This is a genomic window from Aestuariivirga sp., assembly GCF_020252395.1.
Classification (GTDB): Bacteria; Pseudomonadota; Alphaproteobacteria; order Rhizobiales; family Aestuariivirgaceae; genus Aestuariivirga.
Map to the genome: position 1 here is coordinate 1 of NZ_JADCDB010000008.1, position 54,495 is coordinate 54,495.

Here is a 54,495-nt window from a genome sequence, read left to right on the forward strand (position 1 = left end):
CGAGAAACAGACCGAACAGCAACGAAAACATCGAACGCATTGCAGCCTCCTCAGGTTGCGTTTCCCGGAGCATCACGCGGACAGGCCGCACGGCCTGCGCCGCGAAACATGCCGCAGAGTCGAGAGCCGGCGCCGCTTTCCACCCTCACGGGCAGAAGCATAACAGAGCCCGTTGACCTATGGTTAAACCAGGGAGAGGAATTCTGTGAACCGAAAAATGCGAAAACTGCCATCACAAATTGACTGCGCTGGTGTTGTGCCCCCGCAACGTAGAGGGACCGCCTCATGCCGGCGGTTCCCCGGTCTTCAATCCGCGACGGCTCAGGAGCGCTTCTGGATGCAGCTGTTGTATTTCTTCCAGTAATGGTTATTCCAGCGCTGTGAGCCGCGGACGGCGCCGCCGACGCCGCCGACGCCCGCGCCCACCGCCGCGCCGGTGCCCACGCCGCTGCCCTTGCCGCCGGTCACCAGGCCGCCGATGATGCCGCCCGCCACCGCGCCGGCAATGGCGCCGCCCGCCGTGGTGCCCAGCGACTTTTCATCGGCGTATTTTTCGGCCTTGCGGCGGCAGTAGTTCTTGTCGCTCTGGGTCAGCCCCGCGTACGAGGCGTCCACCATGAAGGCAGGCACAACGAGCAGGGTGAGGCAGAACAGGGCTGCTTTTTTCATCTTGCGATCTCCGCTTTGGCAATGGCGTCAATGTCTCACAGGGGACCGCGCCAGGCAAGCCCGCCGCCCGCCGCGCCCGCCGCCGGAACGGCGGGGAAACGCCCGATGTTCCGCGCCGCCGCCTGCCGCGGCCCGGTGGCGGAGGACCATGATTCATGCAGGCCGCCTGCCGCCCGCTGTCTCGAACAGATTGAACACATCCTCCCTCCGGCACAGCGAAGTGCCTGGGTTGGCGGTGGCTGCAGCGCCTGCCGCGATGGCGAGCAGGAAGGCCTGCTCGATCTCCCAGCCCTGCGACAGCGCCAACACCATGGCGCCGAGGAAGCTGTCGCCCGCGCCCACGGCGGAGCGCACCTTGACCTTCATGGCAGGAAGCCGCAGCAGCCTGTCCGCCGTGGCCAGGACCGCGCCGTCTGCCCCAAGGGTCACCGCCACCATGCGCGCCTGGCCGCGGGCGATGATGGCCTTGGCAGCCGCCTCGATGCCCGCCGCGTCAAGCGCTTGCCCGGCATAGCTCTCGAGCTCGCTCTGGCTCGGCTTCACGAGGAAGATGCCGCCATGATCGAGGGCGGCCTTCAGCGCCGCGCCCGAGGTGTCGAGCACGAAGGGCAGGCCATTGCGCGCGGCTGCCCTGGCGAGCCTCGCATAGCTGTCAACCGGCGCGCCGCGCGGCAGGCTGCCGGAGGCGACGGCGAAGCCTTCCGTCTTGCGCATGATCGCATCGGCGCAGGCATCGATCTCGTGGCCGTGCACCTCGGGACCCTCTGGCAGGAAGCGGTATTCGAGCCCGGTCGACTGGTCATGCACCATCAGCGCCACGCGCGTTTCGCCTTCGATGGGGACAGGCTTCCAGGCGATGCCCTCGTCCTTCAGCAGGCGGCCGAGAAAGTCGCCCATCTCCCAGCCCGACAGCGCCAGCGCCTCGACCTCGCCGCCCAGCGTCGAGATCACGCGCGCCACGTTGATGCCGCCGCCACCCGGCTCGAAACTGGTGTCCGTCAGCCGCACCTTGTGGGTGGGCTGAACCCTGGCAGCCTCGCCGAAGACGTCAATGGTGGGGTTGAGGGTTATGGTCAGCACGGCGGCCATGAAAGGGGTCCTTGTGGCACTGGATTTGGGGCGGCGTTTGTTCGATCATCGTCCTGTGACGAAAGAGCGAATCCCATGGCAGACCTCAGCATCCGCATCGATTTCGGTCCAGACCTGAGAGTGGGGCCCGGCAAGATCTTACTGCTGGAGCAGATCGCGGCGCTGGGCTCGATCTCGGCCGGGGGCCGCGCCATGGACATGTCCTACCGCCGCGCCTGGGAACTGATCGAGGAGCTGAACGGCATCTTCGGGAAGCCGGTGGTCCAATCCCGCAGCGGCGGCAAGAAGGGCGGCGGAGCGACCCTCACCCCGCTGGGCCTGAGCCTGATCTCGCGCTACCGCGCCATGGAGCGCGCTGCCGCGGCGGCCACCGAGCCGCACCTCAGGGCGCTCACTTCTGAAATAGCGAAATTTTAGGCAGAATACAACGGATTCGCACGGCGGTCAGCGCGGGTCGGCGCCTGGGCCGCTCACCGACACAGCCTTCACCACGGCATAGGCGGGCGTTCCGGGGGCAAGCTTCAGCACGGCGGCCGAATGCCGTGTGATGCGCGCCATGACTGCCGCGCCGCCGCAGTCGAGCCTCACGTTCACCGACGCGGCATCGGCCGGCGCGATTGCGGCCACCGTGCCCCTGAGGATATTCAATGCACTGATGGCTCTCGGCTCCTCCAGCGCCAGCATCACGTCGCGCGCCCGGATGCGGACGCGGGCAGGCGTGCCCGCGGGGCCAAGGTGGCCTGGTACATAGACGTCGCCCGCGGATGAGGACAGGCGGGTGAGATCGAAGCCCGCATCATGTGCCGCAACCGTCATGTCGATGATGACCCCGCCTTCCTCGCGCTCTTCCGCCGGCACCAAGTCGAGGCGCTGGGCGATTTCCGCCGCGGGGCCGAAGGCCACGAGCTTGCCCTGCGAGAGAACCGCCACGCCGGAGGCGAGCCGCATCACCTCCGCCACGGAGTGGCTGACATAGACAATAGGAATTTTAACCTCATCGCGCAGGCGCTCGAGATAAGGCATGATTTCCGCCTTGCGCGCGGCATCGAGCGAGGCGAGGGGCTCGTCCATCAGGAGCAGGCGCGGCGAGGCGAGCAGCGCCCGGCCGATGGCCACGCGCTGCTTCTCGCCGCCCGAGAGTTCGCGCGGCCGGCGCTTCAGCAGGTGGCCGATGCCGAGCAGCTCGAGGATCGGCGCCTTCCTGGCGTAACGTTCCGACTTCGGCGCGAACCATTCGCCATAGGCGAGATTGGCCTCGACGCTCATATGGGGGAAGAGGCGGGCCTCCTGGAACACATAGCCGATCCGGCGCTTGCTGGGCGGCAGGAAGATGCCCTGCGCGGTGTCGACGAGCAGCGTGCCGCCGACGCTTATCCGCGCGAAGTCCGGGCGGATCAATCCCGCGATCACGTTGACCAGCGAAGTTTTGCCGCAGCCAGAGGCGCCGAAGATCGCGGTGATCCCGCCCGTGCTGGCGAAAGCGGCTTCGAGGGTCAGGCTGCCGAGCCTGTGGCGCACGTCGGCGTCGAGGCTCATGCGGCGATCCGTTGCCCCGCGCGGCGGGCGAGGAACTCGGAGACGAGCAGCGCGCCGAGCGAGATCGCAATGGAAATGGCGGTGAGCTTGAGGGCGCCGGCGTCGCCGCCCGGCGCCTGCGTCAGCGTGTAGATGGCGGTGGGCAGCGTCTGCGTCTCGCCGGGAATGTTCGAGACGAAGGTGATGGTGGCCCCGAACTCGCCCATGGCCTTGGCGAAGCACAGGATCATGCCGGCAATGATGCCGGGCAGCGTCAAGGGCAGCGTCACGGTGAGGAACACCCACAGCGCACTGGCGCCCAGCGTCGAGGACGCGGCCTCGAGCCTTGTGTCCACCGCCTCGATGGACAGCCGGATGGCCCGCACCATCAGTGGAAATCCCATCACCGCGCAGGCCAGCGCCGCACCCGTCCAGCGGAAGGCGAACACGATACCGATCTCCGCCAGCCAGGCGCCGATGGGCCCTCTTGTGCCGAAGGTGAGGAGGAGGAGATAGCCCGTCACCACCGGCGGCATCACGAGAGGCAGGTGCACGATGCCGTTCAGGAGCGATTTGCCCCAGAACTCCTTGCGCGCCAGCAGCCAGGCCACAGCGAGCGCCACGGGCAGACTGGCGATCATCGCCACCGTCGCGACCCTCAGGCTCAGGCGCACCGCCTGCCATTCCTCGGGAGTGAGCGAGAGGAGAGTCATGCAGCGCTTTCGCCGGGGTGACGGTGCACTTGCAGCTTGAGAGGGGCAGGCGTCATTCCCGACGAACTATAACATATGCCCGTCACCGGCAACAGCTCACGGCGCCTGGACCGACTGGACATATTTCACCAGACCGGCAATCCGCCGCGACGCGTCATCGGAGGCCTTCATGGCGTCCTCGACCCTCGTGCTCTTGCCCACCTCCTGGGTGACGAAGACATCGCCCCAGATCGGCATTTCGCGGGTGCCGTGGCCGTCCGGCATGTCGAGGCCGGCGATGGTCTCGAACACCTTCTGGCCGGGGAATGAACCATATCTCCGGGTAACCATGGTGAGGTCCGCCGGCTTCCTGGCGAGATGCGGGGCCTGCGGGCCGTCGCCCTTGCCGTCAATCCCATGGCAGGGGGCGCAGAGCTTGACGAAATCGGCCTTGCCCCGGCCGGGCTCCTCGTCCGCCGCGGCGGGTGCGGCGAACAGCGCAAGGCAGAGCAGGGCGGGGAAGCACCTCATGCGGTCTGGCCGATGTCCTTCAGCATCTCGGCGAACCATGGCGTGTGGACGTCGAAATGCTTGCCGCCCTTGATGCGCGGGAACTCGATGGCGCGGAGTTCGTCGTCTTTGTCCTCGTCATGGCCGATGACGCCCGAGACGCCGTCGAGCGCTGAGTCGACCGCCACATGCACCATGGCGCGGATCAAATCGAGGTCGGCCTGGTTGGCCGCGGCCGAGCGGCCGAAATAGCCGGACTTCTGGACGAGCGTCTTGTCCGCTCCGATCTTCCTGGCGAACTGCTTGCCGAACCAGTCGCCCACCTTCACGCTGTCGAGGCGCACATGGCCGAAGGCGTCGCGCTCCACAGGCTCGCCCTTGGCCTCGAGCTCGGCTACGATTTCCTGCACGCAGGCGCCTTCGGAGACGAAGATCGAGACCGAGTCGTACTGGTCCATCACCTTGCGCAGGCGGGCCGCCTCTTTCTCCATGTCGATCGTCATCTCGGGAACATATACCGCGTCGATGTCCTTGTGCTTCCTGTCGAGGTTGAACTCAGGAAGAAATTCCAAATGATCCAGACGGCCGCGCCAGGCCCTGGCGGTGGCTGCGGTGAGCCAGCCGCAGTGGCGGCCCATCACCTCGTGGATCACCAGCTGGCGCGACGAGGTCGACTGCTCGTTGACAACATTCTCGAAGAACAGCGCGCCGTGCTCGGCGGCCGTCCAGGCGCCCAGCGTCTGGCGGATCGGGATCACGTCATTGTCGATGGTTTTCGGCAGGCCCACCACGGTGAGCTCGTAGCCATTGGCATGAAGATAGGCCGCGAGGTCGGCGGCGGTGGTGTTGGTGTCGTCGCCGCCGATGGTGTGGAGGATGGTGACGCCGTCCTTCACCAGCTGTTTCGCCGCCACCTTGAGCGGGTCCTCGCCATCCTTGACGAGGCCGCGCTTCACGCAGTCGGCGGCGTTGGTCAGCTTGACGCGGCTGTTACCCAGGGGCGAGCCGCCATGGCCGTGCAGCACATGAGCGCGGCGGCGCACCTCCGGCGTGACGGGAATGTATTTGCCCTGGAGCAGGCCCTTGTAGCCCGCAAGGTAGCCGATCATCGGCGCATCGGGGGCAATCTCAGAGTAGCGCTCGATGAGCCCGCCCACCGCCGAGGAGAGGCAAGGGGCGAGGCCTCCCGCGGTCAGCATCGCGATTTTGTGGTGTGTGTGGGTCATCCTTACCTAACTCCCCGGTAAATCAGGACTTATGGATTTAGCACCCGGACGGGACTTGGGAAACCCGGCAAAATGGCGGAGGCTGCATTCCGATTTTCATTGAAGGAGCGCGGTGGGGTTCCCATGTGCATGGCTGTCAACTTTGGAGAGAGGATCGGAGATGACATATTCGGCTTCGGCTGGTTTGGAGCAGAACGGCGGCGCGCGTCGTGGCTGCGGCTCAATGGGCCGTTGGTCGCCGTGGGAGGTCGGTGCGGTTGTCGCGGCCTTCGTGGTGTTCTGGCCTTTGGGCTTGGTCGCCATGTTCCTGAAGTGGAAGAACGGCGAAATCTGGAAGGGCTCGGCCGCACAGTCCGCCCCGTGGAATGGCCTCAAGGCCGATTTCGCGAGCTGGAAATCCGGCTGGAAGAGCCAATCCTATGGCTTCGCGGGCGGGTTTTCGGGTTCTGGCAACGCCGCCTTCGACGACTACAAACGCGAGCAGCTCAAGCGGCTCGACGATGAGCGCCGCAGGCTGGAGGATGAGCAGAAGGCCTTCCGCGATTTCGTGGAGCGCCTGCGCCGCGCCAAGGACCAAGACGAATTCGACCGCTTCATGGCCGAGCGCCGTTCGGCGCCGCCATCCGCCTACGCGTAAGTCGCGTCACCGAAAGAGCGGGAGCCCGGCCATTGGCCGGGCTTTTTCAGTTTTCAGAGTTCGCGTTCCCCGCGCCGCGGCTGCACCTTCTCGACGAAGGCGGGAGGCCGCGGCGCCAGCTTGGCCGTTCCAACGGCGGTTGCCGCGGGGAGCGGCGGGCTGTTTCCGGAGCCGGCCTGGTTGGACGGGGTGTGGAAGGGTCCGATGCCGCCCTCGATGACGAGGTCCTGCGGACCGCCGATGAGGATCAGGTGCTCGACATTGTCGCGCCGCACCAGCACCAGGCGTCGGTCCCTGTCGACATTGTAGTATTCGCTGATGCCGAGGCGCTGGCCGCGCCGGCCCCCGGCGACGCGCGGACTGAAATTGCGCCAAACGGCGAGCAGGATGATCAGGATCATCAGGATTGCCGCCGCCAGGATGATATTGTGCGTGTTCTCGTTCAGGAAATTCATCCGCGCTCCCACTCCGCAAAGGCGATACGGCAGTCTCGCCGGCTCGCGCTGGCGCGCCGTCCCTTGCCCCGGCCTTTGACTCTGGCGGGAGGCCGGAAATTTGTAAAGCGAAGATCGGGGCGCGGGGGGCGAACGATTCCGCAGGCACCCAATTGCCCTATACTGCTCATGATTCGGGGTTGGATTGATGACGGACAGGAATGCACCGGTGACAGGCGGGATCGCGGCGCCGGAAGTCATTGGGTTTGGCGAAGCGGGCCGGCCCGCGCTTGCCCTGCTGCTGGCGCTTGCCGTTGCCGCCGCGGCCGTCTTCGGGCTGGGCCAGATTCACGGCGGCGCGCCGCGCGGGCTGCTGTGGGCCGGAGCGGCCCTGGCGGCGCTGGGCCTGGCGTCGCTCCTTGGGCTGGTGGCGGGGGTGCTGCGCATCGGCCGCGGCCGCAGCGACCGCGCGTTTTTTGACGCGCTCACCGCCGCAATCGGCCACCCGCTGGTGGTGACCGATGCGCAAGGCCGCGCCATCTATGCCAATGCCGCCTATGAAACGCTCAGCGCCAGGGCCGGCCGTCTTGTCGGCATGGACGTGCTCTTCGCGCCCTATGCCGAATTCTCCGCCCCCGTCTATCAGCTCGCCCAGGCCGTGGCCGAGGGCCGCAGCGAATTCCGCGAACTGCGCGTGGCGCAGGGAGCGGCCGCCCCTTGCGCCAGCGCCGGCCGCCCGGTCTGGGTGAAACTCTCCGCCACGCCCATCGCGGGCGGCGGGATGCCGCTGCGCCTCTGGCAGCTCGAAGACATCAGCGAGGACCGGGCGCAGCAGGAACAAGCCTTCTCGCGCCTCCAGTTCATAATCACCTATCTCGACAATGCGCCTGCCGGCTTTTTCTCGACGCTTGCCGGGGGCCAGGTGGACTACATCAACGCCACGCTGGCGCAGTGGCTGGGGATCGACCTCCCGCAGGCGCAGACCTCCGGCATGAAGCTCGCCGACCTCGTGGGCGAGCAGGCCGCACAGCTGGTTTCCGGTGTCGCGCCCAAGCCCGGCACGGCGGTGACCGAAAGCTTCGGCCTCGACCTGCGCAACACGGTCACCGGCAAGCTTATCCCGGTGCAGCTGATCCATCACATGGAGTTCGATGCCGAGGGCCAGCCCTCGCCATCGCGCACCATCGTGGTGCCCCGTCATCTTGCCGGCACCTCCGCCGCGGGCGGCGAGATCTCGGCGCCGCGGCTATCGCGCTTCATCAACAACGCGCCCATCGGCATCGCCGAGATCGGCAAGGACGGGATCGTGCGCATGGCCAACGGCGCATTCCTCGAACTCTCGCCCAAGGCGCGGCGCGGCTCGGAACTCTCCGCCGCCATCGTGGCCGCCGAACGCGCCACATTGCTGCAGGCCCTTTCTGCCGCTCTCCGTGGCGAGGGCAGTCTCCACCAGATCGAGGCGAACGTCGAAGGCGCAATCCCGCGCAACGTTCTCTTCACATTCACCAGGCTCGCGCCCGAGGATGACACGGCGGTGGTCTTCGCGGTGGACAAGACCGAGAACAAGTCGCTCGAAGTGCAGCTCGCCCAAAGCCAGAAGCTGATGGCGGTGGGCCAGCTGGCCTCCGGCATCGCGCATGACTTCAACAACGTGCTGACCCCGATCATCGGCTTTGCCGACCTGCTGCTGGCGAAGATGCGGCCGACCGACCCCGCCTTCGCGGATGTCATGAACATCAAGCAGAACGCCAACCGCGCGGCCAACCTGGTGCGTCAGTTGCTCGCCTTCTCCCGCAAGCAGACGCTGCAGCCCAAGGTGCACGTGCTGACCGAGGCGCTGTCCGACCTCGGCAATCTCCTGGGCCGCGTGCTGGGCGAAAAGGTATCGCTCAAGATCAACCACGACCGCGAACTGGGCCTCGTGATGGTCGACATCCACCAGTTCGAGCAGGTGATCATCAACCTCGCTGTCAATGCGCGCGACGCGATGCCGAATGGCGGCTCGCTTACCGTGCGCACCTATAATGTGGGGGTGGAGGAGTCGCGCTCCATCATGCCCTCGCTCTTACCGCCCGGCGAATATATCGCCTGCGAGGTGCAGGACACGGGTACCGGCATTCCGCCCGAAATCCGGGACAAGATCTGGGAGCCTTTCTTCTCGACCAAAGACGTGGGCAAGGGCACGGGCCTCGGTCTTTCCACTGTCTATGGCATCGTAAAGCAGACGGGCGGCTTCATCTTCTGCGACAGCGAGGTGGGCAAGGGCACCACCTTCCGCATCTACCTGCCGCGCTACTACCCGAAGACGTCGGATGAAGCCCCCGCCGGGGAGAAGCCGGCGGAGGCGCCTAAGCGCGATTACACCGGCAAGGAGCGCATTCTGCTGGTCGAGGACGAGGACGCGGTGCGCGCGTTCGCGCTCCGCGCGCTCACCTCGCGCGGCTACACCGTGGTCGAGGCTGACTCGGGCGAAAGCGCCATCGAGAAGATCGACATGGACGGGAAGGGCTTCGACCTCATCATCTCCGACGTCGTCATGCCGGAAATGGACGGCCCCACGCTGCTCCGTGAACTGAGGAAGCGCGGCATCGAAACCAAGTTCGTCTTCGTCTCGGGCTATCCCGGCGAGCAGTTCGAACAGGACCTCGAAGGCCACGCCGGATACAGCTTCATGCCCAAGCCCTTCTCGCTGAAGCAGCTGGTCGAGAAGGTGAAGGAGGCGATGGAGGGATAGGGGCCACGAGTCCTTCATCGGCTTCGCCGGTCTTTGAATCATCCTAAGCCATACGTCACGTCCCGGGGATTTCACCATGCCGACACTCGCCGAACTCTCCCGCCAGCTGGCCGAACACGCTGTCACCTCCCGCCAACTCGTCGAGCAGTCCCTGGCCGCTATCGCCGATCCGGCAGGCGAGGGCGCGCGCACCTTTACCGCTGTCGATGCCGAGGGTGCGCTTGCGGCAGCCGATTTCGTCGACAGGCAGCGAAAGCGCGGCCGGGAGGTCTCAGCCCTCGCTGGCATTCCCTTTTCCGCGAAGGACATCTTCGACCTCGCGGGCGAGGTGACCACGGCGGGCTCCACGGTGCTGCGCGACGATCCGCCAGCATCTGCCGATGCCGTGGCCATCGCGCGGCTGAAACACAAGGGGATGATCGTCATCGGCCGCACCAACATGACCGAGTTCGCCTATTCCGGCGTCGGCCTCAACCCCCATTACGGCACGCCGCGTTCCCCTTTCGACCGGGCGGCGGGGCGCATCCCCGGCGGCTCGTCGTCCGGTGCTGCCGTCTCGGTGGCCGATGGCATGGTGGCGCTCGGCATCGGCACCGACACCGGCGGTTCCTGCCGGGTGCCTGCCTCCTATTGCGGCATCGCCGGCTATAAATCGAGCCACGGCCGTGTGCCGCTCACCGGCTGCAATCCGCTTTCAGCAAGCTTCGACACCATCGGCCCGCTGGCCACCTCCGTTGCCTGCTGCGCCATGGCGGATGCGATCATGGCCGGCGACTGGGATGGCATCGTGCCGCAGCGCCAGGTGAAGAGCCTCCGCCTCGCCGTGCTGCAGGACGCCGTGCTCGACGGGCTCGGCCCGCAAGTGGAGCGCAATTTCGCCCAGGCACTGAAGAGTTTCGAGGCGGCCGGTGCGGTGCTCTCCGGCATGCGCTTCCCCGAGCTGCGCGAGATCCCGGCGATCAACAGCAAGGGCGGCATCGTCGCCGCGGAGGCGCTCTTCAATCACCGCGCCCGCATGGCTGCGCGCGGCGAGGAATATGACCCGCGCGTCCGCTTCCGCATCGCGGCGGCGGAGTCGATCTCGGCTGCCGATTATCTTGGCTACGTGGCGCGCCGCCGCGAGATGATCGCACTCTTCGCCAGCCGCTTCACCGGCTATGACGCCGTGCTGTTGCCCACGACGCTCAACGTCGCGCCCGCCATTGCCGAACTGGCGGAGGACAGCGACTACTTCCGCTTCAACGCCATGAGTCTGCGCAATACCTATGTGGGCAACTTTCTCAACGGCTGCGCCATCTCGCTTCCCATGCAGGCCGCGGGCGAGGCGCCCTGCGGGTTGATGGCCATGGCGCCGTGGGGGCATGACCGGGGCCTTTTCGGCGTTGCGGGGGCGCTGGAGCGGGTGCTGGCGGCACGCACATGATGCAGGCGGAAGCGCGAATAACCCGCAGTCTGACGGAATTATCCGTACACGTCCTGTCGTTCCGGTATGTTCGATTTCCGTTCGGCGTGTTAATCATCAAATCAATCGCTTAGCCAAGTTCGATTTTTCTCTTGCGTGATGAACAGAAATAGAACATAGTTCGAACAACGGTGACGCGGCGGCGCTGGCACAGGCCCTCCGGTGGACCCATTGAACAGCAAGGAGTAAACCGAATGGCACAGTCTTCAAATCTGCGGGTCGTCGAGAATTCCATGGACAAGAACAAGGCACTGGATGCCGCGCTGAGCCAGATCGAGCGCGCCTTCGGCAAGGGCTCCATCATGAAGCTCGGCGCCTCCACCGCGCTGGAGATCGAGGCGATCTCCACCGGTTCGCTGGGCCTCGACATCGCGCTCGGCATCGGCGGCCTGCCCAAGGGCCGCGTCATTGAAATCTATGGTCCGGAATCCTCCGGCAAGACCACGCTGGCGCTGCAGACCATCGCGGAGGCCCAGAAGCGCGGCGGCATCTGCGCCTTCGTCGACGCCGAACATGCCTTGGACCCCGTCTATGCCCGCAAGCTCGGCGTCAAGGTCGATGACCTGCTCATCTCCCAGCCCGACACCGGCGAGCAGGCGCTCGAAATTGCGGACACGCTGGTGCGCTCCGGCGCGGTCGAGGTGCTGGTGATCGACTCGGTCGCCGCCTTGACGCCGCGTGCCGAACTTGAGGGCGAGATGGGCGACCAGCTGCCGGGCCTCCAGGCCCGCCTGATGAGCCAGGCGCTCCGGAAGCTCACGGGCTCTATCTCCAAGACCAACTGCATGGTCATCTTCATCAACCAGATCCGCATGAAGATCGGCGTCATGTTCGGCTCGCCCGAAACCACGACCGGCGGCAATGCGCTGAAATTCTATGCCTCCGTCCGTCTCGACATCCGCCGCATCGGCGCCATCAAGGACCGTGACGAGGTGGTAGGCAACCAGACCCGCGTGAAAGTGGTCAAGAACAAGGTGGCGCCCCCCTTCAAGCAGGTCGAGTTCGACATCATGTATGGCGAGGGCATCTCCAAGGTCGGCGAGCTGATCGACCTTGGCGTTACTGCCGGCGTGGTGGAGAAGTCGGGTTCCTGGTTCTCGTATAATGGCGAGCGCATCGGGCAGGGGCGTGAGAACGCCAAGGCCTTCCTGCGCCAGAATCCGGACATGGCCAATGCCATCGAGGCGACCATTCGCGGCAATGCCGGCATTGTCGCCGCTGCGCTCAGCAACGGCGCCGAAAAGGACGACTCCGGCTCGGAAGACTGATCGTCCCTTCCGTCATTCACTCAGAGAACCCGGACGCCAAGTCCAAGGGGCGTCCGGCTGCCCACGGTGTTTGCCCCACACCGCCTGAGCCGGCGCCCTCCGTCACCCCACGGAGGGCGCCAAGACCACCCTTTCCTCTTGTTCCGGCGCCGGAAGCGGGGCTCCGGCTTTCGCCAGCGTGCCGGTCAAGGGGGCTGAACCGCCCTCATCACTCCCGCGTATAACGTTTCATGACCACTATCATTATCGGCGCCACCGGCGGCATCGGGTCCGCTCTTTGCCGCAGGCTTGCAACAGCGCGCCACACGATCCACGCCATCGGCCGCGACCCCGCGAAGCTTGGCGCACTCATCGCCGAAACCGGCGGCACCCATGCGGTCGCCGACGTCACTGACCGCGCGCAACTTGAAGCCGCCATCAAGGCCGCCGGTCCCACGGTCTCAGGCCTCGCCTATTGCGTGGGCTCCATCAACCTCAAGCCAGTCAGCCGCATCACGGACGAGGATGTCGAGCGCGACTTCCGCCTCAACGCGCTCGGCGCCCTCCACGCCGTGCAGTTCGCCTTGCCGGCGCTGAAGGCCAGCGGCAATGCCTCCGTCGTTCTCTTCTCCACCGTCGCCGTGGCGCAGGGGTTCGCGTCACATGCCTCGATCGGCATGGCCAAGGGCGCGGTCGAAGGCCTCATGCTGTCGCTCGCCGCCGAGTTGGCGCCGAAGATCCGGGTCAACTGCGTTGCTCCGTCGCTGACGAAAACCCCGCTCGCCGCAGCCCTCACCGGCAATGAGCAGATGGCCACCGCCATCGCGGCTCTTCATCCGCTGCAGCGCCTCGGCGAAGCCGATGATGTCGCCGCCGCTGCTGCCTTCCTGCTCTCGCCGGACGCGTCATGGATCACCGGCCAGGCGATCAACGTCGACGGCGGCCGATCCTCACTCCGCACCAAGGGCTGACATGCCCCGCATGCGGAAGAAGGCGGAGCTTCCGGGCAAGACCTGTGCTGTCTGTGGCCGCCCCTTCACCTGGCGCAAGAAGTGGGCGCGTGACTGGGAGAATGTGAAGACCTGCTCAGACCGCTGCCGAGCGCAACTCAAGAAGGCGAAATGAGCACGCTCCGCATCGTGCTCGGCGACCAGTTGACGCGTGGCCTTTCAAGCCTGCGCGGCTACGTGCCGGGCGACACGGTGCTGATGATGGAGGTGGCGGAGGAAGCCACCTATGTGAAGCACCACAAGCAGAAACTCGTCTTCATCCTGTCCGCCATGCGCCACTTCGCGGGCGAACTCCGCCAGCATGGCTTCACCGTCGACTACATTCCCCTCGACGATCCCGCTAACAGCGGTTCCTTCACCGGCGAAGTCGAGCGTGCCGTTGCCCGTCACAAACCTTCGCGCATCGTCGTTACCGAACCTGGCGAATGGCGCGTCAAGGAGATGATGAAGGGCTGGGGCGCCGAGATCCTCTCCGATGACCGCTTCTTCGCAACAACCGCCTCCTTCGCCGCCTGGGCCAACGGCCGCAAGCAGTTGCGCATGGAATTCTTCTACCGCGACATGCGCCGCCTGTCGGGGGTGCTCATGGAGGGCGAGAAGCCCGCTGGCGGCCAGTGGAACTTCGACCACGACAACAGGAAGTCACTGCCCAGGGACGTGACACCCCCGAAGCGCCGCCGCTTCGGACCCGATGCGGTCACGCGCGAGGTGATGGACCTTGTGGCGGCCCGTTTCCCCAGTCACTTCGGCGATCTCGAGCCCTTCGGCTGGGCGGTGACGCGCGCCGGTGCGCTTGAAGCGCTCGACCATTTTATCGCCTCCTGCCTGCCCAATTTCGGCGACTATCAGGACGCGATGAAGCAGGGCGACGCCTTCCTCTATCACGCCGTCATCTCGCCCTATCTCAACATCGGCCTGCTCACCCCGCGCGAAATCTGCGACCGCGCGCAAAAAGCGTGGAGCAGGGGAGACGCCCCGCTCAACGCCGTCGAGGGTTTTATCCGCCAGATCCTCGGCTGGCGCGAATATGTGCGTGGCCTCTACTGGCTCAAGATGCCGGACTATGCGGCCAGCAACTTTCTCGACGCCCGCCGCCCGCTCCCCGCATTCTACTGGACGGCCGGGACCGAGATGAACTGCATGGCCCAGGCCATCGGCGACACCAAACGCCACGCCTATGCCCACCATATCCAGCGATTGATGGTCACGGGCAATTTCGCGCTGCTCGCCGGGCTCGATCCGCGCCAGGTCGAGCAATGGTATCTCCTCGTCTATGCCGATGCCTTCGAGTGGGTGGAACTCCCCAACACCCACGGCATGGCGCTTTTCGCCGACGGCGGCGTGATGGCGTCGAAGCCCTACGCCGCATCGGGCGCCTACATCGACCGCATGTCGGACTATTGCAGCGGCTGCCGCTTCAAGCCTGAGGTGAAGCTGGGTCCCAAGGCCTGCCCCTTCAATTACCTCTACTGGGACTTCCTCCTCCGCAATGAGGGAAAGCTCAAGGGGAACCCGCGCATGGCCATGCCCTACCGCACGCTCGCCAAGATGGAAGACGTGCGGAGGGCCGACATTACCAGGCACGCTGCGACGTTCCTGGACGGGTTGAACTAGCAGACAGGCCGGATGAGGGCTCTTTTCATGGGTGGAAGAACTCTCATCTTGAACTGTAATCAATCCAGCTACATATAAACCTCCCGAAAGCAAGGTTATATGGATATCGGCATCGACACCTTCGCGGACGTGGCCCTTGGTGGCTCGTACCCCAAGCGCCTGCGTGAGCTGGTGGAGAAGATGGAACTGGCCGGAGAGGCAGGCCCAGATGTCTTGGGCCTGGGCGGGCACGGCCCGTGACGGGACGGACTTCATTCCGCTACCGGACAAAATAGGTCTCAGTTGCCGAGCAGGATGTCGCGTGCTTCGCCGGCTGCGATGTTGAAGGTGGCGGTCAAGAGCTCCGCGCCCACTTCGGCGCGCGCGGTGTAGGTGCCGGGGAGCAGGGTGACATTGGCATTGATGCCGCTGCGCGCCGCGATGGCCCCGCCCGACTCGTCTTCGATCTCCCAGCGCACGGCGGCATTGGGATCGCCGACGAAGGCGAGGCGCGCCAGGCCCGCCTTGTGCACGATCTTGACCGTGGCGACGCGGCCCGCCGCCACATGAACGTCGGCCACGGCTTTCACGTTGCCGGTCGAGACCTGGCTCTCGACGCGGTAGATGCCGCGCGGCAGGCGGATGATCTCGCCCGGCGTCACCGGGACGGCGGCCAGCTTGCGGCCATCCATCGAGAACACGCGCACGCGCGAGGCGGCGGGGGGCACGTCGATATTGCCCAGCATCGGCTCCACCTTGAGGCCGCCGGCATCGAGCAGCAGGCTCAGCTTCAGCCGCGTGGCGGGCGGAATGCTAACGAGTTTTTCGACCAGCGTTGCTCCATAGCTCGCGTCAACCACATAGTCGCCGGGGGCAAGCGAGACGTCGGCCGTGCCGTCGGCGCCCGAATAAACGGTTTCGCCGCCGGACCCGCGGATCTTCCAGGAGATATTCTGCTGCAGCGGACCGCCATCGGCGGTGAGGCGGGCGGAAAGTTCAAGCCCTTCGCGGCCGGGCTGCACCAGTTGGATGGAAAGGCCATGCGCCGCATCGGCCAGGGCGGGGAGGGCGGAGCACATGAAAAACGCCACCGCGCAGGCGGCGAATGAGCCGCTCCGGCGGTGGCGCTGCTGCCGTGCACGTGTGCTGCAGTCGTGCAAAGCGTAGTTCCCTCTCTCCAAGCCGAATGAGCTTAACACCGGGCCGGCCACACCGGCAATTCACATCTTAATGAATGGTTAACGGGCGCGGCCGGGATTGCCTTTTCGGGGCGCCCGCGCGACACTACGGAATCTATGCAGCAGTTCAACGACACGTCTTCCATCCTCGCACTCCTCAGCACCCGCAAGTCCGCCTCCGCCAAGGCCATGGGCGAACCGGGACCGGCGCCGGGGCAGCTTGCCGAAATCCTCCGCCTTGGCGTCCGGGTGCCGGACCATGGCAAGCTCGCGCCCTGGCGCTTCATCCTGTGGGAGGGGGATGCGCGCGCCCGCTTCGGCGATGTGATGAAGGCGCGTTGGGCAGAGCTCCACCCAGAGCATGGCGTCGAAAGCCTCAGCGCCGTCCACGGCCTGTTCCTGCGCGCCCCAACCGTGCTGGGCGTCGTATCCTCGGCGCAGGAACACCCGAAGATCCCGATGTGGGAGCAGCAGCTCTCCGCCGCCGCCGTCTGCATGAACATCCTCTATGCCGCGACCGCGATGGGTATCGGCTGCCAGTGGAACACCGGCTGGGTGGCCTATGATACCGGCATCGCCGCCGCCATGGGACTCAAGCCCCATGAGAAGCTCGCAGGCCTGATCTACTTCGGCACGCCCTCTGGCCCGCTGGAGGACCGCCCGCGCCCCGATCCCGCAACGCTGCTCACCCGCTGGCAGGCATCATGAAGATCGCGGGAGTCCTGTTCGACAAGGACGGCACGCTGATCGATGTCGACGCCACCTGGGTGCCGATCTACCGCGAAGCGCTGATTCAGCTGTTCCAGACCGATGACGCCGGCGCCGAGGCGATCATGGAGGCGGCGGGCTATGACCGCGCCAGGGGCAAGCTCAAGGCCGGTTCGCCTCTCGCAGGCGGCACCAATCGCGAGATCGCCGCCATCTGGTGGCCGGACCTCAAGGGTGCGGCACTCGATGCCCATCTCGCAGTGCTGGAAGAGCGCTTCGCCGAGATGGTGCGCGACAAGCTGGTTCCGCTCATGCCGCTTGAGCCGATCCTCAGCGATCTCCGCGCCATGGGCCTCAAGCTCGGGGTGGCCACCAACGACAGCCACTTCTCGGCGCGTGCGCACATGGCCGAGGCCGGCGTCATCGCGCATTTCGAGGACATCATCGCGGCTGACACCGTTCCCGTGCCCAAGCCCGCCGGCAACATGATCCGCAAGTTCGCGGCTTTGACCGGGCTTCCCGCCGCCGCGATCGCCATGGTCGGCGACAACCACCACGACATGGCGGAGGCGCGCAACGGCGGGGCAGGGCTTGCCATAGCCGTGCTCTCCGGCAATGCGGGGCGCGAGGACATCGAGCACCTTGCCGACTTCACCATCGACAGCGTTGCCGATCTTCCGGCCCTTCTGCGGAGTCTCTGATGTTCTATGACGCGGTGAAGAACGACCATGGCCTCCCCAACGATCCGTTCAAGGCCATCGTCGCGCCGCGCCCCATCGGCTGGGTGTCGACGCTGTCACCCCAAGGCAAGGCCAACCTCGCGCCCTATAGCTACTTCAACGCCTTCTCGCAGTCTCCGCACTATGTCGCCTTCGGCTCGGGCCCGCGCAAGGATTCCATGGCCAATATCGAGGCCACGGGCGAATTTGCCTTCAGCCTCGCCACCTATGGCCTGCGCGAGCAGATCAATGCCACCTCCGCCCATGTGGATGTTGACGAGTTCGAACTCGCCGGCCTCACCAAGGCCCCATCCCGGATCGTGCGGCCGCCGCGCGTCGCCGAAAGCCCGGCGGCGCTCGAGTGCTGCCTGCACCGCATCGTGCCTCTGCCGGACGACGACGGAAAGGCGGAGAACTTCCTGATCATCGGCCGGGTGCTCGGCATCCACATCGACGACCGCTTTATCCATGACGGCCGGGTAGACACCGCGGCCATGCGGCCCATCGCCAGGCTTGGTTACAGCGAATATGCAACCGTCACCGAAGCCTGGCGCATGCCCCGGCCGGATTGAGGTCCGCGACTCAGGTCGGGTAATGTTTGTCCAGTGCGCGGCCGCCGCAATTCCGCCACTGTGCATTAACCTGTTCACAAGTCCAATTCGGCGGCTTCTTCAAGTGTTTACAGGTTGTGGAAAAACTGTGGAAAATGCTGTTAACCCACCGTTAACCAGCCCGGCGCAGGTTTTTCGCGACGGACGGCAGGCAGTTGCGCCCCGCTCCGGCGAGCCGGAGAGGTTTGTGGACATGACAAGGTGTCTGCTCATTGATGAAGAGGGACGGGGCCGTCACCTGAGCGAGATGCTCTCCGGCCTCGGCCTCGACACGTCGCTCACCAGCGGGGCGGAGGAGGCCATGCGCTTCTGCAACGACAACTCCCCGGATGTTGTCATGCTCTCGGCCCGCGCCAATGGCGGGGCGCCGAAGGAGTTCGTCAAGCGCCTGCGCCTGTCGGGCCGCAGCAAGCCCCCGGTAGTGTTCCTCTTCGCCGACACGCCCGACACCGAGATGTTCGGCCAGTCCATTCTTGAGGGCGCGGCGGATGTGCTGATGATGCCGCTCGACCGCGACCTGTTGCACTTCAAGCTCCGCCAGGCCGGCATCGCCGTCTGATTTGTGTCGCATTGACCTGGGAGAGGGAGACATGAACAACGCCTCCCTCTGGGTGCTCCTCGCCAGCGTCGCCATGCTCTGCCTGGGCCATGGGCTCAACAGCTCGCTGGTGTCGATTTCGGCCGACCAGGCCGCCTTCTCCACCGCGACGACGGGCATCGTCATGGCCGGCTATTCCGCCGGCATGCTGCTCTCGAGCTTTGCCGCGCCCCGGCTGGTGAAGAGCGTGGGCTATGTGCGCGCCTTTGCGGGGCTCGCCTCCATCGTGTCCACCGTGGTGCTGCTGTTCCCGCTCTTTGTGAACCCGGTGTTCTGGTTCCTGCTGCGGGTTCTCACCGGCCTCTGCGTCTCGGGCATGTATATCGTGTGCGAGAGCTGGCTCAACGCCGCGTCCTCGAACCGCAACCGCGGCCAAATGCTTTCGCTCTACATGATCGTCACCTATGGCGCGCTGGGTGCGGGCCAGCTTCTGCTCAACATCGCGGATCCTTCGGGCTTCGTGCGCTTCATCGTCGTGTCCTGCCTGCTCTCCATGTCTCTGGTGCCGCTGATTCTGGCGCCTTCGGAGCAGCCCAGCGTGGAGGGGGCCAAAAGCGTGAGGATCGCCGATATTTGGCAGGCCTCGCCGCTCGCGGTCGTGGGCGTTATCGCCTGCGGGCTGGGGCAGAGCGCCTTTTTCGCCCTGGGCGTCATCTTCGGGCTCGCCATGGGCCTGCCGCTGGTCTGGGTGTCGATCATGATGGCGCTGCCGCCTTTCGGCGTCATCCTCTCGCAATATCCCATCGGCTGGGTGTCGGACCGTATCGACCGGCGCACCATCATCATGCTGCTGAGCCTCGCCGCGGCCATCGTTCCGGCCCTCATTCTGGCAGGTGGATATTATGTCAGCTGGTTTATGCTCATCGCGCTGATGACGCTGTTCGGCATCGTGTCGCTCCCGGTCTATTCCCTGGTCATCGCCCATGCCAACGACCACCTGCGCAAGGAGCAGGTGCTGGGCGCGTCGGCCAAGCTGGTGCTGCTCTATGGCGTAGGCTCCATCCTGGGGCCTATTCTCGCGGGTTCTCTGATGGGCGAGATCGGCCGCGCCGGCTTCCTGATCTTCATGATCGGGGTCCACGGCGCCCTGGCGGGCTTCGCCTTCTGGCGCAACTGGCGCCACCCGGACCACGTCAGGGCCCATGGCCGTGACGTGATGTCGGTCAGCCCCATTTCGACGCCTGCAAATGCCCCGCTGCTGCAGGATTAACGAGGGGCATCCCGCCCTCCCCAACCGCGAAGCGGGGGGAGGCCCGGACGCGTTGCGCGATCAATACCCCCAGCCGCTCCGGAGGCTATGGTGAACCAAATATTAAGTCCTCTGCCGCCATCATTGCTTCCGGAGACTCACCATATGCAGCATGACTCAAAGCAGGAACCTACATTCGGCCTCGACATCAACGTTCTCATGGCCGTCATCGTTTTCGGCAGCGCCGACTGCCGCGTTGCGCTTGCCCGGCAGCTCGCCTGTTTCCTCGCTGACCCGGAAACGCCCCCGGGCGAGCGCGAGCAGGTGCTGCCGGTTGTCCGCCGCCTTGCTGTCGATGCGGATCCAGACGTCCGCTACGCCCTGGCGGAGGCCCTCGTCAGCCATGAGACGCTCGATAACGATCTCTTCTTCACCATCGTCTCCGACGACGAAGACATAGCACTCCCATTCCTCAGCTGGACGCCCGCGCTCGACACGCTGCGCATGCTGGCCATCCTGCGTGCGGGGGACGAGGCGCGGCAGGCTGTCATCGCCATGCGCCCCGACGTCTCGGCGGAGGCAGCAGACGTCATCACCCGCGAGCTGCCGCTGGCCGTAAACGTGCTGCTCCTCGAAAACCCGGACGTCGGCCTGGATCCCAGCCACTTCCGCGCCCTCTACCAGCGCTTCGCTGAGGACCAGGAGATGCTGAGCCGGCTGCTCGCCCGGCCGGACCTGCCGCTCATCCTGCGCATCGCCCAGGCGCGCCGCGCGGCGTCCAGCATCCATCAGTTGCTGACGGAGCGCGACTGGCTGTCGTCCACCGCCGCTGCCGAACTGGTGATCGAGGCAGAAGAGAATGCCGTGTTCGAAATTCTCGCCGAGGCCGGCCCGGATGACCTGCAGCAGGCCGTGGCCTTCCTCATCGACAACGGCATGCTCACGCCCGCGCTCGTCGTCCATGCAGCCTGCCAGGGCGCCATGCAGGTGGTGGCGGAGTGTCTCGCGGGACTTTCCGGCGTGCCGCTGCGCCGCGTTGAGGTGCTGATCCATGCGCGCGGCAAGGTCCGCGCGGTGTTTGTCCGCAGCGGACTGCCGCAAAGCTGCCACTGGATCCTTCAGGCGGCCTGCGACGTGGCCGCCGACGAACGCGAAGACGGTCTGCGCCTGACGCCTGACGAATTCGGCGCCCGCATCATCCAGTCGCTGCTCACCCGTTACGAAGCCATGCCGCTCGACGAGCAGCCCCGCAACCTCGACGTTATCGGCCGCTACGCCGGCGGCCGGACGCGGCACCTGGCGAGCAGGCTCCGGGCGGACTTGCAGCGCGCCGCCTGACGCGCCGGACCGCCCTCGCCGGATGTGCCGTAGAGCCATCCTCCGGGGCGACGGTGAATGAGAGCGAATCCGTCAGAACCTGAACTGTTCCCGGAGCACGCGCTCCGCCAGGCTGTGGCCGGGGTCGAACAGAATGCGCGCGGCGTGGCTTGTGTCCTGCTCCACCTCCACCTGCCGCACATGGCGAACCTCCACATGGTCGGCCACCGCCGCCACCGGCCGTTTCCCGCCTTCGAGAATGCCGATCGTCACCTTGGCCGCCGAGGGCAGGATAGCGCCGCGCCAGCCCCGCGGGCGGAAGGCGCTGATCGGCGTGAGCGCCAGCAGGTCAGAGTTGATCGGTAAAATCGGTCCGTGGGCGGATAGATTATAGGCCGTGCTGCCCGCCGGTGTGGCCACCAGCACGCCGTCGCAGATCAGCTCCTCGAGCCTCGGCTTGTGGTCGATGGCGATTCTCAGCTTCGCCGCCTGATGGCGCTGGCGCAGCAGGGAAACTTCGTTGAAAGCGATCGCCCGGTGCGTCTTCCCCGTCTCGTCCACGGCGGCCATGGCCAGCGGGTGAATCATGGTGAGCTCCGCCGCCGCCAGCCGTTCAGGAAGCCCGTCCGCCGCATAGTCGTTCATCAGGAAACCGACCGTGCCGCGGTTCATGCCATAGATCGGAATGCCGGTGGACACGAAGCGGTGCAGCGCCTGCAGCATCAGTCCGTCGCCGCCCAGCGCCACAACGCAGTCGGCCTTTTCCGGGTCGGCATTGCCGTGGCGCGCGGTCAGCGTCGTCAAGGCCTCCCGGGCCTCGGGAGACTCCGACGCGAGGAAGGCGATCGAGCGGAATGTCATGCCGTTTTCATCGCGTTGACAGGTTACCGGATTGCCTACATTGAAGCCCCGTCCCTTGGCAACCCTGAGAAAACCTCTCTGATGCGCGACATCGTCATGTGCTCGACCTGCAAGTTCTCGGCAACCGATAAGCTGGCCCCCGACGGCCGCACCGGCGGCGAGACGCTGATTGCCCATGTCGCGGACGCGATCGCCGCCCGCGGGCTGGACCTGCCCGTAGTCACCCAGGCCTGCCTGTGGAACTGCACCAAGCACTGCAGCGTGGTGCTGCGCGACCATGACCGCTTCACCTATGTCACCGGCAACCATGAGCCGACGCGTCAGCAAGCCGAGGCCATCCTCGACTGGTTCGCGCTTCATGAGCAGTCGGAAACCGGGGAAGTGCCCTTCCGCCAGTGGCCGGACCCCATGCGCGGCCACTTCATCGTCCGCATCCCGAAGGTGCCCGCATGAGCCGTATCACCCTCGTCCTCGGCGGCGCCCGCTCCGGCAAGAGCCGCTTCGCCGAAAGTCTCGCCCGCCAGCATGGCGGCCCCCGCACCTACATTGCCACGGCGGAGCCCTTCGATGGCGAGATGCGCCATCGCATCGAAAAACACCGCGAGCAGCGGGCAGGGGACGGCTGGCAGACGCTGGAGGCGCCCCTCGACCCTGCCGCCGTCCTGCCGCGCGGTGGTCTGGCGCTCCTCGACTGCGTCACTGTCTGGCTCGGCAACCTCATGCACCACGGCCGCGACCTGACAGCCGAGGTGAGTAAATTTTGTGCAGCTCTTGAGGCCTGCTCTGCGGAAGTCATCCTGGTCTCGAACGAGGTCGGCCTCTCCATCATCCCGGAGAATGCCATGGCCCGCCGCTTCCGCGACGAGCAGGGGCTTGCCAACCAGGCTCTGGCTGCGATTTCTGAGAACGTTTACTTTGTAGCCGCCGGGTTGCCCCTGAAGCTCAAGGGCTAGGCAACGGCGGCAACGCAAAACGCAACAAACAGCAACATCAAGAACAACATCCACATGGCGTGTGACACCACGCGAAGACCACGCTTGATGTCATCGCGCATAATGCTGTCCCGGCCGTCGCCCATGTAGGGGAGATCGACTATCTCGCCATGATAGCTCCTCGGCCCCCCAAACCGCACCCCCAGTGCCGCCGCCATCGCAGCCTCGGGCCAGCCTGCATTGGGAGACTGGTGTTTCGGCGCATCCCGTTGCATTATCTCGATAATATCTCTGAATCGCGACGGCGCGGCCGCCGCGAAAAGGTAGCCGGTGAGGCGCGAGGCGGGCAGGTTCACAAGGTCGTCCAACCGCGCCGCCGCCCAACCAAAGAATTGATATTTCTCGTTTTTATGGCCGATCATCGAGTCCGCGGTGTTGATCGCCTTGTACATCGCAATCCCCGGCAGCCCGAGCAGCGCATACCACAGCACCGGAGCAACGATGCCGTCCGAGGCATTTTCCGCCAGGCTTTCCAGCGCCGCCCTGACCACCCCGGACTCGTCGAGCTGTGAGGGGTCCCGCCCGACGATCAGGCTTACTTTCTGGCGGCCCTCGGCGAGCGAGCGGCCAAGCCCGTCATAGACAGCAAGTACATGATCTTTTAGTGATTTCTGCGCAATCAGCGAGGTTGCCAGCAACGCCTCCGCCAGCCAGCCGAACGGCAAATGGGTGAGAAAACGCGCCACGTAGTATGTCGGGACGAAGGCCGCCGCCAGCAGGATTGCCACCGCCACGGCCCCGCGCAGGCGTCCCTCCTGCGGTGAAACACCCTGTATATTCAATTGCTTATCCAGCCAATCGATGAGCTTGCCGATCCACACCACGGGGTGGCTGATGCGGTCGAACACTGGCTGCGGGAAACCCGCGAAACGCTCGATCAGCAGCGCCCAGGCGGCGCGCCCGAACACCAGCACTGGCCAGTCCATCATAGTTCCCTCGCCAGCGAGAGGATCAGGTCGAGGTCGAGATGCGCCTCAAGATGCGCTGCGAGCTCATCCAGCGTCCGCTCCACCGTCTCCTCGAAGCGCAGCTCACTTGCCTGAAAACCAAGCGATTGCAGAAACTTGCGGCGGAATTCATCATTCCCGAAGCAACCGTGCAGATAGCTTCCCATCACCTGGCCCGTGGCGCTGATCGCCCCGTCCGGACGCCCCTCCAGCAGCGCGAAGGGCCGGGCGCAATCCGCCCCCTCCGTCCTGCCAAGATGGATCTCATAACCCTCGAGCGCCGCGCCCGTTGGCACATGGGTGCCGCCGATGCGGGTGAGCGTCTTTTCCGGGAGGAGGGCGGTCTCCACGTCCAGCAGCCCAAGCCCCGCCACGTGGCCCGGTGCACCCTCCAGCCCTAGTGGATCGCTGATGGTTCTGCCCAGCATCTGGTAGCCACCGCAGATGCCAAGCACCAGCCCACCGCGCCGCACATGGGCCAGGAGGTCGATGTCCCAGCCCTCCTTACGCAGCGCCGCAAGGTCACAAATCGTTGATTTGGAACCGGGAATGATTACCAGGCGGCTCTCCGCCGGGATCGGCTCTCCGGGTTGCACGAAGGTTAGCTTCACGCCGGCTTCCAGGCGTAAGGGATCGAGGTCATCGAAATTGGCGATGCGCGGCAGGCGAAGAACAGAGATTCTCATGCCTTTTCGCGCTATTGTGAACTCTTCTTCTAACGCCACTGCATCTTCGGCCGGGAGCCGCCGTGCCCCTTCGAAGTGTGACACGATTCCCACACAGGGGGTTCCCGTGCGTTGTTCGAGGAAGGTACGGCCTTCCGAAAACAGGTCCGGATCGCCATGGAACTTATTGATTAGGAAAGCTTTCAGTCGCGCGCGATCATCCGGCGGCAGGATGTCGAAGGTCCCGGCGATGGAGGCGATGACGCCACCCCGGTGAATGTCGCCGATCAGCACAGCGGGCAGGTCGGCCGCTTCGGCGAACCCCATATTGGCCAGGTCGCCGTCGCGAAGATTGATCTCGCCTGGGCTTCCCGCTCCTTCCACCAGCACCACGTCGGCATGAGTCAACACCTTATAAAAACTCTCAAGACATGTGCCCATGTAATTCATCCGACTGCGAAAATACTCCCGCGCCGTCATTGAGGCCTGGCGCTGCCCCTGCACGACCACCTGGGCCCCCGTGGTGGTTTCGGGCTTCAGCAGGATGGGGTTCATGTGCACGGAGGATGGTACCCGAGCGGCGCGGGCCTGAAGCGCCTGGGCCCGGCCGATCTCGCCGCCATCGGCCGTCACTGCCGCGTTGTTGGACATGTTCTGCGGCTTGAAGGGCTGGACGCGTAAGCCCCTGTTTGCAAGGGCCCTTGCCAACCCCGCAACGATCAGCGACTTGCCGACGTCAGAGCCAGTGCCCATGAACATGATGGCCCTGGTCACGCCGCCCCCGCGATCACATGGGCATAGCTGCCCATCACGCGTACACGCCGCAAGCCCATGTTCTCCAGAGGGTTTCCCGCTGCGTCCCGGGCGGCGAACAACCGGTCCGCAGCGCCCTCGCTCACCAGCGTCGAATAGTGGAACTCATGCGCCATCAGCTTGGCCGTCCATGGTCCGTCCGTTAGCGGCTCCAACTGCCGGTAGCCGAGGTGCAGCTTGCGCTTCTCGAAACTCGTGACCAGCGGCAGGACCCCCGCCATGCCATGCGCCATGCCCTTGGAATCAATCAGGCTTTCGCCCAACACCATGTAGCCGCCGCACTCGCCATAGACGATCCCCCGGTGGCTGCGAAGGCCATCGAGGAAACGCAGATTGCCTGCGATCCGCCCGGCATGCAGCTCCGGATAGCCGCCGGGCAGGAACACCGCCTCCGCTGTCGCTTCCGGCGCTTCGTCAGCCAGCGGCGAGAAGAAGCTGAGGGACGCCCCCTGCCGCCGCCAGCCATCCAGCAAGTGCCTATAGCAAAAAGAAAAAGCATCGTCCCGTGCAACGGCCACGGACTGCGCCAGGGGCGGCAACAACCGCGCGCCTTCACCACCGTGAAGTGGCCGCGCCAGGTCGAGAATCCGCTCCAGCGCCGCCCGGTGGTTCACCCGCAGCGCGGCCGCTTCGATGAAAGCGTCTAAGTCCTTGTTTTCCTCTGCCTGCACCAGCCCGAGATGGCGCGACGGCCAGGCCAGCGTGTCGTCGTTGCGCAGCGCTATCAGCACCTGATCGCCCAGTGCTTCGCGCAGCAACAGCTCGTGGCGCTCGCTGGCGGTGCGGTTCAGGATCGCGCCCGCCAGGTCCAAGTCCTTGCGATAGCTAGCGAAACCATGCACGAGAGCGGCCGCCGACTGCGCTTGGCGCCGACAGTCGAGGGCGAAGATCACTGGCAGCCCCAGCATCACGGCGAGATCGGCAGTCGAGCCCTTCGCGCCCTGGGGCCCGTCGAACAGACCCATGACGCCCTCGATGATCACGAGGTCCGCATCGCGTGCCAACTCCTCCGCCAAGCCCTTGATTTGGCTTGGCGACATCGCCCAGGGGTCGAGGTTGTAGCAGGCCCTCCCGGTGGCGGCCTCGTGGAAGCGCGGGTCGATGTAGTCCGGCCCCACCTTGGCCGCAGTCACGCGCAGGCCCGCGTTGCGGAAGGCCCGCAGAAGTCCCAGCGTTATCAATGTCTTGCCGCTGCCGGAGGCGGGTGCGGCGACGACGATGGCCTTAGCCAACCGGGTTCTCCCGCAAGGGGCCCTTGTACCAGTCGAGCAGACTCCGCCAGTCGGCGGCGCGGCCCACCACCACGATGGCCGGTGTCGGCGGTTCATTGGCCTTTACGAAGGCGCCAGCCCCGCCCAGCGTGGTCGAAACCACCTCCTGGTGCGGCATGGAGGCGTTGGACACGATGGTCACCGGGTCATCGGAGGCGCGCCCGCCCGCCATCAGCGCCGTTGCAATCTCGCCCAAGTGCTTCACCGCCATGTACATGACGATGACCGGGGAGGCCAGGGCGATGGCCTGCCAGTTCACGTTTGCGGGCATATTTCCCGTCGCATCGTGACCGGTGAGGAAAATGACGGAATGGTTGGTATCACGGTGGGTTGCGGGCATTCCGGCATAAGCCAGTCCACCAATGCCGGCGGTAATTCCGGGCACGATGCGGAAGGGGATTCTTCTGGTTGCCAGGTGCTGGCACTCCTCGCCGCCGCGCCCGAACATGAAGGGGTCACCGCCCTTCAGCCGCAACACGCGCTTGCCCGCCTGGGCGAGTTCGATGAGGCGCAGGGTTATATCCTTCTGGATGGGCGAAGGCTTGCCGCCGCGCTTGCCCGCATATTCAAGTTCGGCCCCCACCTTCACCCACCGCAGGATGTCCGGGTTCACCAGCGCGTCATAGATCACGACGTCGCAATTCTGGAGCGCGTGGAAGCACATAAGCGACATGAGGCCGGGTGCTCCGGGGCCCGCACCCACCAGCCACACCCATCCGGGTTCGAAGTTCGGGAAGGTTTCGGCATCGAGCCGGGCAAAGCCCGTCGGTTGCTCTGGCGAGCTCACCCAGTCACCGATCCTTTTCGTTGGTCCAAGTCCCATGGCCGCCTTATACAATGGTCTGATGCGAGGAGAGAAGCCCGAAGGCGAGTTAAGGCGCGGCTGGACGACGGGCGCATGCGCAACGGCGGCAGTGAAGGCGGCATTTGCAGCATTGCGGACGGGAGAATTCCCCGATCCCGTGTCGATCACGCTACCCAAGGGCGAAACGCCAGCCTTTCCATTGGCTTTGGAGGAGAAGGGCGAGGGCTGGGCACGCGCCGGAATCATCAAGGACGCGGGCGACGACCCGGACGTGACCCACGGCTGCATGGTGGTGGCCACGGTGCGCGAGGGCGGCGAGGGCGTCCGCTTCCGGGCCGGGCCGGGCGTCGGCATGGTCACCAAAGGCGGCCTGCCGATCCCGCCGGGCGAGCCCGCAATCAACCCCGTGCCGCGCCAGATGATGCGGGATGTCATCGCCGAACTGGGCGGAACCGGCGTCGAAATCGAAATCTCCATCCCCGGCGGCGAGGTGCTGGCGCTCAAGACCTGGAATCCGCGGCTCGGCATCGCCGGTGGCCTGTCGATCCTCGGCACAACGGGGATTGTGAATCCCTTCTCTTGCGCGGCCTGGATCGCCTCCATCCACCGCGGCATCGACGTGGCGCGTGCCATGGGCCTTCGCCATGTGGCGGGCTGCACGGGGTCCACCTCCGAGGATGCCGTCCGCAACCGTTACAAACTGCCGCTGGAGGCCATGCTGGACATGGGGGACTTCGCCGGGGGGCTGCTCAAGTATCTCCGCACCCATCCGGTGGCACGCGTCACCATCGGCGGCGGCTTCGGCAAGATCAGCAAACTGGGGCAGGGCGCGCTGGATCTCCATTCCGGCCGCTCGCAGGTCGATCTCGACTGGCTGGCAGACCAATGTCCCGAACTGCCGCGCACCAAGGTTCTCGCCGCCAACACAGCGCAAGAAGTGCTTGAAATGGCGGGTGGAATCGATCTCGCGCAGCGCGTTGCGGCAGCCGGGCTGGCCACGGTGCGTGATGTTCTGAAAGGTGCACCGGTGGTCGCTGACGTAATCATCGTGTCGCGCCAGGGCGATATCATTGCCCATGCCGCGTGACCGCATCCTCATCCTTGGCGGCACGCGCGATGCGCGCGAGATCGCCAATGCGCTGGTCGAATCCGGCCGCACTGTCGTCACCTCGATCGCGGGAGTAACGGCGCAGCCGCTGCTACCAGCGGGCGAGGTGCGCATCGGCGGTTTCGGGGGTGTTTCCGGATTGAAATCCTATATTGAGTCCAGTCAGATAGCGCTTGTTATTGATGCGACACATCCATTTGCCGCGCGCATGTCCGCGCAGGCTTTCGAGGCGTGCCGTGACTGCGGCGTTCTGCTGCTGCGCTTCTCGCGCGCGCCGTGGCTGGCGGGCGAGGGCGATCGCTGGACGGTCGCCGCCTTTGCGGCCGAGGCTGCCTCCATCCTCCCGCCTGGCGCGCGCGTATTGCTCACCAGCGGCCGCAAGGACCTCGACCCTTTTTTTGCGCGGACCGATGTTTGGGGCCTTGCCAGAATGATCGAAGAACCACCTTTAAGTCCACCGTGTAATTGGACGATTTTACGAGAGCGGCCGCCTTTCACGATCCTGGGCGAAAGGGCGCTCATGTCAAGAAATGCCATCACTCATCTGGTCACCAAGAATGCCGGCGGCAGCGCAACGGAGGCCAAGCTGCAGGCGGCACGTGAACTCGGGATTCCGGTGGTGATGATCGCCCGTCCAGCCAAGCCGGAGGTGGCAAGCTTCGGCACCTTGGATACGCTCATGGTGGTTGTGGAAGGGGTGCTTTCTCCTTGACCTGCTATCCGTTTTCCGATTGTTTTATCCTCTGACCGGGGAACTGATTTGGACCTTGGAAAGACATTCGCCGCGTGGATGGCGCATCCTGTGCCGCACAGGCCAGAAAGAGGAATCACGATGAAGAACAAGCTCATAGCCCTCATGCTCGGCGCGGCCACAAGTGCGGCGATCGCCGGAACTGCAAGTGCCGGCACGCTGGACGACGTGCGCCAGCATGGCTTCGTGCAGTGCGGTGTGAGCCAGGGGCTGATGGGCTTTTCGGTGCCCGACGCGCAAAACAACTGGACCGGCATGGATGTCGATTTCTGCCGCGCCATTGCCGCCGCGGTGCTGGGCGACGCCACCAAGGTGAAGTTCACGCCGCTCACCGCCAAGGAGCGGTTCACCGCGTTGCAATCGGGTGAAATCGACGTTCTGTCGCGCAACACCACCTGGACGATGAGCCGCGACACCTCGCTCGGCCTCAAGTTTGCCGGCATCATGTATTATGATGGTCAAGGTTTTATCGTAAATTCCAAGAAGCATCCGAATGTGAAGTCGGTGAAGGATCTTGCGGGCGCCACGATCTGCACTCAGTCCGGCACCACGACGGAGCTCAACATCGCGGATTACTTCAAGTCCAACAAGCTCGACTACAAGCTCCTGACCTTCGAGAAGAACGACGAGGCGATTGCCGCTTATCAGGACGGGCGCTGCGACAGCTATTCGACCGACCAATCTGGCCTCTATGCCCAGAAGCTCAAGATGATGGCGCCGGACGACAACCTTGTTTTGCCGGAAATCATTTCAAAAGAACCACTTGGACCCGTCGTGCGGCAGGGTGACGATGCCTGGTTCAACGTCGTGAAATGGGTCTATTTCGCACTGGTGAATGCCGAGGAACTCGGCATCACCTCCAAGAATGTCGAAGACCTGAAGAAGACCTCGCCCAACCCGGAAGTGCAGCGCCTGCTGGGCGTTGCCTCGGCTGACGGCAAGGCGGCGGGCTTCGGCATCGGCATGGGCCTCGACGAGGGCTGGGCCGAGGCCGCGATCAAGCAGGTGGGCAATTATGGCGAGGTCTTCGACCGCAACGTCGGAAAGGACTCGCCGCTCAAGATCGAGCGCGGCAAGAACGCGCTGTGGAAGGATGGCGGCCTGCAATATGCGCCGCCGGTTCGCTGAACTATTCCAATAGGTTAGGAAACCCGGGGCAAGGCTCCGGGTTTCGTGTTTTTGTGATCTGAGGTTCTTGTCCCATGAGCCTTGAAGTGCCCGTGCGCCGTCCTTACCGGTCCTGGAGGAACAGCGGGCGGCTGCGCGGGATCGTGCTGCAGGCGCTGCTGTTGTTGGGGCTTGCGGCACTTTTCTACGATCTTGCTTCAAATACCGCCGCCAACATGGCGAGCCGGCAAATCGTGTCCGGCTTCGATTTCCTGTGGCGCCGGGCGGGCTTCGAGGTCTCGTTCGCGCTCATCCCCTACAGCGGCGAGGACACCTACTTCCGCGCCCTGATGGTGGGGTTTTTCAATACGTTAGCTGTATCTGCCCTGGGCATCGTGCTGGCCACGGTGCTGGGCCTCGCCGTCGGCCTGATGCGGCTGTCGCGCAACTGGCTCGCCTTGCGCATGGCCATGGGCTACATTGAGATCGTCCGCAACGTTCCGCTGCTGCTGCAGCTGTTCATCTGGTACCGCCTGGTGCTGACGCCGCTGCCGCCGGCGTCGGACGCGATCATGCTCGGATCGGCGTCGCTGTCGAACAAGGGCCTGACCTTGCCCGCGCCGTTGTTCGGTGATGGTGCATGGTGGTTTTGGGTTGGTTTTGGTGTTGCTGTTGTTGCAATTTGGTTGTTGTCCGGTTGGTCCAGGAAGCAACAGGATGCAACCGGCAAAAGCATGCCGATCTGGTTGCTGTCGGTGTTGCTGCTGGTTGCTCTTCCGGTGCTGGCGCTGCTCGCGGCGGGCTGGCCGCTGACCTTTGACTATCCGGTGAAAGGCAATTTCGGCTTTACGGGCGGAATGACGCTGGTGCCTGAATTTATGGCACTGCTGCTGGCTCTGTCTATTTACACGGCAGCCTTCATCGCGGAAGCGGTGCGGGCGGGGATCATGGCCGTCTCGAAGGGGCAGGGCGAGGCGGCGGCGGCGCTGGGCCTCCGGCCCAACTTCGCCATGCGGCTGGTGGTGCTGCCGCAGGCGCTGCGCGTGATCATCCCGCCGCTCACCAGCCAATACCTGAACCTGACCAAGAATTCCTCCCTCGCGGTGGCGATCGGCTACCCGGACTTGGTGTCGACCGGCGGAACGATCCTTGGCCAGACCGGGCAGGCGATCGAGGTGGTGACGATCTGGATGGCTGTCTACCTGACGTTGAGCCTGCTCACCTCCGCCTTCATGAACTGGTTCAACGCCCGCCACCGGCTGGTGGGGAGGTGAGGCGGTGAGCATCTCCTATGTCCGTGACCGCGACGCCCCGCTCCGGCCACCGCCGGCCGGAACGGCGGGCCCCATCGGATGGCTGCGCGAGAATCTGTTCTCAAGCCCCGGCAACAGCCTGCTGACGGCGATCCTCGCCGTGGCGCTCGGCTACCTTGCGTGGACGATCCTCGACTGGGCCATCCTGCGCGCGGTGTGGACGGGCGTGGACCGCGAGGCTTGCGCCATCGCGAATGCCGGGGCCTGCTGGCCATTCGCCGCCGAGAAGTTCCCGCAATGGCTCTTCGGTTTCTACCCGATCGCGGAGCGCTGGCGGCCGATGCTGGCCTTCCTGATCGGGGCCGCGGCGCTTGTGCCGATGCTGATGCCGTGGGTGGGGGGCAAGACGCTGAATGCGCTGTTCTTGCTGTTCATCTATCCCGTCATCGCCTTCGAGCTGCTGGCGGGCGGGCTGCTTGGGCTCACCCCGGTCGAAACCTCGAACTGGGGCGGGCTGATGGTGACGCTGGTGGTGGCCGTCACCGGCATCGTGTTCTCGCTGCCGCTGGGCATCCTTTTGGCGCTGGGGCGGCGTTCGGAACTCCCCGTCATCCGCGCGGCCTCCATCGCCTTCATCGAGCTGTGGCGCGGCGTGCCGCTGGTGACCGTGCTGTTCATGGCGAGCGTGATGCTGCCGCTCATCCTGCCGGGCGGCGTGACGCCGGACAAGCTGCTGCGGGCGATCGCCGGCCTCTCGCTCTTCGCATCGGCCTATATGGCGGAGGCTGTGCGGGGAGGTTTGCAGGCGGTCGGCAAGGGTCAGACCGAGGCGGGGCTTGCGCTGGGCCTCAGCCGGGGCCAAGTGACGCGCAAGATCGTGCTGCCGCAGGCGCTGCGCATCTCGATCCCCAACATCGTCGGCATCTTCATCGGATTGTTCAAGGACACGACGCTCGTGCTGGTGGTCTCGATCTATGATTTCCTCGGCATCGTCAATGCCGGGATGCAGGACGCGAAATGGGCCGCGCCGCAGACGGCCAACACCGGCTATTTCGCCGCGGCGATCGTTTACTTCGTCTTCTGCTTCGCCATGTCGCGCTATGCGCTGTTCACCGAAAGACGCCTCGCGCAGGCGGGGAGGCGCTGATGGCGGAGACGGCCGTCCGGTTCATCGGCGTCAACAAGTGGTTCGGCCAGTTCCACGTGCTGCGCGACATCAACCTGGAGGTCGCCCAGGGCGAGCGCATCGTGATCTGCGGGCCCTCGGGCTCCGGCAAGTCGACGCTGATCCGCTGCATCAACCGGCTGGAGGTGCACCAGGAAGGCCGCATCATCGTCGATGGCGCCGAGATCGATGACGGCGTGAAAGCCATCGAGGAGGTGCGGCGCGACGTCGGCATGGTGTTCCAGCATTTCAACCTGTTCCCGCATCTGACGGTGCTGGAGAACTGCACGCTGGCCCCGATCTGGGTGAGGAACAGCCCCAAGCGCGAGGCGGAAGAACTCGCCATGCAGTTCCTCGAGCGGGTGCGGATCCCAGAGCAGGCGAAGAAATATCCGGGCCAGCTCTCCGGCGGCCAGCAGCAGCGCGTGGCGATCGCGCGGGCGCTCTGCATGAGGCCCAGGATCATGCTGTTCGACGAGCCGACCTCGGCCTTGGACCCCGAAATGGTGAAAGAGGTTCTCGACACCATGGTGGCGCTGGCCAGCGAAGGCATGACCATGCTGGTCGTCACCCATGAGATGGGATTTGCCCGCCAGGTGGCCGACCGGGTGATCTTCATGGACCAGGGCCAGATCGTGGAAGTCAATGCGCCGGAGGCATTTTTCGGCAATCCGCGGAACGAGCGCACCCGGCTGTTCCTCGGCCAGATCCTGCGCTAGGTTCCGCCCAGCTTGGAGGAATCGGAATGAGAGCTCTTTTCGCCGCGGCAGCGCTGCTGATCGGGATCGCAGGCGCGGCACAGGCCGCCACGCTCGACGACGTCAAGGCGCGCGGCAGCCTCAACTGCGGTGTGAACCCCAATCTGCAGGGCTTCGGCGCCAGGGATGCCGAGGGTAACTATGCCGGCTTCGACGCCGACTTCTGCCGCGCGGTCGCCACCGCGGTGCTGGGCGGCCCGGCCAAGGTCACCTTTGTGCCGCTGTCCCTGAAGGAGCGTTTCGATGCGCTGAAGTCCGGCAAGGTCGACGTGCTGGCCCGCAACACAACCTGGACCATGGACCGCGAGACGGCGATGCCGCTGCGCTTTGCCGGCGTTTCCTATTATGATGGGCAGGGCTTCATCGTGAAGAAGCTTCTGGGGGTCACCTCCGCGCTGCAGCTGTCGGGCGCCGCGATCTGTTTCCAGACCGGCGCCACGACGGAAGCCAATGTCGAGGACTTCTTCCGCGAGAAGAACATGACCTTCGTGCCGGTGCGCTTCGAGACGCTCGACGACCTGGTGAAGGCCTTCGACGAGGGCAAATGCGATACCTTCACCACCGACGTGTCCGGCCTCTATGCGGTGCGTCTGCGGCTCAAGAACCCCGACGAGGCCATGGTGCTGCAGGACGTGATCTCGAAGGAGCCGCTAGGCCCCGCGGTGCGCCAGGGCGACGAGCAATGGCTGAACATCGTGCGCTGGACGCTCTATGCGCTGATCACGGCCGAGGAACTGGGCATCACCTCGGTCAATGTCGACGAGCAGAAGGCCACGTCCAACAACGCCGCCGTGCGCCGCCTGCTGGGCGTCAACGGCCCCGGCGGCGCGAGCATGGGTCTCGATGCCGATTGGGCGGCGCGCACCATCAAGGCCGTGGGCAATTACGGCGAAATCTTCGACCGCAACCTTGGCCCCTCGACGCCGCTCGCCATCAACCGCGGCATCAACGCGCTGTGGAACGCAGGCGGGCTGCTCTACGCGCCGCCGATGTGAGGCTGGACCCGCGGCAGCAAGCCCTCATCCGCCCCCGGGGCGCCGTCCTGGATGATGGAATTCCCGGATGATTGAAGTCTGCCATTCCCGGTGAGCCGGGACGGGCGGCCTGCGCATCGATGTGGACCAGCCCGCCGCGGCGGAGCGGCCGCATGAGAAAGAAAGGCCCCATGTTGCATCACGTCGAAATCCATGTCTCGAACCTCGCGGCCAGCAAGGCCTTCTGGCGCAACCTGCTGCGGCGGGTGGGTTACCGCCAGACCAGCTCCTGGGGGCAGGGCTTCAACCTGTCAGACGGCGCGGATGCCTATCTCACCTTCGTGCAGGTGGAGGCCAGGCACGCCGCGCGGCCCTATCACCGCTGCGGCGTGGGCCTCAACCACCTCGCCTTCCGCCTGCCCAGCCGCGCCGCCGTCGACGCCCTGCGCGCCTGGCGCCGCAGGAAGAAACTCCCGCTGCTCTATGACGACCGCTACCCCTTCGCCACCGGCGGCACGGATTACTACGCCCTGTTCGTGGAAGACCCGACAGGATCAAGGTGGAGTTTGTGGCGGGGTGAGATTGCGCGCATCGGGGCACGCAACGGCCGCCCGCAATAGAAATGCGTTTCCCTCCCCCGTGTGGGGAGGGATTAAGGGTGGGGGTCCCCGGGCTCCAGCCTGCGCCGGGGTGACGGGCAGAGGGGGTGGGCCGCCGCTTGCCACCACAAGTTCCTTTTCCCATCCTGCGGACGGGAGAAGGGAACCGGGGGACGCACCTCCCTCTCGCCATGACTGGACGTGATCCGGGCATCCTCTCCGGCGGCGGCAAAAGGATGCCCGGCTCGGAGACCGGGCATGATGAGGAGGGGGCGGGGCGACCAGACGCGGCATGGCTTGACTTGCCATACTTTGTCCATACACTCCTGCCATGGTCAAATCCATCAGGTGGAACGAGGAGAAGGGACGGGCGCTGACGGAAGATGAGGCGCGTGGTCGCGTTGGCTTCGAGGAGTGCGTCGCGGCCATCGCCGCCGGGCGCATTGTGGATGTTGTCGCGAACCCCAGCCTCAATCACCCGTCACAGCGCATGTTCATTCTCGCCATCCGGAATGATGCCTATTGCGTGCCGTTTGTCGAAAGCGATGCCGAAATCTTTCTCAAGACGGTTTTTCCCAGCCGCACATTCACTGCCATTTATCTGCCGGAGCAAGACAATGACGAGCAAGGCTAAGCCGCCGAAGATTGCCGGTTTCCGCGACGCGGAGGAAAAGGCGCTGGTCAAGGCCATCGAAGCACCAGGCTACGCGCCGCGGAGCGAACTGACCCCGGCTGGCAAGAAGGCCTACGCCGCCGCTGCCCGTGCGGCGATGAATGAAGCACGGGTGAAGATCTCGCTCCGCATCTCGGAATCCGACCTGCTGCGCCTCAAGGCCAAGGCCCTGCGGGAAGGCATGCCCTACCAGACGCTGATCGGCTCGATCCTTCACAAGGCGGTGAGTTAGAGGGGCGACACGGCCGTGTTTGGCTGTTCCCTTCTCCCGTTGCAAAGCAATGGGAGAAGGTGCCCGAAGGGCGGATGAGGGCCTCTTTCAACGGGCGGGACTCGCGGACAGAGGCCCTCATCCGGCTTGGTCGCGCCACCTTCTCCCATCCTGCGGACAGGAGAAGGGAGCCGGGGGACGCGCCTCCCTCTCACCATGCTCGGACGTGATCCGGGCATTCTCTCCGGCGGCGGCAAAAGGATGCCCCGCGCGGAGGCCCGGCATGGTGAGGAGTGGGATGGCCTCACGCCCGCCACGGCGTCACTCTGGCGAAGGCCGGGGCCCCGCTTTGGTTCAGCAGGGGTGGTGAGACAGCGGGGTCCCGGCCTCCGCCGGGGTGACGGACGCGAGGGATGTTCCACGCCCTGTGGGACATGGTGCAGTTCCTCGGCGGCCTCTGGCAGGCCGACTTCGGCCAGCTGATCCTCATCGGCATCATCGTCAAACCGGTGATGGGCGCGGGGCTGTGGTGGTTCGTGGTGCGGAAGCGGAAGGGGTGGGGGGGTGGCCGACAGGCCGGATGAGGGCGCTGTCCACGCGTGGCAATCGTGATGCCCTCTCGCGTCGCCCGCAGTCGCTTTTGGATGCATTTTATGTTGCAAAAGCGTTGCCGCCGTAGCACCGCGGATGCCCCAAGTCGATGCAACCGGATCATGTTGCCGCAGGTGCAGTCCGGATGCTGTCGCAAACCATTTCAAACACAGCCTGCAAAACCTGCACATCGCTCCGAAAACAAAATTGACAGCGCGCGCTGTCAGACCGGCATGGCAGATCTTCGATCCGCCCCCACCCCCTCAAGCCGTCACCCCGGCGCAGGCCGGGGCCCCGCTTTGGTTCAGCATGGGTGGTGAGACGGCGGGGTCCCGGCTTTCGCCGGGATGACGGACGCGAGGGATGTTCCACGCCCTGTGGTGGAGTGGCTCGCCCCAATTCAAATCGGTTAAGTGCTGAGCAATTTGGTGCTAGTAGATGCATAATTTGACTGGCACGCAGAGAACCGAAATGTTTGAAACCCTTTATCCTGAGCACGCTATCGAGAGATGCACGGTAAGTCTCTCTTTTGATGCTCCCGTACCTGCAAAGGCGCGTGAAAAGGCCCTTTCAGCTCTAAGATCAGATCTGCAGGGGGCCGGGTTCGGAGAAGGTAAGTCGATGGGCTTTAGGTTTGGAAACATTTCTGGACAACTTAAAGTTGAGTTGGACGATGCTCCGGTAAAGTTCGAGCTGCCGTCGGGAGGTATTGAAATTGTAATTTTCCCGGATGCACTAATATACACAACGCAAAAATATGTTCGATGGCGTCCGTTCTTTGGCCAATTTCGCGAAAGCCTTTCCGGCTACATGAAGACCGTTACTGAGATTTTATCGATGCGGGCACTGCGCCTCGAATACGTAGATCGGTTTATCTGGACCGGGAGTTGGGACGATATTGATTATGGGTCCCTTTTGAGAGCGGACTCCAACCTAATTGCGCCGCTATTCACTCAGGCGAAAAAACAATGGCACTCCCACGCCGGCTTGTTTGAGTTTCCGCGATCGGCTGAACGCCGTCTCATGCAAGTGAATGTTGACGCAACGGATGCCTTGTCGCAGAGTGGATCGCAACCTTCTATAGGTATTTTGACGTTGATCCAGGACGAGTTCATCGGCGCCAACAATTCTGAGAATCGCTTCAAAGAATTTGAAGGCTGTATGGACGCGGTCGAAGAACTACATGTTTCCAGCAAGGACTTGTTCTCCAGAGTGATAGTGGCCGATATGGCTGCGCGCATAAATTTGAATAGTAGGGGAAGTTGATGAGCCACTCCCTAAGAGTCGAACGGGGTACCTCCATCCGAGGATGGGTGGACTTGGGAGATTTTTCCGAACGCAACACCATCGCTGTTCAGCCATGGTCGTTCTTTGAGGAAGGCTTTGCTGCTTGGGAGAAGCAGAAATCGGTAAAGCCTGCGGCGACCTTGGAGGGACAGGTTGTTGAACGCTCAGCTCCTGTGGACATCTGGTTGAAGAAGTGTTTGCGCCTATTAGCCGATTATCGGAAGTTCAAGGACGATTGGAATGGCGAAGGTGCGCCTTCTCCCTTGCCCGGTTCGCTAGATACAATCGAATGGCTGGTAAGTCTGATAGCCACACTGCCAAGCAAATTTCGTCCACAGCTAAGTCTGGACCCTCTTGGCCGCCCAAGCCTTGTTGCTCGAGACGCTAGCCGATATCTCCACTTGACTGTCGAAGAGCCGGGTAAAATTACTTGGTATTCTTGTCTGGCAGATGATGAAGATTTTGAGGATGAGTTTCCATTTGATGGAAGTACACTACCCAGAAAGCTCCGCACTTTCTTGAAGTAAGTAGCTGCCATGTGTCAAACATGCCAAGAAGCGTTCTCTGTTAAGCGTGAACACAGAGCGTCAGCAGTCCATCTAGTAAGCGGATCAGAATGTAGATGTGAGAGCCAGCAGATTTTTGAGGGTTCCCCAGGACGCGTTTCTGATGACGAATATCTCTGTATTATTATTTCAGATCCGCAATATCTGCTCCCAAATGGCAATGGTTTAGACCCTAATGCTGTTATTCAAATCGACAAAGGTGGACTAAGCACTTTGCGTTCGCAGGCCAGTATCGGTGAATTCCAGCAAACTCTAGAGGAACTCCAGCGTAGATCTAAAGAGGCTGGTAAGGAACGGTATCTACACGGAGTTTGCGTGGTTCAAGTGTCGGACGTTCGTTATGAAAACAACACGCGCTTCCTCTGTGTTTACGACACGCCCCTTGCAGGAAAACCTTATCATGCAGACATCATGGGCCCGTTGATCGCTGGTGACTCAAAGTCGCAAGTTAAGAGGAACAAATATGAGCGATACAAGAAGCTCATAGAAGTTATCGAGAGTACGCTGACGGCTCCGGACCAGTTTAAGAATGGTGCCCTGAGTCCATTTGCAAGGCTTGGATAGGACTCCAAAGGATCTCCCTACCTCTTCGGCCCCCGATACGCCCTCGTCCCCGGCTTGCCCGCCTTCGAGCTCGCCTTGCGGTCGCCCGGTTTTGGCTGCGGCCAGCTGGCGGTGGCGTCCTTGATGTTGGACTGGCGCACCGTGGGGTCGTCGATGATGGCCATTTCGACGGCCTTCAGGCGCTTCACCTCGTCGCGCAGTCTGGCGGCTTCCTCGAATTCCAGGTTGGCGGCGGCTTCGCGCATTTTCTTTTCGAGCTCGGCCAGGACCTTCACGAGGTTGTGGCCGATGAGGGGGCCGTCGTCTTCCAGGAGGCCTGCATCGGCGCGGACGTGGTCGCGTTCGTAAACGCTCTTCAGGATGTCGCCGATGTTCTTCTTGATCGACAGCGGCGTGATGTTGTTGGCGGTGTTGTAGGCCACCTGCTTTTCGCGGCGGCGGTCGGTCTCGGCGATGGCGCGCTCCATCGAGCCAGTGATCTTGTCGGCATAGAGGATGACGCGGCCATCGACGTTGCGCGCGGCGCGGCCGATGGTCTGCACCAGCGAGGTTTCAGAGCGCAGGAAGCCTTCCTTGTCGGCATCCAGAATGGCCACGAGGGCGCATTCCGGAATGTCGAGGCCCTCGCGCAGCAGGTTGATGCCGATCAGCACGTCGAAGGCGCCGAGCCTCAAGTCGCGGATGATTTCGATGCGCTCCAGCGTGTCGATGTCGGAATGCATGTAGCGGACACGGATGCCCTGTTCATGCATATATTCCGTCAGGTCCTCCGCCATGCGCTTGGTGAGCGTGGTGACCAGAACGCGGTAGCCCTTCAGTGCCACCTCGCGGCATTCGGCGACGAGGTCGTCCACCTGGTCCTTGACCGGGCGGATGAAGACGGGCGGATCGATGAGGCCGGTGGGCCGGATGACCTGTTCGGCGAAGACGCCGCCGGTCTGATTCATTTCCCATTTGCCGGGCGTGGCCGAGACGCAGACGGTCTGCGGGCGCATCGCGTCCCACTCCTCGAAGCGCAAAGGCCGGTTGTCGATGCAGGAGGGCAGGCGGAAGCCATATTCGGCGAGCGTCGCCTTGCGGTTGAAGTCGCCCCTAAACATGCCGCCGATCTGCGGGATGGTGACATGGCTTTCGTCGACGAAAACCAGCGCATTGTCCGGCAGGTATTCGAACAAAGTGGGCGGCGGCTCGCCCGGCTTGCGGCCCGTGAGATAGCGCGAATAATTCTCGATGCCCGCGCAGGAGCCGGTGGCCATCATCATCTCGATATCGAACATGGTGCGCTGTTCGAGGCGCTGGGCCTCGAGCAGGCGGCCTGCGGCGTTGAACTCGTTGAGCCTGATGCGCAGGTCGTTCTTGATGCGGCTCACCGCCTGCTCCAGCGTCGGCTTGGGCGTCACGTAATGCGAGTTGGAGTAGACCTTGATCTGGTCGAGCTCCGCCATCTTCTGGCCGGTGAGCGGATCGAATTCGGAGATCGCCTCGATCTCGTCGCCGAACAGGGAGAGCCGCCAGGCGCGGTCCTCGAAATGGGAGGGGAAGAGCTCGATCGTGTCGCCGCGCACCCTAAAGGCGCCGCGCACGAAATTCTGGTCATTGCGCTTGTAGTGAAGGGCCACGAGGTCGGCCAGCAGCTGGCGCTGCGGCGTGCGATCGCCCTTCTTCAGCTGGAAGGCCATGGCGGAATAGGTTTCGACGTCGCCAATGCCATAGATGCAGGAGACGGAGGCCACCACGATCACGTCGTCGCGCTCCAGGAGCGAGCGCGTGGCCGAGTGGCGCATGCGGTCGATCTGTTCGTTGATGGCCGATTCCTTTTCGATGTAGGTGTCGCTGCGCGGCACATAGGCTTCGGGCGTGTAGTAGTCGTAGTAGGAGACGAAATATTCGACCGCGTTTTCGGGGAAGAAGCTCTGGAACTCGCCATAGAGCTGGGCGGCCAGCGTCTTGTTGGGGGCGAGAATCAGGGCCGGGCGCTGCGTCTCCTCGATCACCTTGGCCATGGTGAAGGTCTTGCCGGAGCCGGTGACGCCCAAGAGCACCTGGTCGCGCTCCATCTGGCGGACGCCGGCGGCGAGTTCCGAAATGGCCTGGGGCTGGTCGCCGCGCGGTTCGAAATCGGAGACGATCCTCAGCCGTTTGCCCGGCGCCTTGGGCGGCTTCGGCGGCTTAACGGGGGTGAAGCCGGGCAGCGGCACGAAGTCCGGCCGCAGCGGCCCGAGGCCTCCGGCGATCGATTCGGCGGAGTCGAAATCGAGCGGCTGCGGCGCTTCCGCAAAGCCGCCGTCCTGGCGTGAATGTCCCATGATGGCGGCAATATAGGGCGGGCGAGGGGAGTCGGGAAGGGCGCCAATAGCCAAGGGCGGGCGGTTCTGGCATGAGTGCGGCGCATGATCCGCGCCTTGCTTACCGTGCCCGCCCTGGCCTTTTGCGTGCTCCGCGCATGAACTACCGCCATGCCTATCATGCCGGGAACCACGCCGACGTGCTGAAGCACGTCGTGCTGGCCCGCGTGATCGCGCACATGAAGAAGAAGGATAAGCCGTTCCGGGTGATCGATGCGCATGCGGGTGCTGGCGTCTACGATCTCGCGGGCATCGAGGCCGGCAAGACCGGCGAATGGGAAGGCGGCATCGGCAAGCTGGCCGAGCCTTTTTCCGCGGAGGCCGAGGACCTGCTCAAGCCCTATCGCCACGTGATCGCGGCGCTTAATCCCGGTGGCGGCCTTCGCTACTATCCCGGCTCGCCCGAACTTGCCTTGCGCCTGATGCGCCCGCAGGACCGGCTTCTCGCCAACGAGCTTCACCCGCAGGATGCGGTGGCGCTGGAGCGGCAGTATCTCCACGACCCGCGTTGCGATGTCACTGCGATGGATGCCGAGACCTGCCTCAAGGCCAGGCTGCCGCCGCCCGAGCGGCGCGGCGTGATCCTGATCGATCCGCCCTATGAGGCGAAGAACGAGGCGGAGAAGGCCTTGCGCATGCTGGCCCATGGGCTGAGGCGCTTTGCGCAGGGCGTGTTCCTGCTGTGGTATCCGCTGAAGGCGGACTGCACGGCGGAGACGATCCTCGCCGCGGTGGCGGAGATGGGCGTGCCCGCAACGCTGAAGGCCGAGCTGCGGGTGCGCGAGGCCTTCGCGGCCGGCGGGCTGGCGGGCTCCGGCCTCGCCATCCTCAATGCGCCATGGAAGCTCGACGAGGAGTTGCGCCTGCTGGCGCCCGCGCTGGCGGAGCGGCTGGGGCTGGGCGATTGGGGCCGGGCAACGGTGGCGTGGCTGGTGGAGCCGAGGTGACGGTCTGAAGGCCTCTCCCGCCTCACGGGCGGGAGAGGGGGCAGGGGCAGATCAGTTGGCCGCTGCGATGGCGGCGGAGAGGTCCTTGTATTCCTCGCAGGCTGTGCCGCAGCTCTTCTCGATGGCGGCAAGTTCGGCCATGGCGAGATCGACGCGGCCGGCGGCGATGTAGCCTTCGCCCAGATATTCGCGCGCCAGGTTGAAATTGGGATCGATGGCGAGGGCCTGGCGGTAATAGGTGATGCCGGTTTCGAGGCGGCCCGCCTTGCGGTTGGAATAGCCGAGATAATTGAGGACTCGCGGATCTTCCTGGTTCTGGATCGTGGCGAGCACCTGGATGGCCCAGTCATACTGCGCCTCCTTGGCCAGCGCCCGGCCTTGCTGATAAAGCTCCTCATCGGGCAAAATGCCGGATTGGGTGGCGACGCATTTCTTGGTCTTGGCGTTCCACACCTGGCCCTTCTTGCAGCCGTGGTTGGTGGGCGAAGAGCTGCCGCCGCCACTGCTGCCGCCGCCAGCGGCGAAGGCAGGTGCTGCAACCGCGATCAGAAAAGCCAGAGCAACTGGAACAATGCGAGACATGGTGTCCTCCTTGAAAGAGATACCGGCTACTGTACGCAGCAGGCTGCCGGCCCATTCTACACGATTTGGTGATCAGCCGGGACCGTGCGGCGTCCAGCAGTAGATCCATTCGAGCCTGCCCAGCGCATAGGCAGGGCCTGACAGCCGGAGGGTCAGGTTCCGCGCCGACGCCAGGACGCCGGAGGCGTGGTAGATGCGGCCCATGTTGCGCGACTGCTGCTGGATCCTGGCAGTGCGGGCGCGGCGCTCCTGCGAATAGGCGCCGAAGGCCGTGGCAACGTCTGGATACTGCCCAATCGCTCCTGACAGGACCACCGCATCCTCAAGCGCCATAACGGCGCCCTGGGCGAGGAAGGGGAGCGCGGCATGGGCGGCATCGCCCAGCAGCGTCAGGCGGCCCTTCGTCCACTGTGGCAGCGGAGGCAGGTCGGCGCCGGGCCAGCGCATCCAGCCCGCAGGCGCCGCGAGCAGCAGGCCAAGCGCTTCGCAGGCGTCAGGCAGGCGCTGTTCAACCTCGCCGGTGTGGGCAGGCGTCTTCCAGCCATCATCCGGAAGCGTGCCGTCCACCGCCACCACGACGTTGAAGTTGCGCCAGTTGGAGACGGGGTAATGCACCACATGTGCGCCGGGGCAGAGCCACAGCGTCACGCAGTCCGCTTCGATGCCTGGCGGCACGCGATCGAGCGGCATCAGGCACCGATAGAGGATGACGCCGCGCGGCGTGGCCGGCGCCGTGCCGGCGACAGCTGCCCGCAGCGCCGAGCGGACGCCGTCGGCCGCCACCACGGCAGCCCCCTTGGCGGAACTGCCATCGGCGAAACCGAGGCGGGCAGTCTCGCCCAGGTCTTCCATGGCGGTGGCGCGCTTTCCGGTGTTGATCTCGATGGCGAAGTTGCGTTTGGCGGCGGTGACAAGGCTTGCCAGCAGGTCGGCCCGGTGGCAGACGCGGTAGGGGGCGCCAAAGCGATCCTCGAAGGGCTTGCCCAGCCGGATGCGCTGCAGGAGCGCGCCGGACAGCCCGTCGCGCACATGGATCTCGGAGGGGATGACGCAGGCGGGCTCCACTGCGTCCCAGGCGCCCAGCGCCTTGAGCGCTCTGACGCCATTGGGCGACATCTGGAGGCCGGCGCCGATCTCTTCGAAGGTTTGCGCCTGCTCGAACAGCCGCACCGGGCGGCCCTGCCGGGCGAGACCCAGGGCTGCCGCCAGCCCGCCGATGCCGCCGCCGGCGATGAGGAAGGAATGCGCATCCATGGCGGCCTTTTAGCCCAATCCGCGGGCCGTTGAAGTGCGGCGGATTGAGGCTTGCCCACAAGCCCGGCAGAGCCTATTCAGCCCGGAAAATCGAAAGGTTACCGCCATGGGTTTCATCTCCGATTCGCTGAACCGCATCCAGCCCTCCGCCACCATCGCCATCTCCAACAAGGCGATGCAGCTGAAGGCCGAGGGCAAGAACGTGATCGGGCTGGCGGCGGGGGAACCCGACTTCGACACGCCGCAGAACATCAAGGACGCGGCGATCGCGGCGATCCAGGCGGGCAAGACCAAGTACACGCCGGTGGACGGCATCCCCGAGCTCAAGAAGGCCATCGCCGGCAAGTTCAAGCGCGAGAACAATCTCGACTACAAGGTTTCCCAGGTGTCGGTCGGCTCAGGCGGCAAGCAGGTGCTTTTCAATGCCCTGATGGCGACCGTCAACCCGGGCGACGAAGTGATCGTGCCGGCGCCCTACTGGGTGAGCTACCCCGACATCGTGATGCTGGCGGGGGGCACGCCGGTGTTCGTCGCGGGCAAGGTGGAGAATGGCTTCAAGCTGCAGGCGGCCGACCTCGAGAAGGCGATCACGCCGAAGACCAAATGGCTGATCCTCAATTCGCCGTCGAACCCCTCTGGCGCTGCCTATTCGCGCGCCGAGCTGAAGGCGCTGACGGATGTGCTGCTGAAGCACCCGCATGTGTGGGTGCTCTCCGACGACATGTATGAGCACCTGGTCTACGACGGCTTCGAATTCGCCACGCCGGCGCAGGTGGAACCGAAGCTCTATGACCGCACGCTGACGATGAACGGCGTGTCCAAGTCCTACTGCATGACCGGATGGCGCATCGGCTATGGCGCGGGGCCGGAGCAGCTGATCAAGGCGATGTCGAAGCTCCAGTCGCAATCGACCTCGAACCCGTCGTCCATCGCGCAGTGGGCGGCGGTGGAGGCGCTGAACGGTCCGCAGGATTTCATTGCGAAGAACAATGAGGTGTTCAGGCAGCGCCGCGATCTCGTCGTGTCGATGCTGAACCAGGCCAGGGGCCTCTCGTGCCCGGCGCCGGAGGGCGCCTTCTATGTCTATCCCTCGTGCGCTGGCTGCATCGGCAAGACCGCGCCCTCGGGCCATGTCATCCGCAATGACGAGGACTTCGTGACGGAACTGCTCGCCGCCGAAGGCGTGGCGGCGGTGCATGGCGCGGCCTTCGGCATGTCGCCCTTCTTCCGAATTTCATATGCGACCTCCACCGGGACCCTGGAGGACGCCTGCAAGCGCATCCAGCGTTTCTGCGGCAACCTGCGTTAAATGAGAGAAACAACCATGAACATGTATGATGCGTCCGTTCCTGTCTTTGCCCATTTCCTGCGCTCACTCTCGGCGATCCTCAAGAAGGCCGAGATGCATTGCGCGGCGCGGAAGATCGAACCCAGCGTGATCCTCGCCGCCAGGCTGTTCCCCGACATGTTTGCCTTCACGCGCCAGGTGCAGATCGCTTCGGATGCCGCGAAGGGGGCGGGCGCAAGGCTTGCCGGCGTGGCCGTGCCAAGCTGGCCAGACGAGGAAAAGACCTTCGATGAGCTGCAGACGCGAATCGGCAAAACCCTGGAGTTTCTGGCCGCGCTCAAGCCGGAACAGTTCGCCGGCGCGGAGGACCGCGATATCCACCTCAAGGCCGGCGGACGCGAGTTGGAGTTCAGGGGTTTCGCCTATCTCGAAACCTGGGCCAAGCCCAACTTCTTCTTCCACCTCACCACCGCCTATGCCATCCTCCGGCACAATGGAATCGAGTTGGGCAAGCCGGATTTCCTGGCTGGCGGTCAGTAAGACAGCGTCTCCTGGACTACATCAGAAGGATGGTGTCATGATGAAGAGATTTGCCGCCTCTCTGCTGGCCCTTGGGCTGCTTGCGCTGCCCGCGCATGCCGATGGCGGCGTAAAGCTGGGCATGCTGGTGTGCGATGTGTCGGGCTCGATCGGCCTGATCCTCGGCGGCTCGGAATCCGCGTCCTGCACGTTCCAGGGCCCCAATGGCGTCGAATACTACAAGGGCCGCATCACCCAGGTCGGCCTCGACATCGGCGTATCCTCCGGCGCCATCATGAGCTGGGCGGTGTTCGCGCCGGGCCAGGTGGGCGTGGGCGCGCTGGCGGGCGACTATGCCGGCGCAACTGCCGATGCCGCCTTTGCCGTGGGCCTCGGCGCCAATGTGCTGGTCGGCGGTTCGCAGCAGTCGATCGCGCTGCAGCCCGTCAGCATCGAGGGCCAGACCGGCGTCAACGTCGCGGCAGGCCTTGCCAACTTCCGCCTCGAATATGTTCCGTAACAACCCGCCGGGGAGGAAGAGGGTTAACCCTGCGGATTAACTGCCATTCCGCCCCGGAATACCGGTCTTGTCCAAATCCTGACATAATGAAAGCCTCTAGCCTTTACCGTCCAATAGGAGACATCGACACATGAAGAAACTGGCCATTGCGGCTCTACTCACCCTGGGCCTCGCGGCCTCCCCGGCCTTCGCCAAGACGAGCGGCGTCAAGATCGGCGTCCTCAACTGCAACGTCTCGGCCAGCGTCGGCATGATCGTTGCGTCCTCCCGGACGCTGAAGTGCAAGTTCGACCGCGCCGTCGGCGGCACCGAAAATTACACCGGCACCATCGAGCGCCTCGGCCTCGACGTCGGCTTCACCGGCAAGGGCGTGATGTCGTGGGTGGTGTTCGCCCCCGGCCAGATCGCCAAGGGCGCCCTCAAGGGCAAGTATGCCGGTGCGTCGGCGGAAGCCTCGGTGGCCGTTGGCCTCGGTGCCAACGTGCTGGTCGGAGGCGGCAGCAAGTCGATCACGTTGCAGCCCCTCAGCGTCCAGGCCCAGACCGGCCTGAACCTCGCCGCCGGCGTCGCTGCGATGACGCTTAAGCCCTCCAAGAAGTAAGCCTTCCCGGGATTGCTGCGAACGGGCCTGGCGAAAGCGCCGGGCCTTTTCGTTTTGTGAATTCGCTTGCGGGCCGTTCTGAACGGAGTCAGTCTTTGACCCGTGGAACCGCCCCGGCGTGGTGACACGGGTAGAGATGGGCGGTCCTTCGCTGCAACGAGTGTCAGCAGTTAAAGGAGCATTGTCCATGGATACCCAAACCGGCAGTAGGCCACAGGGCTCGCGGTGCGTCGCACTGGTGGGCCCCTATCTCAGCGGCAAGACCACACTCCTCGAAGCCATCCTGTTCCACACCGGCGCCATTGCGCGCCAGGGCAGGGTGTCCGGCAAGTCCTCGGTCGGCGATGCGGCGCCGGAAGCGCGCGCCCATGGCATGTCGATCGAACTCAACGCCGCCAGCACGACCTATCTGGGTGACAGCTACACATTTCTCGATTGCCCCGGCTCGGTGGAATTCGCGCAGGACCAGCGCGCGGCGCTGAGCGGCGCCGATGTCGCCATCGTCGTCTGCGAGGCGGATGACAAGAAGGCGCCGGCGCTGCAACTGATCCTCAAGCAGCTCGATGAAATCAACCTGCCCCGCATCCTGTTCATCAACAAGGTAGACAAGTCAGATTCTTCCCCGCGCGACGTGCTCGAGTGGCTGCAGCCCGCCTCCTCGAAGCCGCTCATCCTGCGCCAGCTGCCGATCATGAAGGGCTCGATCGTGACGGGCTTCGTCGACCTCGCGCTGGAGCGCGCCTTCGTCTACCAGGAGCATCTCGAAAGCAAGCTCATCGACATGCCCGCCGACATGGCGGAGCTCGAGAAGTCGCAGCGCTTCGCCATGCTCGAGCGCCTGGCCGACCATGACGATGAGCTGATGGAACAACTGCTCTCCGATATGGAACCGCCGAAGGACCGCGTCTTCGGCGATCTCGCCAGCGAGCTGGCCAATGGCTTTATCACGCCCGTTCTCTTCGCTCCGCCGAGCATGGCGCCGGCATCGAGCGCCTGCTGAAGGCCTTGCGCCACGAGGCGCCGGGCATTGCCGGGACGGCGAAGCGGCTGGGCCTCAGGGCCAACGGCACGACGGTGCAGGTGCTCAAGACCTTCCACACCGCGCATGGCGGCAAGCTGTCGCTGTCGCGCGTGTTCTTGGGCGAGGTGGCCGATGGCGCCGTGCTTTATGGCGCGGAAGGCCAGGACAGCCGCGTGGCGGGCGTCTTCACGCTGATGGGCTCGACGCCGTCCAAGGTGCTGAAGGGCGTTGCGGGCGACACGGTGGCGCTGGGCCGGCTCGAGGGAGCCCATACCGGCGAGACGCTGTCCACCACCAAGGGCAGCACGCCGCAACTGGTGAAGCTCCAAACCGCGCCGGGTGTCTATGGTTTCGCCATTTCGGTGGCCGACCGCAAGGACGAGGTGAAGCTCACAAGCGCCATCGCCAAGCTTGTCGAGGAAGACCCCTCGCTGTCGCTCGCGCACAATCACGGCACTCATGAGATGGTGCTGTGGGGGCAGGGCGAGATGCACCTGCGCGTGGCGCTGGAGAAACTGCAGGGCAAGTTCGGCGTGCATGCCCATACCAAGCCGCGGCGCATCTCCTACCAAGCGGTGATGACCAGAGAGCCTGAACAGGGGTGTGAACAGGCCAAGGATTAAGGACTGAGAATGAGCTACGCTATGCTGACCGTTCCTGTTTTCGTACGGTCCTATGACCGGGATTGTTTGGACTTGCAGGATGATCCTATTGAGTATATTACCCATTTGGAGACAGAGATTAGTGGCCAGTACCCTGACTTCGTCTTCTACGACAGCAACGGTAACCGTGTGTGGCCTGTCACCCTGCTAAAGGGCCACTTCGGTATCACAGGAGAGCCTCTATGGCCGGAGATACCCGCAGCTACATGAAAGCCATCCTTCCCATCGAACTGGTGCGGAAGATAGACCCTAGCGACAGCCTCAGTGCATCTACGGTGCTGATGCTGTTGTACGTCATGCAGTACCCTGACAGTACCATCAAGAAGCTGGAACAGGTGACTGAGCTACGACGTTCGTCTGCCTCGCGTCACATCCTGATACTCACAGAGCGTGGAGACAGGGCAAGGGCGAGGCCGGGGCTGGGTTTGGTCACCACCTATGAGGATGCACAGGACAGCCGTGTGAAGCGTGTGAAGCTGACCGCTAAGGGCCAGCGTCTTGCCAATGACATAGCCAAGATCATGGAGACCTGAATGAAGCTGAGTAAACTCTACAACGAACTAATCAACAACGAGTGGAAGGACAACAAGGACCTAAAGGGATCCAAGCGCCGCGCCGATGACATTCTCAACTATTTCGGGGATGACACGGACATTCGCACCATCGACTACCAGAAGGTGAAAGGAGACGATCCGCAAGCCGGTGCAGATCCGCGGCCGGCACAAGAAGCAGTCGGGCGGGCATGGCCAGTATGGCGACGTGGTGCTGGAGATCGCACCGCTGCCGCGCGGCTCCGGCTTCCAGTTCACCGACACGATCGCCGGCGGCGTGGTGCCGAAACAATATATCCCCGCTGTGGAGCAGGGCGTGCGGGAGTGGATGGGGCACGGGCCCTTGGGCTTCCCCGTCACCGACTTCAGCGTCAACCTCTCCGACGGGTCCTATCATGACGTCGACTCGTCCGAAATGGCGTTCAAGACGGCAGCGCGCATCGCCATGACCGATGGCATGCCGCAATGCGCGCCGGTGCTGCTCGAACCCATCGTGCTGGTCGAGATCCATAGCCCAAGCGAAGCGACCGCGCGCATTAACCAGATCGTGACCGGCCATCGCGGGCAGTTGCTCGGCTATGATGGGCGCGACGGCTGGCCGGGCTGGGACACGGTGAAGGCCCACATGCCGGAGTCCGAAATGGCGTCCCTCATCATCGAGCTGCGTTCGGCCACGGCAGGCGTGGGCACCTTCACCTTCGCGCTCGACCACATGGCGGAACTCACCGGCCGCGCGGCGGAGCAGGTGGTGGCGGGCCGGAAAGCGGAGGCGGCGTAACAGCCTCCTTCTTCTTCCCCGAAGGGCAAGAGGGAGAGTGTTCCCTTCCCTCGAAAGTGATCGGGGCTTGATTGGCCAGCGTTATGGATAGAGCACTATGGTGCTGTCCTCACAGGAGACTTTACAGATGTTGATCAAGCGCAATCGGGGCTGGGAAATTCCGGAGGCGCGCGTCACCCCGGAGCATGTGTTCTTCAACCGCCGCAGCTTCATGGCGGCAGGCGCCGGGGCTATAGCCCTCATGGCAGTAAAGCCGGCGCGGGCGGAGACGGACCCTTCGGCCGCTCTTTATCCGGCCAAGCGCAACCCGGCCTATGGTGATGCCGGGCGGCTGGTGACGGATGAGGCGGACAATATCAACTTCAACAACTACTACGAGTTCGGCACCTCGAAGCAGATTGCCGATGCCGCCAAGGCGCTGCCCATCCGGCCGTGGTCCATCGTTATCGACGGCGAGGTGGAGAAGCCCACCACCCTCGCCATCGACGATCTGTTCAGCCAAGTGACCTTCGAGGAGCGCATCTACCGTCACCGCTGTGTCGAGGCCTGGTCCATGGTGGCGCCGTGGACAGGCTTCCCGCTGAAGCGGCTGGTGGAGATCGCGAAGCCCAATTCGAACGCCAAGTACTTGCGCTTCGAGACCTTCAACAAGCCGGACGTGGCGGTGGGCCAGAAGGACGGCCTCTTCACCTCCTTCCCCTGGCCCTATGTCGAGGGCGTCACCATGGCCGAGGCGATGAACGAGCTGCCGCTTATGGTGACGGGCGCTTATGGCAAGCCGCTGCCCAACTCCATGGGCGCACCGCTGCGCCTGCACCTACCCTGGAAATACGGCTTCAAGTCGATCAAAGGCATCGTGAAGGTGAGCTTCGTGGCGGAGCGGCCGGTAAGCTTCTGGGAGCAGCTGGGGCCGCGGGAGTATGGCTTCTGGGCCAACGTCAACCCGGAAGTGGCGCATCCGCGCTGGAGCCAGGCGAGCGAGGAGGTGCTGGGCACGGGCGAGCGCATCCCCACCGTGCTCTACAACGGCTATGGCGCGCAGGTGGCGGAGCTCTACAAGGGCCTCGAGAACGAGAAGCTCTACATGTAAAGAAAAAGGCCAGTCACGCGACTGGCCTTGAAGTTACCCGTTCCCCCTCGTCGCCGAGGGTTTGGTCCCGTCCGCCCGGTGGGGGATGAGGAGACCCATTGGCCACTCCGCAAGGGGAGACAGTGAAGCGGCGAATCCCGCGCCGGAATGCGCGGCGACCAAAGGTGTGACTTTCTCGGCGGCAATCAGCAAGCAGCGCGCGGTCATGGGAGCCATGCCAGGAGGGAATGCGCCGGGTCGTCTTCTCCCGCTCCTTCGGCGGGAGAGGGCGCAACTCAGAAGCTCCACTCCTTCGCCTTCGCCACGAGGAAGTCGCGGAAGACGGTGACACGCTTGGTGTCCTTCAATTCTTCCGGATACACGAAGTAGGTGTCGAACTCCGGCGTCTCCACCGGCACGTCGATCTGCACCAGTCCTGAGTCCTCCGGCACGATATAGTCGGCGAGCGAGGCAAGCCCCATCCCGGCCTGGACGGCGCGGCGAAGCCCATAGGCATTGTTGACGCGCAGCGCCACGGGGCGCGGGTCGCCCTCCGGGCGGCCCACGAATTCGAGCCAGTTCACCGGAGTGAGATAGTTGGGCGCCTGGCCGTGGGTGAGAATCTTGTGCTTGTCGAGGTCCTCCAGCGACTTCGGAATGCCATGCTTCTTAAGGTAATCGGCGGAGGCGTAAAGATGGTGATGCACGGTGAAGAGCTTGCGTTGAATGAGGTCGGGCTGCGTCGGCCTTCTCAGCCGCACGGCGACATCCGCCTCGCGCATTGACAAGTCGAGCTCGCGGTCGTCCAGCAGCAGCGTCACCGCGATATCCGGATAGATCTCGGAAAACTCCTTGAGGCGCGGCGTGAGCCACACGCTCCCCAGGCCCACGGTGGTGGTGATGCGGAGTTCACCTGAGGGCTTCTCCTTCGAGTCCATCAGGCGCGTCTGCGCCGCGGTGAGCTTGGTGAACACCTCATGCGCCGTGCGATAGAGCATCTCGCCCTGCTCGGTGAGGATGAGACCGCGCGCGTGGCGGTGGAAGAGGGGCACGTTCAGCGCGTCTTCCAGCGCGGAGATCTGGCGGCTGACGGCGGACTGCGACAGCCCCAGTTCATGGCCGGCATGGGTGAAGCTGCCTGCATCCGCCACGGCGTGGAAGATGCGCAGCTTGTCCCAGTCCATCACCGAACTATTCAGCGGCATGTCGCGTCTCCGTTTGCGTATGGAGCCAGCGCTCCGCCTCGAGGGCCGCCATGCAGCCCATGCCGGCGGCTGTCACCGCCTGGCGGTAGACGTCGTCCGTCACGTCGCCTGCCGCATAGACCCCGGGGACCGCGGTCTGGGTTGAGCGCGGTTCGGTGACCAGATAGCCGCCCGGCTTGAACGGCAGCTGGCCCGCGAACAGTTCGGTTGCCGGCTTGTGGCCGATGGCGATGAAGATGCCGTCGGCGGCGATGTCCTCGGTTGCACCCGTCTTCACGTTCTTGAGGCGCGCGTGAGTCACGCCTTTCGGGTTCTCAGTGCCGATGACATCGGCCAGCGTGGTGTCCCACATCACCTTGATCTTCGGGTGGTTGAACAGGCGGTTCTGCAGGATGCGCTCCGCCTTGAACTCGTTGCGGCGGTGCACGACGATCACTTCGGAGGCGAAGTTGGTGAGGAAGAGGGCCTCCTCCACGGCAGTGTTGCCGCCGCCCACCACCACGACACGCTTGTTGCGGTAGAAAAAGCCGTCGCAGGTGGCGCAGGCCGAGACGCCGAAGCCGCGGAAGGCCTGCTCGGAGGGCAGGTCCAGCCACTTGGCCTGTGCGCCGGTGCAGATGATCAGCGCATCGCAGGTGTATTCGGTCCCCGAGTCGCCCTTTAGCCAGATCGGCTTTGAAGCGAGCTTCACCTCGGTGATGGTGTCCGGCACGATCTCGGTGCCCACATGCTCTGCCTGGGCTTTCATCTGCTCCATCAGCCATGGACCCTGGATCACGCCGGCGAAGCCGGGATAATTCTCGACATCGGTCGTAATCGTGAGCTGGCCCCCCGGCTGGATGCCCTGCACGAGGATGGGCTTCAGCATTGCGCGGGCGGCATAGATGGCGGCGGTATAGCCTGCGGGTCCCGATCCGAGGATCAGCACACGGGCGTGGCGGGCGGACATTGGGTGCTCCAGTTGCTATGAGAAAACAGCATAGCTGAATTGGGCGCAACGGCAAGGCCGCTACAAGCTGTTGTGAACAGGGGCCACACCCGAATTTTGCTTGAAGCGCCTCAAGCGAAATTTGCCCGTCTCTTCCGGAGGCTGCGCCGCGGTTCTATGCTGCCCTTCGGAAACGGCAATGCGGCATTGCACCATCCAAGCAATGCAGAATTGAGGGCGGTGCCGGCCCCTCTAGCGGATCATGTAGACCTTGCGGATCGTCTCATGCACGCGGCAGGCGCCCTTCCAGTCCCGCGGAAAGAAGGCCACGGTCCCCGGCATGATCTCGATCACTTCGCCCGACTCATGCGTGTAGGTGCAGCGGCCCAGCAGGAAGTGGCAGAACTCGTCGCGCGTGACGTGGCAGTTCCAGAAGCCCGGCGTGCAGATCCAGATGCCCGTCTCGCTTTCGCCATTGGGTCCTTTGTGCAGCACGAGACCGGAAGTGTGCGAGGCCCCCTCGATCATGGTGGAGATCACGCCCCAGTCCTTGAAAGGCCCCGGATAGGTCTCCGGAGCGCTGAGGTGGGGGGCGGAGGATTCGAGTTTCAGGGTCATGTGTCAGCTCAGCATGTAGACGTTGCGCATGGTCTCGTGGACGGTGCAGGTGCCAATCCAGCCGGCCGGGAACAGCACCACCGTGCCCGGAACGATCTCGATCACCTCACCCGACTCATGGGTATAGGTGGCACGGCCCGAGACGAAATGACAGAGCTCGTCCCGCGGGATTTCGAGCGGCCAGGCGCCCGGCGTGCATTGCCACAGGCCCACTTCCGGCTGGCCACCCGGCCCCTTGTGCAGCAGCACGCCGTCGCTCTTCGAATGGCCCGCGATGGGATTGGGCTGGTGGCCCCAGTCCTTGAGCGGCCCGGCATAGCCGGCCGGGCCTTCGAGATGGGGGGCGGAGGAAGAGAGGTTGGTGGGCATCAGGCGAGTTTCCGGCGGGTGAGCGCGTCGATCACCTTGGCGGCCTTGGTGGGCCCGTGCTTCGAACGCATCTGGCGCGAGGTCTTCTTCAGCCGCGCCTTCATCTTCTTGTCGGTCAGCATCGCCATGATCTTCTGCT

59 protein-coding genes and 2 pseudogenes (1 of these 61 only partly in view) are annotated in these 54,495 nt (G+C 64.4%); 40 read left to right on the forward strand and 21 right to left on the reverse strand.

The features are described 5' to 3' along the window. Positions 1–321: 321 nt before the first annotated feature. Positions 322–669 carry a hypothetical protein gene (locus IOC82_RS05535; protein ID WP_290545187.1) on the reverse strand — a complete coding sequence of 116 codons (348 nt, stop codon included), beginning with the start codon at positions 667–669 and terminating at the stop codon, positions 322–324. Between the two features lie 153 nt (positions 670–822). Further along, positions 823–1,758 (reverse strand): 1-phosphofructokinase family hexose kinase, encoded by a 936-nt coding sequence (locus IOC82_RS05540; protein WP_290545188.1) that lies wholly within the window; start codon positions 1,756–1,758, stop codon positions 823–825. A 75-nt stretch (positions 1,759–1,833) separates the two neighbouring features. On the opposite strand from IOC82_RS05540, the gene IOC82_RS05545 reads away from it, so the two are divergent. After that, on the forward strand, positions 1,834–2,175 hold the full coding sequence (locus IOC82_RS05545; protein ID WP_290545189.1) for a LysR family transcriptional regulator: 342 nt from the start codon (positions 1,834–1,836) through the stop codon (positions 2,173–2,175). 27 nt (positions 2,176–2,202) lie between these two features. Here IOC82_RS05545 and modC read toward each other — a convergent pair whose 3' ends face one another. The 4 genes from modC to IOC82_RS05565 all read right to left on the reverse strand — a co-directional run bounded on the left by modC (position 2,203) and on the right by IOC82_RS05565 (position 5,701). Further along, positions 2,203–3,294, reverse strand: coding sequence for a molybdenum ABC transporter ATP-binding protein (modC, locus tag IOC82_RS05550; RefSeq protein WP_290545190.1), 1,092 nt, complete (start codon positions 3,292–3,294; stop codon positions 2,203–2,205). Next, positions 3,291–3,986 carry a molybdate ABC transporter permease subunit gene (gene modB / locus IOC82_RS05555; RefSeq protein WP_290545191.1) on the reverse strand — a complete coding sequence of 232 codons (696 nt, stop codon included), beginning with the start codon at positions 3,984–3,986 and terminating at the stop codon, positions 3,291–3,293. The genes modC and modB overlap by 4 nt, the downstream gene beginning before the upstream one ends. A 96-nt stretch (positions 3,987–4,082) precedes the next feature. Next, positions 4,083–4,496 (reverse strand): cytochrome c, encoded by a 414-nt coding sequence (locus tag IOC82_RS05560; RefSeq protein WP_290545192.1) that lies wholly within the window; start codon positions 4,494–4,496, stop codon positions 4,083–4,085. Beyond that, on the reverse strand, positions 4,493–5,701 hold the full coding sequence (locus tag IOC82_RS05565; RefSeq protein WP_290545193.1) for a pyrophosphate--fructose-6-phosphate 1-phosphotransferase: 1,209 nt from the start codon (positions 5,699–5,701) through the stop codon (positions 4,493–4,495). The genes IOC82_RS05560 and IOC82_RS05565 overlap by 4 nt, the downstream gene beginning before the upstream one ends. Before the next feature lie 160 nt (positions 5,702–5,861). Here IOC82_RS05565 and IOC82_RS05570 point away from each other — a divergent pair, with 160 nt between their 5' ends. Continuing rightward, positions 5,862–6,338: a DUF2852 domain-containing protein gene (locus tag IOC82_RS05570; protein WP_290545194.1), complete on the forward strand. Its 477-nt coding sequence runs from the start codon at positions 5,862–5,864 to the stop codon at positions 6,336–6,338. A 53-nt stretch (positions 6,339–6,391) separates the two neighbouring features. Here the strand turns inward: IOC82_RS05570 and IOC82_RS05575 are convergent, their stop codons facing one another. Then, positions 6,392–6,793 carry a flagellar biosynthetic protein FliO gene (locus IOC82_RS05575; RefSeq protein WP_290545195.1) on the reverse strand — a complete coding sequence of 134 codons (402 nt, stop codon included), beginning with the start codon at positions 6,791–6,793 and terminating at the stop codon, positions 6,392–6,394. Between the two features lie 187 nt (positions 6,794–6,980). Here IOC82_RS05575 and IOC82_RS05580 point away from each other — a divergent pair, with 187 nt between their 5' ends. From IOC82_RS05580 to IOC82_RS05610, 7 genes are all read left to right on the forward strand, one after another. After that, entirely contained in the window at positions 6,981–9,506 is a 2,526-nt protein-coding gene (locus tag IOC82_RS05580; RefSeq protein WP_290545196.1) for a PAS domain-containing sensor histidine kinase, read from the forward strand. 76 nt (positions 9,507–9,582) lie between these two features. After that, the gene (locus IOC82_RS05585; protein WP_290545197.1) at positions 9,583–10,929 is read left to right on the forward strand and encodes an amidase; all 1,347 of its coding nucleotides are present in this window, start codon (positions 9,583–9,585) and stop codon (positions 10,927–10,929) included. A gap of 233 nt (positions 10,930–11,162) precedes the next feature. Further along, on the forward strand, positions 11,163–12,236 hold the full coding sequence (gene recA, locus IOC82_RS05590) for a recombinase RecA (RefSeq protein ID WP_290545198.1): 1,074 nt from the start codon (positions 11,163–11,165) through the stop codon (positions 12,234–12,236). 230 nt (positions 12,237–12,466) lie between these two features. Continuing rightward, entirely contained in the window at positions 12,467–13,186 is a 720-nt protein-coding gene (locus IOC82_RS05595) for an SDR family oxidoreductase (RefSeq protein ID WP_290545199.1), read from the forward strand. A 10-nt stretch (positions 13,187–13,196) separates the two neighbouring features. Further along, the gene (locus IOC82_RS05600) at positions 13,197–13,340 is read left to right on the forward strand and encodes a DUF2256 domain-containing protein (protein ID WP_366935649.1); all 144 of its coding nucleotides are present in this window, start codon (positions 13,197–13,199) and stop codon (positions 13,338–13,340) included. Continuing rightward, complete coding sequence (locus IOC82_RS05605) at positions 13,337–14,839, forward strand: cryptochrome/photolyase family protein (protein ID WP_290545201.1); 1,503 nt, start codon at positions 13,337–13,339, stop codon at positions 14,837–14,839. The genes IOC82_RS05600 and IOC82_RS05605 overlap by 4 nt, the downstream gene beginning before the upstream one ends. A gap of 99 nt (positions 14,840–14,938) precedes the next feature. Further along, positions 14,939–15,079, forward strand: a complete 141-nt coding sequence (locus tag IOC82_RS05610) for a hypothetical protein (protein ID WP_290545202.1) — start codon at positions 14,939–14,941, stop codon at positions 15,077–15,079. A gap of 38 nt (positions 15,080–15,117) precedes the next feature. Here IOC82_RS05610 and IOC82_RS05615 read toward each other — a convergent pair whose 3' ends face one another. Beyond that, positions 15,118–15,897, reverse strand: a complete 780-nt coding sequence (locus tag IOC82_RS05615) for a hypothetical protein (protein WP_290545203.1) — start codon at positions 15,895–15,897, stop codon at positions 15,118–15,120. A gap of 216 nt (positions 15,898–16,113) precedes the next feature. Here IOC82_RS05615 and IOC82_RS05620 point away from each other — a divergent pair, with 216 nt between their 5' ends. The 6 genes from IOC82_RS05620 to IOC82_RS05645 all read left to right on the forward strand — a co-directional run bounded on the left by IOC82_RS05620 (position 16,114) and on the right by IOC82_RS05645 (position 21,159). Further along, the gene (locus IOC82_RS05620; protein WP_290545204.1) at positions 16,114–16,704 is read left to right on the forward strand and encodes a nitroreductase; all 591 of its coding nucleotides are present in this window, start codon (positions 16,114–16,116) and stop codon (positions 16,702–16,704) included. Then, positions 16,701–17,405, forward strand: a complete 705-nt coding sequence (locus tag IOC82_RS05625; RefSeq protein ID WP_290545205.1) for an HAD family hydrolase — start codon at positions 16,701–16,703, stop codon at positions 17,403–17,405. Before IOC82_RS05620 ends, IOC82_RS05625 begins: the two co-directional genes overlap by 4 nt. Continuing rightward, positions 17,405–17,995 (forward strand): flavin reductase family protein, encoded by a 591-nt coding sequence (locus IOC82_RS05630; RefSeq protein WP_290545206.1) that lies wholly within the window; start codon positions 17,405–17,407, stop codon positions 17,993–17,995. Before IOC82_RS05625 ends, IOC82_RS05630 begins: the two co-directional genes overlap by 1 nt. 232 nt (positions 17,996–18,227) lie before the next feature. Beyond that, positions 18,228–18,593: a hypothetical protein gene (locus IOC82_RS05635; protein ID WP_290545207.1), complete on the forward strand. Its 366-nt coding sequence runs from the start codon at positions 18,228–18,230 to the stop codon at positions 18,591–18,593. A gap of 31 nt (positions 18,594–18,624) precedes the next feature. After that, positions 18,625–19,842: an MFS transporter gene (locus IOC82_RS05640; RefSeq protein ID WP_290545208.1), complete on the forward strand. Its 1,218-nt coding sequence runs from the start codon at positions 18,625–18,627 to the stop codon at positions 19,840–19,842. A 144-nt stretch (positions 19,843–19,986) separates the two neighbouring features. Continuing rightward, positions 19,987–21,159 carry a DUF2336 domain-containing protein gene (locus tag IOC82_RS05645; protein WP_290545209.1) on the forward strand — a complete coding sequence of 391 codons (1,173 nt, stop codon included), beginning with the start codon at positions 19,987–19,989 and terminating at the stop codon, positions 21,157–21,159. Positions 21,160–21,231: 72 nt separating this feature from the next. Here IOC82_RS05645 and IOC82_RS05650 read toward each other — a convergent pair. After that, a pseudogene (locus tag IOC82_RS05650) lies at positions 21,232–22,014 on the reverse strand (NAD kinase); the annotation flags it as partial. A 66-nt stretch (positions 22,015–22,080) separates the two neighbouring features. On the opposite strand from IOC82_RS05650, the gene IOC82_RS05655 reads away from it, so the two are divergent. Next, positions 22,081–22,452, forward strand: coding sequence for a DUF1636 domain-containing protein (locus tag IOC82_RS05655; RefSeq protein ID WP_290545211.1), 372 nt, complete (start codon positions 22,081–22,083; stop codon positions 22,450–22,452). Then, positions 22,449–22,952 (forward strand): bifunctional adenosylcobinamide kinase/adenosylcobinamide-phosphate guanylyltransferase, encoded by a 504-nt coding sequence (cobU, locus tag IOC82_RS05660; protein WP_290545212.1) that lies wholly within the window; start codon positions 22,449–22,451, stop codon positions 22,950–22,952. The genes IOC82_RS05655 and cobU overlap by 4 nt, the downstream gene beginning before the upstream one ends. On the opposite strand, the gene cbiB is transcribed toward cobU, so the two are convergent. From cbiB to cobA, 4 genes are read right to left on the reverse strand one after another with little or no spacing between them, the layout of a single operon-like run. Beyond that, complete coding sequence (gene cbiB / locus IOC82_RS05665) at positions 22,949–23,920, reverse strand: adenosylcobinamide-phosphate synthase CbiB (RefSeq protein WP_290545213.1); 972 nt, start codon at positions 23,918–23,920, stop codon at positions 22,949–22,951. The two genes, cobU and cbiB, sit on opposite strands and share 4 nt — an antisense overlap. Next, on the reverse strand, positions 23,917–25,362 hold the full coding sequence (locus tag IOC82_RS05670; RefSeq protein ID WP_290545270.1) for a cobyric acid synthase: 1,446 nt from the start codon (positions 25,360–25,362) through the stop codon (positions 23,917–23,919). Before IOC82_RS05670 ends, cbiB begins: the two co-directional genes overlap by 4 nt. Before the next feature lie 11 nt (positions 25,363–25,373). Next, positions 25,374–26,648 (reverse strand): cobyrinate a,c-diamide synthase, encoded by a 1,275-nt coding sequence (locus IOC82_RS05675; RefSeq protein WP_290545214.1) that lies wholly within the window; start codon positions 26,646–26,648, stop codon positions 25,374–25,376. Beyond that, entirely contained in the window at positions 26,641–27,474 is an 834-nt protein-coding gene (cobA, locus tag IOC82_RS05680; RefSeq protein WP_290545215.1) for a uroporphyrinogen-III C-methyltransferase, read from the reverse strand. Before cobA ends, IOC82_RS05675 begins: the two co-directional genes overlap by 8 nt. Positions 27,475–27,508: 34 nt before the next feature. On the opposite strand from cobA, the gene IOC82_RS05685 reads away from it, so the two are divergent. The 13 genes from IOC82_RS05685 to IOC82_RS05745 all read left to right on the forward strand — a co-directional run bounded on the left by IOC82_RS05685 (position 27,509) and on the right by IOC82_RS05745 (position 38,496). Then, positions 27,509–28,579 (forward strand): cobalt-precorrin-5B (C(1))-methyltransferase, encoded by a 1,071-nt coding sequence (locus IOC82_RS05685; protein ID WP_290545216.1) that lies wholly within the window; start codon positions 27,509–27,511, stop codon positions 28,577–28,579. Next, a complete protein-coding gene (locus tag IOC82_RS05690; RefSeq protein WP_290545217.1) occupies positions 28,569–29,312 on the forward strand; it encodes a cobalt-precorrin-6A reductase in 744 nt (247 codons plus the stop codon). Before IOC82_RS05685 ends, IOC82_RS05690 begins: the two co-directional genes overlap by 11 nt. A 120-nt stretch (positions 29,313–29,432) precedes the next feature. Then, complete coding sequence (locus IOC82_RS05695; RefSeq protein WP_290545218.1) at positions 29,433–30,479, forward strand: amino acid ABC transporter substrate-binding protein; 1,047 nt, start codon at positions 29,433–29,435, stop codon at positions 30,477–30,479. A gap of 74 nt (positions 30,480–30,553) precedes the next feature. After that, positions 30,554–31,732 (forward strand): ABC transporter permease subunit, encoded by a 1,179-nt coding sequence (locus tag IOC82_RS05700; protein WP_290545219.1) that lies wholly within the window; start codon positions 30,554–30,556, stop codon positions 31,730–31,732. Between the two features lie 4 nt (positions 31,733–31,736). Further along, entirely contained in the window at positions 31,737–32,858 is a 1,122-nt protein-coding gene (locus IOC82_RS05705; RefSeq protein ID WP_290545220.1) for an amino acid ABC transporter permease, read from the forward strand. After that, positions 32,858–33,595: an amino acid ABC transporter ATP-binding protein gene (locus tag IOC82_RS05710; protein WP_290545221.1), complete on the forward strand. Its 738-nt coding sequence runs from the start codon at positions 32,858–32,860 to the stop codon at positions 33,593–33,595. Before IOC82_RS05705 ends, IOC82_RS05710 begins: the two co-directional genes overlap by 1 nt. Positions 33,596–33,615: 20 nt before the next feature. After that, complete coding sequence (locus IOC82_RS05715; RefSeq protein ID WP_290545271.1) at positions 33,616–34,629, forward strand: amino acid ABC transporter substrate-binding protein; 1,014 nt, start codon at positions 33,616–33,618, stop codon at positions 34,627–34,629. A gap of 152 nt (positions 34,630–34,781) precedes the next feature. Next, positions 34,782–35,228: a VOC family protein gene (locus IOC82_RS05720; protein ID WP_290545222.1), complete on the forward strand. Its 447-nt coding sequence runs from the start codon at positions 34,782–34,784 to the stop codon at positions 35,226–35,228. 310 nt (positions 35,229–35,538) lie between these two features. Next, positions 35,539–35,841: a hypothetical protein gene (locus IOC82_RS05725; protein WP_290545223.1), complete on the forward strand. Its 303-nt coding sequence runs from the start codon at positions 35,539–35,541 to the stop codon at positions 35,839–35,841. Then, entirely contained in the window at positions 35,825–36,112 is a 288-nt protein-coding gene (locus IOC82_RS05730) for a DNA-binding protein (RefSeq protein ID WP_290545224.1), read from the forward strand. Before IOC82_RS05725 ends, IOC82_RS05730 begins: the two co-directional genes overlap by 17 nt. Before the next feature lie 392 nt (positions 36,113–36,504). Then, on the forward strand, positions 36,505–36,675 hold the full coding sequence (locus IOC82_RS05735) for a hypothetical protein (protein WP_290545225.1): 171 nt from the start codon (positions 36,505–36,507) through the stop codon (positions 36,673–36,675). Positions 36,676–37,153: 478 nt separating this feature from the next. After that, complete coding sequence (locus IOC82_RS05740) at positions 37,154–37,948, forward strand: TIGR04255 family protein (protein ID WP_290545226.1); 795 nt, start codon at positions 37,154–37,156, stop codon at positions 37,946–37,948. Positions 37,949–38,001: 53 nt separating this feature from the next. Beyond that, complete coding sequence (locus tag IOC82_RS05745) at positions 38,002–38,496, forward strand: hypothetical protein (RefSeq protein ID WP_290545227.1); 495 nt, start codon at positions 38,002–38,004, stop codon at positions 38,494–38,496. A gap of 620 nt (positions 38,497–39,116) precedes the next feature. On the opposite strand, the gene uvrB is transcribed toward IOC82_RS05745, so the two are convergent. After that, a complete protein-coding gene (uvrB, locus tag IOC82_RS05750) occupies positions 39,117–41,405 on the reverse strand; it encodes an excinuclease ABC subunit UvrB (RefSeq protein WP_290545228.1) in 2,289 nt (762 codons plus the stop codon). Between the two features lie 137 nt (positions 41,406–41,542). Between uvrB and rlmJ the strand changes: the two genes are divergently transcribed. After that, the gene (gene rlmJ / locus IOC82_RS05755) at positions 41,543–42,391 is read left to right on the forward strand and encodes a 23S rRNA (adenine(2030)-N(6))-methyltransferase RlmJ (protein ID WP_290545229.1); all 849 of its coding nucleotides are present in this window, start codon (positions 41,543–41,545) and stop codon (positions 42,389–42,391) included. Positions 42,392–42,442: 51 nt separating this feature from the next. Here rlmJ and IOC82_RS05760 read toward each other — a convergent pair whose 3' ends face one another. Both IOC82_RS05760 and IOC82_RS05765 read right to left on the reverse strand, forming a co-directional pair. Beyond that, a complete protein-coding gene (locus tag IOC82_RS05760; protein WP_290545230.1) occupies positions 42,443–42,973 on the reverse strand; it encodes a tetratricopeptide repeat protein in 531 nt (176 codons plus the stop codon). 72 nt (positions 42,974–43,045) lie between these two features. Further along, a complete protein-coding gene (locus IOC82_RS05765; protein WP_290545231.1) occupies positions 43,046–44,227 on the reverse strand; it encodes an FAD-dependent monooxygenase in 1,182 nt (393 codons plus the stop codon). A 106-nt stretch (positions 44,228–44,333) separates the two neighbouring features. On the opposite strand from IOC82_RS05765, the gene IOC82_RS05770 reads away from it, so the two are divergent. The 9 genes and pseudogenes from IOC82_RS05770 to msrP all read left to right on the forward strand — a co-directional run bounded on the left by IOC82_RS05770 (position 44,334) and on the right by msrP (position 51,257). Further along, a complete protein-coding gene (locus tag IOC82_RS05770) occupies positions 44,334–45,536 on the forward strand; it encodes a pyridoxal phosphate-dependent aminotransferase (protein WP_290545232.1) in 1,203 nt (400 codons plus the stop codon). A 15-nt stretch (positions 45,537–45,551) separates the two neighbouring features. After that, the gene (locus tag IOC82_RS05775) at positions 45,552–46,055 is read left to right on the forward strand and encodes a DUF1993 family protein (RefSeq protein WP_290545233.1); all 504 of its coding nucleotides are present in this window, start codon (positions 45,552–45,554) and stop codon (positions 46,053–46,055) included. A 37-nt stretch (positions 46,056–46,092) separates the two neighbouring features. Beyond that, positions 46,093–46,554 (forward strand): DUF992 domain-containing protein, encoded by a 462-nt coding sequence (locus tag IOC82_RS05780; RefSeq protein WP_290545234.1) that lies wholly within the window; start codon positions 46,093–46,095, stop codon positions 46,552–46,554. A gap of 130 nt (positions 46,555–46,684) precedes the next feature. Further along, a complete protein-coding gene (locus IOC82_RS05785) occupies positions 46,685–47,155 on the forward strand; it encodes a DUF992 domain-containing protein (RefSeq protein ID WP_290545235.1) in 471 nt (156 codons plus the stop codon). Positions 47,156–47,342: 187 nt separating this feature from the next. Next, positions 47,343–48,155 carry a GTP-binding protein gene (locus tag IOC82_RS05790; RefSeq protein WP_290545236.1) on the forward strand — a complete coding sequence of 271 codons (813 nt, stop codon included), beginning with the start codon at positions 47,343–47,345 and terminating at the stop codon, positions 48,153–48,155. A 5-nt stretch (positions 48,156–48,160) separates the two neighbouring features. Further along, positions 48,161–48,799 carry a hypothetical protein gene (locus IOC82_RS05795; protein ID WP_290545237.1) on the forward strand — a complete coding sequence of 213 codons (639 nt, stop codon included), beginning with the start codon at positions 48,161–48,163 and terminating at the stop codon, positions 48,797–48,799. 221 nt (positions 48,800–49,020) lie between these two features. Further along, positions 49,021–49,371 carry a MarR family winged helix-turn-helix transcriptional regulator gene (locus tag IOC82_RS05800; RefSeq protein WP_290545238.1) on the forward strand — a complete coding sequence of 117 codons (351 nt, stop codon included), beginning with the start codon at positions 49,021–49,023 and terminating at the stop codon, positions 49,369–49,371. A gap of 151 nt (positions 49,372–49,522) precedes the next feature. Further along, positions 49,523–50,167 (forward strand): annotated as a pseudogene (locus IOC82_RS05805) (elongation factor G); the annotation flags it as partial. Positions 50,168–50,294: 127 nt separating this feature from the next. Continuing rightward, complete coding sequence (gene msrP / locus IOC82_RS05810) at positions 50,295–51,257, forward strand: protein-methionine-sulfoxide reductase catalytic subunit MsrP (RefSeq protein WP_290545239.1); 963 nt, start codon at positions 50,295–50,297, stop codon at positions 51,255–51,257. 275 nt (positions 51,258–51,532) lie between these two features. On the opposite strand, the gene IOC82_RS05815 is transcribed toward msrP, so the two are convergent. From IOC82_RS05815 to IOC82_RS05835, 5 genes are all read right to left on the reverse strand, one after another. Further along, complete coding sequence (locus tag IOC82_RS05815; protein ID WP_290545240.1) at positions 51,533–52,441, reverse strand: LysR family transcriptional regulator; 909 nt, start codon at positions 52,439–52,441, stop codon at positions 51,533–51,535. Further along, entirely contained in the window at positions 52,428–53,390 is a 963-nt protein-coding gene (trxB, locus tag IOC82_RS05820; RefSeq protein ID WP_290545241.1) for a thioredoxin-disulfide reductase, read from the reverse strand. Before trxB ends, IOC82_RS05815 begins: the two co-directional genes overlap by 14 nt. Before the next feature lie 231 nt (positions 53,391–53,621). Beyond that, positions 53,622–53,897, reverse strand: coding sequence for a cupin domain-containing protein (locus IOC82_RS05825; RefSeq protein WP_290545272.1), 276 nt, complete (start codon positions 53,895–53,897; stop codon positions 53,622–53,624). Positions 53,898–53,990: 93 nt separating this feature from the next. Further along, positions 53,991–54,356, reverse strand: coding sequence for a cupin domain-containing protein (locus tag IOC82_RS05830; protein WP_290545242.1), 366 nt, complete (start codon positions 54,354–54,356; stop codon positions 53,991–53,993). Next, positions 54,356–54,495, reverse strand: the final stretch of a protein-coding gene (locus IOC82_RS05835) for a glycosyltransferase (RefSeq protein ID WP_290545243.1). Its footprint extends 1,261 nt past the window's final position; 140 of the gene's 1,401 nt are visible here — the last part of the coding sequence; its start codon lies off the right edge, out of view; the stop codon is at positions 54,356–54,358. Before IOC82_RS05835 ends, IOC82_RS05830 begins: the two co-directional genes overlap by 1 nt.

What these genes read in the sequence shown, in the direction of transcription:
- IOC82_RS05535 (WP_290545187.1), bottom strand. Translation starts at nt 669, where the DNA reads ATGAAAAAAGCAGCCCTGTTCTGCCTCACCCTGCTCGTTGTGCCTGCC.
- IOC82_RS05540 (WP_290545188.1), bottom strand. Translation starts at nt 1,758, where the DNA reads ATGGCCGCCGTGCTGACCATAACCCTCAACCCCACCATTGACGTCTTC.
- IOC82_RS05545 (WP_290545189.1), top strand. Translation starts at nt 1,834, where the DNA reads ATGGCAGACCTCAGCATCCGCATCGATTTCGGTCCAGACCTGAGAGTG.
- modC (WP_290545190.1), bottom strand. Translation starts at nt 3,294, where the DNA reads ATGAGCCTCGACGCCGACGTGCGCCACAGGCTCGGCAGCCTGACCCTC.
- modB (WP_290545191.1), bottom strand. Translation starts at nt 3,986, where the DNA reads ATGACTCTCCTCTCGCTCACTCCCGAGGAATGGCAGGCGGTGCGCCTG.
- IOC82_RS05560 (WP_290545192.1), bottom strand. Translation starts at nt 4,496, where the DNA reads ATGAGGTGCTTCCCCGCCCTGCTCTGCCTTGCGCTGTTCGCCGCACCC.
- IOC82_RS05565 (WP_290545193.1), bottom strand. Translation starts at nt 5,701, where the DNA reads ATGACCCACACACACCACAAAATCGCGATGCTGACCGCGGGAGGCCTC.
- IOC82_RS05570 (WP_290545194.1), top strand. Translation starts at nt 5,862, where the DNA reads ATGACATATTCGGCTTCGGCTGGTTTGGAGCAGAACGGCGGCGCGCGT.
- IOC82_RS05575 (WP_290545195.1), bottom strand. Translation starts at nt 6,793, where the DNA reads ATGAATTTCCTGAACGAGAACACGCACAATATCATCCTGGCGGCGGCA.
- IOC82_RS05580 (WP_290545196.1), top strand. Translation starts at nt 6,981, where the DNA reads ATGACGGACAGGAATGCACCGGTGACAGGCGGGATCGCGGCGCCGGAA.
- IOC82_RS05585 (WP_290545197.1), top strand. Translation starts at nt 9,583, where the DNA reads ATGCCGACACTCGCCGAACTCTCCCGCCAGCTGGCCGAACACGCTGTC.
- recA (WP_290545198.1), top strand. Translation starts at nt 11,163, where the DNA reads ATGGCACAGTCTTCAAATCTGCGGGTCGTCGAGAATTCCATGGACAAG.
- IOC82_RS05595 (WP_290545199.1), top strand. Translation starts at nt 12,467, where the DNA reads ATGACCACTATCATTATCGGCGCCACCGGCGGCATCGGGTCCGCTCTT.
- IOC82_RS05600 (WP_366935649.1), top strand. Translation starts at nt 13,197, where the DNA reads ATGCGGAAGAAGGCGGAGCTTCCGGGCAAGACCTGTGCTGTCTGTGGC.
- IOC82_RS05605 (WP_290545201.1), top strand. Translation starts at nt 13,337, where the DNA reads ATGAGCACGCTCCGCATCGTGCTCGGCGACCAGTTGACGCGTGGCCTT.
- IOC82_RS05610 (WP_290545202.1), top strand. Translation starts at nt 14,939, where the DNA reads ATGGATATCGGCATCGACACCTTCGCGGACGTGGCCCTTGGTGGCTCG.
- IOC82_RS05615 (WP_290545203.1), bottom strand. Translation starts at nt 15,897, where the DNA reads ATGTGCTCCGCCCTCCCCGCCCTGGCCGATGCGGCGCATGGCCTTTCC.
- IOC82_RS05620 (WP_290545204.1), top strand. Translation starts at nt 16,114, where the DNA reads ATGCAGCAGTTCAACGACACGTCTTCCATCCTCGCACTCCTCAGCACC.
- IOC82_RS05625 (WP_290545205.1), top strand. Translation starts at nt 16,701, where the DNA reads ATGAAGATCGCGGGAGTCCTGTTCGACAAGGACGGCACGCTGATCGAT.
- IOC82_RS05630 (WP_290545206.1), top strand. Translation starts at nt 17,405, where the DNA reads ATGTTCTATGACGCGGTGAAGAACGACCATGGCCTCCCCAACGATCCG.
- IOC82_RS05635 (WP_290545207.1), top strand. Translation starts at nt 18,228, where the DNA reads ATGACAAGGTGTCTGCTCATTGATGAAGAGGGACGGGGCCGTCACCTG.
- IOC82_RS05640 (WP_290545208.1), top strand. Translation starts at nt 18,625, where the DNA reads ATGAACAACGCCTCCCTCTGGGTGCTCCTCGCCAGCGTCGCCATGCTC.
- IOC82_RS05645 (WP_290545209.1), top strand. Translation starts at nt 19,987, where the DNA reads ATGCAGCATGACTCAAAGCAGGAACCTACATTCGGCCTCGACATCAAC.
- IOC82_RS05655 (WP_290545211.1), top strand. Translation starts at nt 22,081, where the DNA reads ATGCGCGACATCGTCATGTGCTCGACCTGCAAGTTCTCGGCAACCGAT.
- cobU (WP_290545212.1), top strand. Translation starts at nt 22,449, where the DNA reads ATGAGCCGTATCACCCTCGTCCTCGGCGGCGCCCGCTCCGGCAAGAGC.
- cbiB (WP_290545213.1), bottom strand. Translation starts at nt 23,920, where the DNA reads ATGATGGACTGGCCAGTGCTGGTGTTCGGGCGCGCCGCCTGGGCGCTG.
- IOC82_RS05670 (WP_290545270.1), bottom strand. Translation starts at nt 25,362, where the DNA reads ATGTTCATGGGCACTGGCTCTGACGTCGGCAAGTCGCTGATCGTTGCG.
- IOC82_RS05685 (WP_290545216.1), top strand. Translation starts at nt 27,509, where the DNA reads ATGGCCGCCTTATACAATGGTCTGATGCGAGGAGAGAAGCCCGAAGGC.
- IOC82_RS05690 (WP_290545217.1), top strand. Translation starts at nt 28,569, where the DNA reads ATGCCGCGTGACCGCATCCTCATCCTTGGCGGCACGCGCGATGCGCGC.
- IOC82_RS05695 (WP_290545218.1), top strand. Translation starts at nt 29,433, where the DNA reads ATGAAGAACAAGCTCATAGCCCTCATGCTCGGCGCGGCCACAAGTGCG.
- IOC82_RS05700 (WP_290545219.1), top strand. Translation starts at nt 30,554, where the DNA reads ATGAGCCTTGAAGTGCCCGTGCGCCGTCCTTACCGGTCCTGGAGGAAC.
- IOC82_RS05710 (WP_290545221.1), top strand. Translation starts at nt 32,858, where the DNA reads ATGGCGGAGACGGCCGTCCGGTTCATCGGCGTCAACAAGTGGTTCGGC.
- IOC82_RS05720 (WP_290545222.1), top strand. Translation starts at nt 34,782, where the DNA reads ATGAGAAAGAAAGGCCCCATGTTGCATCACGTCGAAATCCATGTCTCG.
- IOC82_RS05725 (WP_290545223.1), top strand. Translation starts at nt 35,539, where the DNA reads ATGGTCAAATCCATCAGGTGGAACGAGGAGAAGGGACGGGCGCTGACG.
- IOC82_RS05730 (WP_290545224.1), top strand. Translation starts at nt 35,825, where the DNA reads ATGACGAGCAAGGCTAAGCCGCCGAAGATTGCCGGTTTCCGCGACGCG.
- IOC82_RS05735 (WP_290545225.1), top strand. Translation starts at nt 36,505, where the DNA reads ATGTTCCACGCCCTGTGGGACATGGTGCAGTTCCTCGGCGGCCTCTGG.
- IOC82_RS05740 (WP_290545226.1), top strand. Translation starts at nt 37,154, where the DNA reads ATGTTTGAAACCCTTTATCCTGAGCACGCTATCGAGAGATGCACGGTA.
- uvrB (WP_290545228.1), bottom strand. Translation starts at nt 41,405, where the DNA reads ATGGGACATTCACGCCAGGACGGCGGCTTTGCGGAAGCGCCGCAGCCG.
- rlmJ (WP_290545229.1), top strand. Translation starts at nt 41,543, where the DNA reads ATGAACTACCGCCATGCCTATCATGCCGGGAACCACGCCGACGTGCTG.
- IOC82_RS05760 (WP_290545230.1), bottom strand. Translation starts at nt 42,973, where the DNA reads ATGTCTCGCATTGTTCCAGTTGCTCTGGCTTTTCTGATCGCGGTTGCA.
- IOC82_RS05765 (WP_290545231.1), bottom strand. Translation starts at nt 44,227, where the DNA reads ATGGATGCGCATTCCTTCCTCATCGCCGGCGGCGGCATCGGCGGGCTG.
- IOC82_RS05770 (WP_290545232.1), top strand. Translation starts at nt 44,334, where the DNA reads ATGGGTTTCATCTCCGATTCGCTGAACCGCATCCAGCCCTCCGCCACC.
- IOC82_RS05775 (WP_290545233.1), top strand. Translation starts at nt 45,552, where the DNA reads ATGAACATGTATGATGCGTCCGTTCCTGTCTTTGCCCATTTCCTGCGC.
- IOC82_RS05780 (WP_290545234.1), top strand. Translation starts at nt 46,093, where the DNA reads ATGATGAAGAGATTTGCCGCCTCTCTGCTGGCCCTTGGGCTGCTTGCG.
- IOC82_RS05785 (WP_290545235.1), top strand. Translation starts at nt 46,685, where the DNA reads ATGAAGAAACTGGCCATTGCGGCTCTACTCACCCTGGGCCTCGCGGCC.
- IOC82_RS05790 (WP_290545236.1), top strand. Translation starts at nt 47,343, where the DNA reads ATGGATACCCAAACCGGCAGTAGGCCACAGGGCTCGCGGTGCGTCGCA.
- IOC82_RS05800 (WP_290545238.1), top strand. Translation starts at nt 49,021, where the DNA reads ATGGCCGGAGATACCCGCAGCTACATGAAAGCCATCCTTCCCATCGAA.
- msrP (WP_290545239.1), top strand. Translation starts at nt 50,295, where the DNA reads ATGTTGATCAAGCGCAATCGGGGCTGGGAAATTCCGGAGGCGCGCGTC.
- IOC82_RS05815 (WP_290545240.1), bottom strand. Translation starts at nt 52,441, where the DNA reads ATGCCGCTGAATAGTTCGGTGATGGACTGGGACAAGCTGCGCATCTTC.
- trxB (WP_290545241.1), bottom strand. Translation starts at nt 53,390, where the DNA reads ATGTCCGCCCGCCACGCCCGTGTGCTGATCCTCGGATCGGGACCCGCA.
- IOC82_RS05825 (WP_290545272.1), bottom strand. Translation starts at nt 53,897, where the DNA reads ATGATCGAGGGGGCCTCGCACACTTCCGGTCTCGTGCTGCACAAAGGA.
- IOC82_RS05830 (WP_290545242.1), bottom strand. Translation starts at nt 54,356, where the DNA reads ATGCCCACCAACCTCTCTTCCTCCGCCCCCCATCTCGAAGGCCCGGCC.